General features: G+C 45.6%; 55 protein-coding genes, 1 pseudogene and 3 riboswitches (2 of these 59 cut by a window edge). Of the genes and pseudogenes, 45 read left to right on the top strand and 11 right to left on the bottom strand.

All coding sequences use genetic code 11. The annotated features are described in order from the left end of the window. Nucleotides 1-416: the 5' portion of an energy-coupled thiamine transporter ThiT gene (locus ACTNEN_RS07705; RefSeq protein WP_441205599.1), read on the bottom strand. 121 nt of this gene lie to the left of the window's left edge; only the first 416 of its 537 coding nucleotides appear in the window; the start codon lies at nucleotides 414-416; its stop codon lies off the left edge, out of view. Between the two features lie 34 nt (nucleotides 417-450). Continuing rightward, nucleotides 451-552, bottom strand: a riboswitch (TPP riboswitch). Nucleotides 553-650: 98 nt separating this feature from the next. Here ACTNEN_RS07705 and ACTNEN_RS07700 point away from each other — a divergent pair. From ACTNEN_RS07700 to ACTNEN_RS07635, 14 genes are all read left to right on the top strand, one after another. Then, entirely contained in the window at nucleotides 651-1,217 is a 567-nt protein-coding gene (locus ACTNEN_RS07700) for a helix-hairpin-helix domain-containing protein (protein WP_441205597.1), read from the top strand. A gap of 139 nt (nucleotides 1,218-1,356) precedes the next feature. Beyond that, the gene (locus tag ACTNEN_RS07695; RefSeq protein WP_441205595.1) at nucleotides 1,357-1,743 is read left to right on the top strand and encodes an Asp23/Gls24 family envelope stress response protein; all 387 of its coding nucleotides are present in this window, start codon (nucleotides 1,357-1,359) and stop codon (nucleotides 1,741-1,743) included. After that, entirely contained in the window at nucleotides 1,736-2,284 is a 549-nt protein-coding gene (gene nusB, locus ACTNEN_RS07690; RefSeq protein ID WP_441205594.1) for a transcription antitermination factor NusB, read from the top strand. The genes ACTNEN_RS07695 and nusB overlap by 8 nt, the downstream gene beginning before the upstream one ends. Further along, nucleotides 2,281-3,555, top strand: coding sequence for an exodeoxyribonuclease VII large subunit (xseA, locus tag ACTNEN_RS07685; protein ID WP_441205592.1), 1,275 nt, complete (start codon nucleotides 2,281-2,283; stop codon nucleotides 3,553-3,555). The genes nusB and xseA overlap by 4 nt, the downstream gene beginning before the upstream one ends. Then, nucleotides 3,555-3,809, top strand: coding sequence for an exodeoxyribonuclease VII small subunit (locus ACTNEN_RS07680; RefSeq protein ID WP_441205590.1), 255 nt, complete (start codon nucleotides 3,555-3,557; stop codon nucleotides 3,807-3,809). The genes xseA and ACTNEN_RS07680 overlap by 1 nt, the downstream gene beginning before the upstream one ends. Further along, a complete protein-coding gene (locus tag ACTNEN_RS07675; protein WP_441205588.1) occupies nucleotides 3,790-4,794 on the top strand; it encodes a polyprenyl synthetase family protein in 1,005 nt (334 codons plus the stop codon). Before ACTNEN_RS07680 ends, ACTNEN_RS07675 begins: the two co-directional genes overlap by 20 nt. A 7-nt stretch (nucleotides 4,795-4,801) precedes the next feature. Then, nucleotides 4,802-6,685, top strand: a complete 1,884-nt coding sequence (gene dxs, locus ACTNEN_RS07670) for a 1-deoxy-D-xylulose-5-phosphate synthase (RefSeq protein ID WP_441205586.1) — start codon at nucleotides 4,802-4,804, stop codon at nucleotides 6,683-6,685. Then, the gene (locus tag ACTNEN_RS07665; RefSeq protein WP_441205584.1) at nucleotides 6,666-7,487 is read left to right on the top strand and encodes a TlyA family RNA methyltransferase; all 822 of its coding nucleotides are present in this window, start codon (nucleotides 6,666-6,668) and stop codon (nucleotides 7,485-7,487) included. Before dxs ends, ACTNEN_RS07665 begins: the two co-directional genes overlap by 20 nt. Then, nucleotides 7,488-8,303 carry an NAD(+)/NADH kinase gene (locus ACTNEN_RS07660; protein WP_441205582.1) on the top strand — a complete coding sequence of 272 codons (816 nt, stop codon included), beginning with the start codon at nucleotides 7,488-7,490 and terminating at the stop codon, nucleotides 8,301-8,303. A gap of 22 nt (nucleotides 8,304-8,325) precedes the next feature. Beyond that, nucleotides 8,326-8,778, top strand: a complete 453-nt coding sequence (argR, locus tag ACTNEN_RS07655; protein ID WP_441205580.1) for an arginine repressor — start codon at nucleotides 8,326-8,328, stop codon at nucleotides 8,776-8,778. Nucleotides 8,779-8,808: 30 nt separating this feature from the next. Continuing rightward, nucleotides 8,809-10,461: a DNA repair protein RecN gene (gene recN / locus ACTNEN_RS07650; RefSeq protein ID WP_441205578.1), complete on the top strand. Its 1,653-nt coding sequence runs from the start codon at nucleotides 8,809-8,811 to the stop codon at nucleotides 10,459-10,461. A gap of 60 nt (nucleotides 10,462-10,521) precedes the next feature. Continuing rightward, nucleotides 10,522-11,967, top strand: coding sequence for a glycogen synthase GlgA (gene glgA / locus ACTNEN_RS07645; RefSeq protein WP_441205576.1), 1,446 nt, complete (start codon nucleotides 10,522-10,524; stop codon nucleotides 11,965-11,967). Between the two features lies 1 nt (nucleotide 11,968). After that, a complete protein-coding gene (locus ACTNEN_RS07640; RefSeq protein WP_441205574.1) occupies nucleotides 11,969-12,427 on the top strand; it encodes a divergent PAP2 family protein in 459 nt (152 codons plus the stop codon). A 21-nt stretch (nucleotides 12,428-12,448) separates the two neighbouring features. Continuing rightward, entirely contained in the window at nucleotides 12,449-13,429 is a 981-nt protein-coding gene (locus ACTNEN_RS07635; RefSeq protein WP_441205572.1) for a peptidylprolyl isomerase, read from the top strand. 150 nt (nucleotides 13,430-13,579) lie between these two features. On the opposite strand, the gene ACTNEN_RS07630 is transcribed toward ACTNEN_RS07635, so the two are convergent. Beyond that, nucleotides 13,580-14,437: a DegV family protein gene (locus tag ACTNEN_RS07630; RefSeq protein ID WP_441205571.1), complete on the bottom strand. Its 858-nt coding sequence runs from the start codon at nucleotides 14,435-14,437 to the stop codon at nucleotides 13,580-13,582. A gap of 356 nt (nucleotides 14,438-14,793) precedes the next feature. On the opposite strand from ACTNEN_RS07630, the gene ACTNEN_RS07625 reads away from it, so the two are divergent. Together ACTNEN_RS07625 and ACTNEN_RS07620 are read left to right on the top strand one after the other, a co-directional pair. Then, nucleotides 14,794-16,458 (top strand): polysaccharide deacetylase family protein, encoded by a 1,665-nt coding sequence (locus ACTNEN_RS07625; RefSeq protein WP_441205570.1) that lies wholly within the window; start codon nucleotides 14,794-14,796, stop codon nucleotides 16,456-16,458. Between the two features lie 233 nt (nucleotides 16,459-16,691). Continuing rightward, nucleotides 16,692-16,991, top strand: a complete 300-nt coding sequence (locus ACTNEN_RS07620; protein WP_441205568.1) for a YerC/YecD family TrpR-related protein — start codon at nucleotides 16,692-16,694, stop codon at nucleotides 16,989-16,991. A gap of 10 nt (nucleotides 16,992-17,001) precedes the next feature. On the opposite strand, the gene ACTNEN_RS07615 is transcribed toward ACTNEN_RS07620, so the two are convergent. Next, complete coding sequence (locus tag ACTNEN_RS07615; protein ID WP_441205566.1) at nucleotides 17,002-17,658, bottom strand: DUF1836 domain-containing protein; 657 nt, start codon at nucleotides 17,656-17,658, stop codon at nucleotides 17,002-17,004. Between the two features lie 227 nt (nucleotides 17,659-17,885). Here ACTNEN_RS07615 and ACTNEN_RS07610 point away from each other — a divergent pair, with 227 nt between their 5' ends. The 3 genes from ACTNEN_RS07610 to ACTNEN_RS07600 all read left to right on the top strand — a co-directional run bounded on the left by ACTNEN_RS07610 (nucleotide 17,886) and on the right by ACTNEN_RS07600 (nucleotide 22,285). After that, nucleotides 17,886-20,366, top strand: a complete 2,481-nt coding sequence (locus tag ACTNEN_RS07610) for an ATP-dependent helicase (RefSeq protein ID WP_441205565.1) — start codon at nucleotides 17,886-17,888, stop codon at nucleotides 20,364-20,366. 124 nt (nucleotides 20,367-20,490) lie between these two features. Further along, entirely contained in the window at nucleotides 20,491-20,781 is a 291-nt protein-coding gene (locus tag ACTNEN_RS07605) for a DUF4366 domain-containing protein (RefSeq protein WP_441205564.1), read from the top strand. A 175-nt stretch (nucleotides 20,782-20,956) separates the two neighbouring features. Continuing rightward, nucleotides 20,957-22,285 carry a class I SAM-dependent RNA methyltransferase gene (locus tag ACTNEN_RS07600; protein ID WP_441205562.1) on the top strand — a complete coding sequence of 443 codons (1,329 nt, stop codon included), beginning with the start codon at nucleotides 20,957-20,959 and terminating at the stop codon, nucleotides 22,283-22,285. 70 nt (nucleotides 22,286-22,355) lie between these two features. Here ACTNEN_RS07600 and ACTNEN_RS07595 read toward each other — a convergent pair whose 3' ends face one another. After that, entirely contained in the window at nucleotides 22,356-22,760 is a 405-nt protein-coding gene (locus ACTNEN_RS07595; RefSeq protein ID WP_441205560.1) for a hypothetical protein, read from the bottom strand. Between the two features lie 236 nt (nucleotides 22,761-22,996). Between ACTNEN_RS07595 and ACTNEN_RS07590 the strand changes: the two genes are divergently transcribed. Next, complete coding sequence (locus tag ACTNEN_RS07590; RefSeq protein WP_441205559.1) at nucleotides 22,997-23,434, top strand: hypothetical protein; 438 nt, start codon at nucleotides 22,997-22,999, stop codon at nucleotides 23,432-23,434. 265 nt (nucleotides 23,435-23,699) lie between these two features. Here ACTNEN_RS07590 and ACTNEN_RS07585 read toward each other — a convergent pair whose 3' ends face one another. Further along, a complete protein-coding gene (locus ACTNEN_RS07585; RefSeq protein WP_441205558.1) occupies nucleotides 23,700-24,950 on the bottom strand; it encodes a sigma-70 family RNA polymerase sigma factor in 1,251 nt (416 codons plus the stop codon). A 177-nt stretch (nucleotides 24,951-25,127) separates the two neighbouring features. After that, nucleotides 25,128-25,298, bottom strand: coding sequence for a DUF362 domain-containing protein (locus tag ACTNEN_RS07580; protein ID WP_441205556.1), 171 nt, complete (start codon nucleotides 25,296-25,298; stop codon nucleotides 25,128-25,130). A gap of 384 nt (nucleotides 25,299-25,682) precedes the next feature. On the opposite strand from ACTNEN_RS07580, the gene ACTNEN_RS07575 reads away from it, so the two are divergent. The 9 genes from ACTNEN_RS07575 (at nucleotide 25,683) to ACTNEN_RS07535 (ending at nucleotide 36,096) form a co-directional block, all read left to right on the top strand. Next, nucleotides 25,683-26,537, top strand: a complete 855-nt coding sequence (locus tag ACTNEN_RS07575; protein WP_441205554.1) for a class B sortase — start codon at nucleotides 25,683-25,685, stop codon at nucleotides 26,535-26,537. 158 nt (nucleotides 26,538-26,695) lie between these two features. Then, nucleotides 26,696-27,913 (top strand): PLP-dependent aminotransferase family protein, encoded by a 1,218-nt coding sequence (locus ACTNEN_RS07570; protein WP_441205552.1) that lies wholly within the window; start codon nucleotides 26,696-26,698, stop codon nucleotides 27,911-27,913. Between the two features lie 370 nt (nucleotides 27,914-28,283). Beyond that, a riboswitch (cyclic di-GMP riboswitch) is annotated at nucleotides 28,284-28,357 on the top strand. 172 nt (nucleotides 28,358-28,529) lie between these two features. Beyond that, nucleotides 28,530-28,604, top strand: a riboswitch (cyclic di-GMP riboswitch). An 86-nt stretch (nucleotides 28,605-28,690) separates the two neighbouring features. After that, nucleotides 28,691-29,131, top strand: a complete 441-nt coding sequence (locus ACTNEN_RS07565) for a CAP domain-containing protein (RefSeq protein ID WP_441205551.1) — start codon at nucleotides 28,691-28,693, stop codon at nucleotides 29,129-29,131. A gap of 240 nt (nucleotides 29,132-29,371) precedes the next feature. Further along, nucleotides 29,372-30,640, top strand: coding sequence for an AfsR/SARP family transcriptional regulator (locus ACTNEN_RS07560; RefSeq protein WP_441205550.1), 1,269 nt, complete (start codon nucleotides 29,372-29,374; stop codon nucleotides 30,638-30,640). 11 nt (nucleotides 30,641-30,651) lie between these two features. Beyond that, nucleotides 30,652-31,143, top strand: coding sequence for a hypothetical protein (locus ACTNEN_RS07555; protein WP_441205549.1), 492 nt, complete (start codon nucleotides 30,652-30,654; stop codon nucleotides 31,141-31,143). Between the two features lie 239 nt (nucleotides 31,144-31,382). Beyond that, nucleotides 31,383-32,384: a transporter substrate-binding domain-containing protein gene (locus ACTNEN_RS07550; RefSeq protein ID WP_441205548.1), complete on the top strand. Its 1,002-nt coding sequence runs from the start codon at nucleotides 31,383-31,385 to the stop codon at nucleotides 32,382-32,384. Nucleotides 32,385-32,467: 83 nt separating this feature from the next. Beyond that, nucleotides 32,468-33,649 (top strand): M20 metallopeptidase family protein, encoded by a 1,182-nt coding sequence (locus ACTNEN_RS07545; protein WP_441205546.1) that lies wholly within the window; start codon nucleotides 32,468-32,470, stop codon nucleotides 33,647-33,649. A gap of 14 nt (nucleotides 33,650-33,663) precedes the next feature. After that, on the top strand, nucleotides 33,664-35,343 hold the full coding sequence (locus ACTNEN_RS07540; protein ID WP_441205544.1) for a GspE/PulE family protein: 1,680 nt from the start codon (nucleotides 33,664-33,666) through the stop codon (nucleotides 35,341-35,343). Between the two features lie 21 nt (nucleotides 35,344-35,364). Further along, entirely contained in the window at nucleotides 35,365-36,096 is a 732-nt protein-coding gene (locus ACTNEN_RS07535; RefSeq protein ID WP_441205542.1) for a DUF554 domain-containing protein, read from the top strand. 236 nt (nucleotides 36,097-36,332) lie between these two features. On the opposite strand, the gene ACTNEN_RS07530 is transcribed toward ACTNEN_RS07535, so the two are convergent. Continuing rightward, on the bottom strand, nucleotides 36,333-36,707 hold the full coding sequence (locus ACTNEN_RS07530; protein ID WP_441205540.1) for a desulfoferrodoxin family protein: 375 nt from the start codon (nucleotides 36,705-36,707) through the stop codon (nucleotides 36,333-36,335). A gap of 259 nt (nucleotides 36,708-36,966) precedes the next feature. Between ACTNEN_RS07530 and ACTNEN_RS07525 the strand changes: the two genes are divergently transcribed. The 6 genes from ACTNEN_RS07525 (at nucleotide 36,967) to ACTNEN_RS07500 (ending at nucleotide 41,729) form a co-directional block, all read left to right on the top strand. After that, nucleotides 36,967-38,046 (top strand): type IV pilus twitching motility protein PilT, encoded by a 1,080-nt coding sequence (locus ACTNEN_RS07525; protein WP_441205539.1) that lies wholly within the window; start codon nucleotides 36,967-36,969, stop codon nucleotides 38,044-38,046. 148 nt (nucleotides 38,047-38,194) lie between these two features. After that, nucleotides 38,195-39,406 carry a type II secretion system F family protein gene (locus ACTNEN_RS07520; RefSeq protein ID WP_441205720.1) on the top strand — a complete coding sequence of 404 codons (1,212 nt, stop codon included), beginning with the start codon at nucleotides 38,195-38,197 and terminating at the stop codon, nucleotides 39,404-39,406. Nucleotides 39,407-39,481: 75 nt separating this feature from the next. Continuing rightward, entirely contained in the window at nucleotides 39,482-39,916 is a 435-nt protein-coding gene (locus tag ACTNEN_RS07515; RefSeq protein ID WP_441205537.1) for a type IV pilin protein, read from the top strand. A 326-nt stretch (nucleotides 39,917-40,242) separates the two neighbouring features. After that, on the top strand, nucleotides 40,243-40,761 hold the full coding sequence (locus ACTNEN_RS07510; RefSeq protein ID WP_441205535.1) for a pilin: 519 nt from the start codon (nucleotides 40,243-40,245) through the stop codon (nucleotides 40,759-40,761). Between the two features lie 20 nt (nucleotides 40,762-40,781). Continuing rightward, a complete protein-coding gene (locus ACTNEN_RS07505; protein WP_441205533.1) occupies nucleotides 40,782-41,327 on the top strand; it encodes a type II secretion system protein in 546 nt (181 codons plus the stop codon). 90 nt (nucleotides 41,328-41,417) lie between these two features. Then, entirely contained in the window at nucleotides 41,418-41,729 is a 312-nt protein-coding gene (locus ACTNEN_RS07500) for a hypothetical protein (protein WP_441205532.1), read from the top strand. Here ACTNEN_RS07500 and ACTNEN_RS07495 read toward each other — a convergent pair. Continuing rightward, complete coding sequence (locus ACTNEN_RS07495) at nucleotides 41,722-41,850, bottom strand: hypothetical protein (RefSeq protein ID WP_441205530.1); 129 nt, start codon at nucleotides 41,848-41,850, stop codon at nucleotides 41,722-41,724. The two genes, ACTNEN_RS07500 and ACTNEN_RS07495, sit on opposite strands and share 8 nt — an antisense overlap. Before the next feature lie 15 nt (nucleotides 41,851-41,865). Here ACTNEN_RS07495 and ACTNEN_RS07490 point away from each other — a divergent pair, with 15 nt between their 5' ends. The 5 genes from ACTNEN_RS07490 to ACTNEN_RS07470 all read left to right on the top strand — a co-directional run bounded on the left by ACTNEN_RS07490 (nucleotide 41,866) and on the right by ACTNEN_RS07470 (nucleotide 47,538). Then, entirely contained in the window at nucleotides 41,866-42,708 is an 843-nt protein-coding gene (locus ACTNEN_RS07490; protein WP_441205528.1) for a type IV pilin protein, read from the top strand. A gap of 18 nt (nucleotides 42,709-42,726) precedes the next feature. Then, nucleotides 42,727-43,710, top strand: coding sequence for a type II secretion system protein (locus ACTNEN_RS07485; protein ID WP_441205526.1), 984 nt, complete (start codon nucleotides 42,727-42,729; stop codon nucleotides 43,708-43,710). Between the two features lie 443 nt (nucleotides 43,711-44,153). Then, nucleotides 44,154-44,426: an AbrB/MazE/SpoVT family DNA-binding domain-containing protein gene (locus ACTNEN_RS07480; RefSeq protein WP_441205524.1), complete on the top strand. Its 273-nt coding sequence runs from the start codon at nucleotides 44,154-44,156 to the stop codon at nucleotides 44,424-44,426. 408 nt (nucleotides 44,427-44,834) lie between these two features. Then, on the top strand, nucleotides 44,835-45,524 hold the full coding sequence (locus ACTNEN_RS07475; protein ID WP_441205522.1) for a type I restriction-modification system subunit M N-terminal domain-containing protein: 690 nt from the start codon (nucleotides 44,835-44,837) through the stop codon (nucleotides 45,522-45,524). A 139-nt stretch (nucleotides 45,525-45,663) separates the two neighbouring features. Beyond that, a complete protein-coding gene (locus ACTNEN_RS07470; RefSeq protein ID WP_441205520.1) occupies nucleotides 45,664-47,538 on the top strand; it encodes an exonuclease domain-containing protein in 1,875 nt (624 codons plus the stop codon). 412 nt (nucleotides 47,539-47,950) lie between these two features. Here ACTNEN_RS07470 and ACTNEN_RS07465 read toward each other — a convergent pair. Beyond that, nucleotides 47,951-48,541, bottom strand: a pseudogene (locus tag ACTNEN_RS07465) (IS256 family transposase); the annotation flags it as partial. A gap of 392 nt (nucleotides 48,542-48,933) precedes the next feature. On the opposite strand from ACTNEN_RS07465, the gene ACTNEN_RS07460 reads away from it, so the two are divergent. From ACTNEN_RS07460 to ACTNEN_RS07440, 5 genes are all read left to right on the top strand, one after another. Then, a complete protein-coding gene (locus ACTNEN_RS07460) occupies nucleotides 48,934-49,260 on the top strand; it encodes a type II toxin-antitoxin system RelB/DinJ family antitoxin (protein WP_441205519.1) in 327 nt (108 codons plus the stop codon). Continuing rightward, the gene (locus ACTNEN_RS07455; RefSeq protein WP_441205518.1) at nucleotides 49,253-49,585 is read left to right on the top strand and encodes a type II toxin-antitoxin system RelE/ParE family toxin; all 333 of its coding nucleotides are present in this window, start codon (nucleotides 49,253-49,255) and stop codon (nucleotides 49,583-49,585) included. Before ACTNEN_RS07460 ends, ACTNEN_RS07455 begins: the two co-directional genes overlap by 8 nt. A gap of 80 nt (nucleotides 49,586-49,665) precedes the next feature. After that, a complete protein-coding gene (locus ACTNEN_RS07450; RefSeq protein WP_441205517.1) occupies nucleotides 49,666-49,923 on the top strand; it encodes a PH domain-containing protein in 258 nt (85 codons plus the stop codon). Nucleotides 49,924-50,209: 286 nt separating this feature from the next. Beyond that, nucleotides 50,210-51,577, top strand: coding sequence for a diguanylate cyclase domain-containing protein (locus ACTNEN_RS07445; protein ID WP_441205516.1), 1,368 nt, complete (start codon nucleotides 50,210-50,212; stop codon nucleotides 51,575-51,577). Continuing rightward, nucleotides 51,564-54,986 (top strand): EAL domain-containing protein, encoded by a 3,423-nt coding sequence (locus tag ACTNEN_RS07440; protein WP_441205515.1) that lies wholly within the window; start codon nucleotides 51,564-51,566, stop codon nucleotides 54,984-54,986. Before ACTNEN_RS07445 ends, ACTNEN_RS07440 begins: the two co-directional genes overlap by 14 nt. A gap of 52 nt (nucleotides 54,987-55,038) precedes the next feature. Here ACTNEN_RS07440 and ACTNEN_RS07435 read toward each other — a convergent pair whose 3' ends face one another. Together ACTNEN_RS07435 and ACTNEN_RS07430 are read right to left on the bottom strand one after the other, a co-directional pair. Further along, complete coding sequence (locus tag ACTNEN_RS07435) at nucleotides 55,039-56,361, bottom strand: ABC transporter substrate-binding protein (RefSeq protein ID WP_441205513.1); 1,323 nt, start codon at nucleotides 56,359-56,361, stop codon at nucleotides 55,039-55,041. Next, a protein-coding gene (locus ACTNEN_RS07430) for a diguanylate cyclase domain-containing protein (protein WP_441205511.1) crosses the window boundary here: on the bottom strand, nucleotides 56,358-57,671 show its 3' portion. It continues 162 nt past the right edge of the window; only the last 1,314 of its 1,476 coding nucleotides appear in the window; the start codon falls outside the window, past its right edge; its stop codon occupies nucleotides 56,358-56,360. Before ACTNEN_RS07430 ends, ACTNEN_RS07435 begins: the two co-directional genes overlap by 4 nt.

Here is a 57,671-nt window from a genome sequence, read left to right as displayed (position 1 = left end):
AGCGGAGATGCCCATCCTGCTTCCTGAGCATAGGAGCTGAAAAATACGACTCCGGAAAGCACTGCAAATACCCAGCGACCAAAACAGGAAACAAGATAACCGATGTACAGACCGTTTTTCATGTGGCAGAAAAAGCCAGAGAGTCCCAAAGCGCCAAATGCGAGACCGTAATCAACGACTACCTGCAGGGGGTGTACAATGTATGGTCCGAGGATAAACTGCAGGATGCCATATGCGATACCGGAAATGATGCCAATAGAAGGACCGAAAAAGTATCCTGGCAGGGTAGCAAAAAGCATGGAGCACAGGGTAATGGAGCCGCCCATTGGGGCTTCAAACAGCTTGATCATGGATGCAACGCTTGCAAGAGCGATGCATGCGGCACAGTAGACAAGAATCTTGACATTTTTACTCATAAAAAAACCTCCTTATTACACAGGAGGCACGCAGAAATACTGATATACGACTTCCCTACGCAGGTATTAACCTGATCAGGTAAAAGGGTTGATTAAACATCATCTCAGCACATAAGCGGCGCCCCTAGCGTTACGTTTAATTATAGCTTTTAAGCGGATTTAGTCAAGATTCGGATTTTAAGGCAAAGATAGAGTATCGAAGGGAAGCAGGATCAGAACAGGGGGGATAGCAGTTTGACTAAAAAAGAGATCTATCGATGGAAGCAGAAGCTTGGCAAAGTGAGAGAAACGGTGATGCTTCTGCTTATGCTGATCGCGGGAGGAGCTTATGCCTTGTCCGGCTATGGAGAGACAACAGGAGAGCTTACATTGATCCGGGAATCAGAGACGGATTTCCATGCAGAGGAAAATGAAACTTTAGAAGCTTCAGAACATAGGATTCATGAAACCACTGCTGTTTTAGAACAAGAGCAGCGGGAGGCACCTGAAGCTTCAGAGCAAGAACTACAGGAACAATCAGCAACTTCAGAACAAGAGCCACAGGAAGCACATGCAGGCTCCGGAGAGGACACTGTCACAGCGGATACTATTATGAATCAAGAAAAAAATGATAAAATAAATCTTAATACAGCGACACTTGAGGAGCTGGATTCGCTCCCGGGGATCGGTCCTGCCACAGCCCAAAAGATCATTGAGTACCGGGAAACCTGGGGAGGCTTTGCAGTACCGGAGGAAATCCGGAATGTAAAACGTATCGGAGAGAAAACCTACGAGAAGCTTAAAGATAAGATTACGGTCTGATTTATTGATCAACAGCTCCGGTCTTAAGTCCCTGGATGTTCTCTCTAAAATATTTTCTTTTTATGCATAATTGTGGTATTATGTTCGCATAAGTATGGAAATCGTTCTTAAAAACACAAAACCAGATGGAGGTTCATACATGGAGCAAAACGAAGAGAGATCAACACACGTTGTTTATGAAAAGGACGGCAACGGTCAGGTCATCATTGCAGACGAAGTAGTTGCAATCATCAGTGGCATTGCTGCGACTGAAGTGGAGGGTGTTGACTCCATGGATGGAGGATGGTCCGGAGCAATTATCGCCAGAATGGGCATCCGCGATTTATCCAGAGGGGTTAAGATTGCCATTGAGGATGGAAATGTGACAGTGGATCTTACACTGAATGTTAAATATGGCTACTCTATCCCGGAGGTATCCAAAGAAGTACAGAACAAGGTGAGCCAGGCGATCGAGAGTATGACCGGACTTCATGTACAGGATGTTAATATTAAAATTGCCGGAGTTGTAACAAACGAAAATGAATAAGAGAGAAGAAAGAGATCACAAGTTAAAGATGCTTTTCAGCACGCAGTTTTATCCGGAGGATGAGATCCAGGATCAGCTTGCGAATTATTTTGAGTCACCTGACTATGAGGACGGCGATGGTGTAGTCCATCTGGAAAACCTGTCTCCTGCGGATGAATGGAAGATCAAGGATGAGGTTGCCAAAATTGTTGCCAAAATCCCGGAGCTGGATGCAAAAATTGATGCCGCGGCTTCCGGCTGGACGACCAAACGTATGACGAGGACAGATGCAAGCGTACTGCGGCTTGCACTTTATGAGATCTTGTATGATGATGAGGTTCCGGAGAAGGTAGCCATCAACGAGGCGGTCGAGCTTGCCAAAAAATATGGAGGACCGGAATCCGGATCCTTTGTCAACGGTGTGCTGGCAAGACTTGTGGACAGCTCTAAGGCAGCCGCTGAGACTTCGATAAAGAAAAATACCAGACCTAAGGGCGAGCTTATGGAGAAATCGCAGGATGGTAAAAACATGCATATTCTCGTCAATAAAAAACACGAATGAATAAAAATGCATACACGGTAACCCAGGTAAATCAATATATTGCGCATATGTTTCAGGAGGATTTTGTCCTTAACGGGATTACCGTAAGCGGTGAAATTTCCAATCTGAAATATCATACCTCAGGTCATATTTATTTTACTTTAAAAGATGCAGCTTCGCAGATTTCCGGAATTATGTTTGCCGGGGACCGGGCGGGGCTGAAATTTAAATTAGAGAATGGCATGAAGGTCCTGGTTACCGGAACGATCGGGGTTTATCAGCGAGGCGGCAGCTATCAGATTTACGCACGCGGGATTACATCCGATGGCATCGGGGATCTGTATATCCGATTTGAACAGCTGAAGCAGGAGTTGTCGGAGATGGGGATGTTTGACCCGATGTATAAAAAGCCGATTCCGAAATATGCGCAGAAAATCGGTATTGTTACGGCTAAAACCGGTGCTGCTATACGGGATATTGTACAGATTGCGCGGCGGAGAAATCCCTATGTGGAGCTGGTGTTGTATCCGGCTCTTGTGCAGGGCGACGGAGCGGCGCAGTCTATTGTCGCCGGCATTAAAACACTTGACAAAATGAACCTCGATGTCATTATTGTCGGACGCGGCGGAGGCTCGATTGAGGACCTGTGGGCTTTTAATGAGGAACCGGTTGCTAAGGCTGTTTTTGATGCGGATACTCCGATTATTTCTGCTGTAGGGCATGAAATTGATACCACCATTACGGACTACACGGCAGATCTGAGGGCACCTACGCCATCCGCTGCGGCAGAGCTTGCGGTATTTGATTATCAGCAGTTCATGGAATCCCTTGCCGGATATAAGGAGGCATTTTCCAACGAAATACAGGACAAGCTGCATACAGCACGACAGCGGGTCTCGGATTACCGCCTTAAAACAGGTAAATACAATCCGAGGACAGTGTTGCTTGCGGATCGCCAACGAACAATTGAGCTTGAGGGGAGTCTTAAAAACTATATGGAGCAGAAGGTTCGGGAGGCGAGAAATACGCTGGAGCAATACAAGGCGCTGCGTGTACGGCTGGATCAGATACGACAGGATAGGAGACATCGCCTGGAAATTCTTACGGCTAAAATGGAGCTGATGTCTCCTTTAAAAAAGCTCTCCGGCGGATATGGCTATATCCGGGATTCGGAGGGAAGACGGGTGGATTCTATACAAAAGGTGCAGAACGGCGATCAGCTGATTACAACCTTACTTGACGGAGAGATCATCAGTATTGTGGATCATACGGTGAAAAGAGAGGAGCCTTGATGGCTATAGAGGAAGCAGAATCATCAAAATCTGTGCGTAAACGTAAAAAGGCGGATACCGGCAGTAAGAAATCACTTACCGAGATTTTTAATGCTTTGGAGACGCTGCTGGCAGATATGGAAAAAGAGGACAGTCTGGAAAAATCCTTTGATATGTATAAGCAGGGGATTTCGTTGATCAAGGAAGCAAATGACAGCATTGACCGGATCGAAAAACAGGTAAAGGTGTTAGACGATGAAGGAATTCTCTCTTAATCTTAAGGATAAAACAGAAATTTGTGAGCAGATTATACGGAAATATCTTCCGGATACAGAAGGCGAGCAGAAAACGGTGCTTGAAGCTATGCATTATTCCGTGGAAGCGGGAGGCAAGCGCCTGCGTCCGCTGCTTATGATGGAGTTTTACGAGCTTTTCCCCAAGGATGCAGCATGGGATCATTTTATGCGTCCGGTACTGGAGGCATTTATGACCGGCATGGAAATGATTCACACCTTTTCCCTGTGTCATGATGACCTGCCCTGTATGGATGGAGATAAATACCGGAGAGGAAGGGAATCCACATGGTTTCACTATGGAGAGGACATGGGGACACTGACAGGGGATGCCTTGTCTCTGTATGCTTTTGAGATTACTTCAGATGCATTTCAGCAGGCAGTACAGAGAATGAATCGGGAAGCAGGCATTGAGACGGGAAATCATACGCCCAAGATTGCCTATGCTGGAGCCACGCAGTACGCTGCAGCTTTTACGGAGGCGCTTCGTCTCCTTGCCGGTAAATCCGGTATTTATGGTATGCTTGGCGGTCAGGTTGTAGATGTGGAAATGACCGGCAAAGAACTTACGGAGGAGCAGCTCATGTTTATATACCGGCTTAAGACGGCTGCGCTTCTGGAGGGCTCCATGATGATCGGTGCCTGTCTGGCGGGACAGGGACCGGAAGTGCTTTCCATGATCAGCAGCATCGGAGAGCAGGTCGGCATCGCATTTCAGATTCAGGACGATATCCTTGATGAAACCTCCACGACAGAAATTCTTGGAAAACCTATTCATTCAGACGAGGAGAATCATAAGACAACGTATGTGAGCATCCATGGGCTTGATGCATCCCGCGCAGAAGTAAAAAGACTGTCCCGGAATGCAGAGGAAAAACTCAAGACCCTGACACAGTATCATACTGACAGAGAGACAATGGAGTTTCTCGGGGAGCTTACAGATTGGTTGATTAACAGAGAGAAATAAAACAGGTATGCTGCTTGACAATATTCATGGTCCGGAGGATCTGAAAGGGCTCTCAGATAATGAGCTGCGAGAGCTCGCAGGAGAAATCCGGAACTTTATAATTCAAAAAACCTCTGAGCTTGGAGGACACCTGGCAAGCAATCTTGGAGTAGTTGAGCTCACGATCGGTCTCTTTCTTGCATTGGATCTGCCCAAGGATAAGATTGTGTGGGATGTCGGTCATCAGGCTTATACTCATAAGATCCTTTCCGGAAGAAAGGATAATTTCGATGGACTCCGTCAGTATGGCGGCATGAGCGGTTTCCCTAAAAGAAACGAGAGTCCGTATGACTGCTTTGGTACAGGTCACAGCTCGACTTCTATTTCAGCGGGACTGGGGATTGCGCAGGCAAGAGACGTGCTGCACGAGAACTATACTGTGGTATCAGTGATCGGAGATGGCGCCTTAACCGGCGGTATGGCGTATGAAGGCCTTAATAATGCTGCACGCATGAAAAAAAACTTTATCATTGTGCTTAATGATAATAATATGTCCATTTCCAGAAATGTGGGGGGAATGTCCCGCTATCTCAATGGAATCCGGTCGGACAGAGGCTATAATCAGCTCAAAAGCAATGTTGGTGGGTTTTTATTATCTATTCCGGGCGTTGGGAAACCGATTGTGGATAAGATCCAGAAAACCAAAAATTCCATTAAGCAGCTGATTATTCCAGGTATGCTTTTTGAGGATATGGGCATTACGTATCTTGGACCGATCGACGGACATAATATCCGGGCGGTGCAGAAGGCCATCGAGGATGCCAAAAAGCTGGATCATACCGTGCTTGTGCATGTCATTACAAAAAAAGGCAAGGGCTATGCTCCGGCAGAGAAATTTCCATGGAAATATCATGGGGTATCTCCATTTGATATCAGGACCGGACAGACAAAGCATCCCAAGACGTCACCTACCTATACCGATATTTTTTCCGGGAAAATGCTGGAGCTTGGAGCAAAGGACCCGAAGCTCGTTGCGCTTACAGCTGCAATGGCAGACGGAACAGGACTCTGGGAGTTTGCAAAGAAATATCCGGAGCGATTTTTTGATGTAGGTATAGCAGAGGCGCATGCTGTTACATCCGCAGCCGGTATGGCGAGCGCGGGACTGCACCCGGTCTTTGCTGTCTACTCCAGCTTCCTGCAGAGAGGATTTGATCAGCTTGTACATGATGTGTGTCTGCAGAAGCTGCATGTTGTATTTGCCATTGACCGTGCAGGTCTTGTCGGATCGGATGGGGAAACGCATCAGGGGATTTTTGATTACTCGTATCTAACCTGTATTCCTAATATGACGGTGATGGCGCCTAAAAATGCTCATGAGCTGGAGGATATGCTGGAATTTGCGTTGCAGTATACCTTACCGATCAGCCTGCGTTACCCAAGAGGCACCGCGTATCAGGAGCTTTCGGAATTCCGGGAGCCGATCAGGCTTGGCAGGGCAGAGATGCTGTATGAGGGGAGCGATGTGGCTTTTATTGCTGCAGGCTCCATGGTATCAACGGCAGATCACATTCGCAAAAAATGTATGTCAAAGGGATACGATTTTACGCTGGTAAATGCCCGATTTATCAAACCGATTGATACGGAAATTCTGGACAGGCTGTCAGAGCATCACCGGGTCATTGTTACGCTGGAGGAGAACGTGCTGCAGGGCGGCTATGGCATACAGGTAACAGAATATATTCACCAGTATCATCCGGAGGTTAAGGTTATCAATATCGCGCTCCCTGATATGTACGTGGAGCATGGCGATGTTACTAAGCTCAGAGAGGGACTTGGGATCGATTCAGATTCCATCATCCGTAAACTACAGGCAGAAGGAGTAATATCCTGTGAAAAAGGAACGACTTGATGTGCTTCTCGTAACGAGAGGGCTGCAGGAATCACGAGAAAAGGCAAAGCGGACCATCATGGCAGGAATTGTCTATGTCAATGGACAAAAAGAGGACAAGGCAGGAGCCGTGTTTCCTGAGGACTGCGAGATTGAGATCCGTGGAAGCGTGTTGAAATATGTTTCCAGGGGCGGACTTAAGCTGGAAAAGGCAATCAATGCATTTGGCGTGGATCCGTCCGGTAAGGTCTGCATTGATATTGGCGCTTCTACCGGAGGCTTTACCGACTGCATGCTGCAAAATGGAGCCATCAAGGTCTTTGCTATTGATGTAGGACATGGACAGCTGGACTGGAAGCTTAGAAACGATGCGCGTGTGGTTTGCATGGAAAAAACCAACATTCGCTATGTTAAGCCGGAGGATCTCGGGGTTTCCGCCGGACTTGTTTCCATAGATGTTTCGTTTATCAGTCTGCAGCTGGTTCTTCCGGTAGTTAAGACACTGCTGGCTCCGGACGGACAGGTGGTATGCCTGATCAAGCCGCAGTTTGAGGCGGGTCGGGAGCAGGTTGGCAAAAAGGGCGTTGTGAGGGATAAGAGCGTTCATAAGGAAGTGATTGAACGCACCATCCGTTTTGCATATGAAACAGGCTTTTTGCTTCAGGGACTCACGTACTCTCCGATCAAGGGACCGGAGGGAAATATCGAGTATCTTGCACTTCTTACATTAAACCCTGGAGGAGAGGCTGCGCCAGCTCCGGACTGGCTTCCGGAAAAGGCAGAGGAAATCGTCAGACTATCACACGAGCAGCTGGATAAGTAAATGAAAATTACACTAATTGTAAATAAGAGAAAAAAGGATGCAGAGAGCTATGCACAAAGCATCGTGGAATATCTTGAGGAGCGGAATATACTTTACAGTGTGTTCCGTGAGGAAAGATATTCCAAGGCAGAGCTTGCGGAGTCGGATGCGATTGTTACGCTTGGCGGAGATGGAACGATTCTGAGGGCGGCGGATACGCTGCAGGGCAGAGAAATTCCGATCCTGGGCATCAATGTAGGTCATCTCGGATACCTTACGGAGATCAACCGGAAGGAGGATATCAGGGCTGCACTGGACGCGCTTCTGAGCGGTAATTACATTCCGGATACGAGAAAAATGATCCGGGGCAGGGTTTACCGGCAGGGACAGATGATTGCAGAGGGTCTTGCGTTAAACGAGATTCTGCTCTCTCGTAAAAACGGGATCAGTATCGTGCGGTACAATATTTTTTATAATGGCAAGGAGCTTGGCGATTATTCCGCAGATGGTATCATTGTGTCAACGCCGACCGGATCTACCGCGTATAATCTTTCTGCCGGCGGACCGATTGTATCGCCGACAGCACCGGTGCATATCCTGACACCGATCTGCGCACACTCTTTAAATGGAAGAGCCATTGTACTCAATAATACCCGTATGATTGAGGTGTATGCCAAGTCGGAAAATTCTGTGCTTGCCTTTGATGGTGAAAATATTGTTGATCTTGAGGTGGGCGATGTGATCCGCATCTATAAGGCGGAGGAGCAGACCACACTGGTTAAGCTGCATAAAGAGAGCTTTTTGGAAATACTGAGAGAAAAGATGAAGGAAGCCTGAGGCTTGCTGATGAGGAATAGTAATGAAAAAATCAAGACATCAGAAAATCATAGAGCTGGTCAGCCACAAAAAAATTGAAACGCAGGAGGAGCTTGCAGATCTCCTGAACCAGGAAGGCTTCCGGGTGACACAGGCAACCGTTTCCCGAGATATCAAGGAGCTGAAGCTGTCCAAGGTGACAGATGGTGAGGGAAGGCAGTATTATCAGGTCATGACCCGTAACGAGAGTACGCACACGGATAAATATATCCGGGTACTGCGGGAGGGACTGCTTTCCATGGATACTGCCGGAAATCTCCTGGTTATTAAGACCATGTCCGGTATGGCAAATGCAGTGGCAGCAGCACTGGACCAGATGAGCTTTGAGCCGATCGTAGGCACTCTTGCAGGAGATGACACCATTATGTGTGCTATAAAAAATCCTGAGGATGCAGAGGAGGTTCTTGCCAGATTAAGAGAGATTATCAATCACTGACTGTTTACATTAAGGAGGAAATCGGGGGAAATGCTGTACCATCTTCATGTCAAGGATCTCGCTCTGATCGCATCGGCGGATGTGGAATTTGGCGCCGGACTTAATATACTGACCGGTGAGACCGGTGCCGGTAAGTCCATCATCATTGGCTCTATTAACCTTGCGCTCGGGCAGAAATCCAGTAAGGATATGATCCGTACAGGGAAAGAATCCGGCTTTGTGGAACTTGTTTTTGGCGATTTCACAGATAAGCAGATGGAGCGGATGCGGGAGATGGATATAGAGCCGGAGGAGGGACAGGTTATCATCCGGCGAAGGATTTCCAGGACAAGATCGGAGATCAAGATTAATGACCAGACAGCTACACTTTCTAAATTACGCCAGCTTACGGAAATGCTGATTGATATCCATGGGCAGCATGAGCATCAGTCCCTGCTTAAGGATGGCGCGCATCTCAGAATCCTGGATCAGTTCCAGGAAGCCGAGACCGGTAAGCTCCGTCAACAGGTGGCTATGGCATATCGTGCCTGGAGCGATGAAAAGAAAAGACTGGAGAGCTTTTCCCTTGATGAAGGACAGAGACAGCGGGAGCTGGACTTCCTGAAATTTGAAATTGATGAGATCCAGAAAGCAGAACTTAAGGAAGGCGAAGAGGAGGAGCTTGCAGATAAGTACCGCAAATATCAAAATGCCCAGACAATCTATGCTTCGATGGCAAGTGCCCGTGAAATCCTGAGGGAAGTGGATCTCTCAAGAGCGATCTCGGACATTCAGGACGCGATGCAGTATGATAAGGAGCTCAAGCAGATCTCAGATAGTCTTTATGATCTTGAGTCCATAGCAGAGGATACGCTCCGGGATGTGGATCAGTACCTTGAGGATAATGAGTACGACGAGGAGGATTTCCACGCGACTGAAGAGCGGCTGGATTTCATACGCAGCATCCTTGTGAAATACGGTGGCACGGTTCAAAAGGTGGAGACGACGTTGGAAGAGAAAGAGAGGCGTCTCGCAGAGCTTGAGGATTATGATGCCGCGAGGGAAAGCTGTCGGAAACAGGTACAGCAAAAATTTCAGGTGCTTGAGGAGCTCTCCCGCCAGCTTACAGAAAAAAGAAAGCAGGGCGCGGCAGTGCTGGCAGAGCGCATTCGCAATGAAATGACAGAGATGGGATTTCTGGATGTGAAATTTGACCTGCCGGTCAGCAAGCTTAAGGAACCGACGTCCAACGGACAGGATGAAGCTCACTTTGTGGTAAGCCTTAATCCGGGAGAACCGGTGCGTCCATTGACAGAGGTGGCATCCGGAGGTGAGCTTAGCCGGATTATGCTGTCGATTAAGACCGTACTTGCGGATACGGATGAAATCCCGACGCTGATTTTTGATGAAATCGATACAGGAATTTCCGGCAGGACAGCAGAGAAGGTTTCAGATAAGCTGAAGCGTATTTCCCATATGCATCAGGTAATTCTGATTACGCATTTGCCGCAAATCGCTGCCAAAGCCGACATTCATTTCATGATTGAAAAGAAGGTGGCAGACGGGCACACCCATACCGACATTACAAGACTGGATGAGAATGCATCGATCCTGGAGCTTGCGCGGCTCCTTGCCGGTGGCAAAGTGACGGAGGCGGTTCTCGCCAATGCCAGAGAACTCAAACTTCTTGCTAGGGAATCGTGAAAAGAGTATACTTAAATTATCAAAATTTCGGTTGTCGGGATAATTGGAGGATGAACTTTTATGAAGAACATACTATTTCTGGCATCAGAGGCAGTTCCCTTTATTAAAACGGGAGGTCTTGCAGATGTTGTAGGATCGCTGCCCAAAACCATCGACAAAGAGTATTATGATTGTCGGGTTATGATCCCCAAATATATGTGCATTCCATGGGAGTGGCGTGAAAAAATGGAGTATGTCACACATTTTTACATGGATTACCTTGGACAGAGCCGTTATGTGGGTGTGCTTAAGTATGTTTATAATGGCGTGACATATTATTTTATTGATAATGAGTCCTACTTCAGTGGCGACAAACCTTATGGTGACTGGTACTGGGATCTTGAGAAATTCTGCTTCTTCTGCTATGCGTCGCTGTCAGCGCTGCCGCTTCTGGATTTCCATCCGGATCTGATCCACTGCCATGACTGGCAGACCGGACTTGTACCGGTGCTTTTACATGATCGCTTTGCCGGCGGTGAGTTCTATCGCTCTATCAAATCTGTCATTACGATCCATAACCTGAAATTCCAGGGTGTATGGGATGTTAAGACGATTCAGAGATTTACACAGCTCTCGGATTACTATTTCACACCGGATAAGCTGGAGTGTAAGAAGGATGGAAATCTGTTAAAGGGTGGAATTGTATATGCGGATGCCATCACTACCGTTTCTGAAACCTATGCAGAGGAAATCAAAATGCCGTTTTACGGAGAGGGACTGGATGGACTGCTCCGCGCCAGAGAACATGACCTCCGTGGCATAGTCAACGGCATCGACTATGATCAATGGAATCCGGAAACAGATTCATATATTGTAAAACAATATAATCAGAAAAATTTCCGGAAGGAAAAATATAAAAACAAAAAGGCTTTACAGGAAGACTGGGGCATGGCAGCCGATCCCGGCAAGTTTATGATCGGTATTGTCTCCCGATTGACAGATCAGAAGGGGCTCGATCTGATCCAGTGTGTAATGGATGAGCTTTGCCAGGACAATATCCAGTTTGTTGTGCTTGGAACAGGTGATGAAAAGTATGAAAACATGTTCCGCCATTACGACTGGAAGTATCATGACAAGGTTTCTGCGCAGATCTATTATTCTAATGAAATCAGCCATAAGATCTACGCAGCCTGCGATGCATATCTGATGCCGTCCCTGTTTGAGCCGTGCGGTCTCTCACAGCTGATTGCGCTGCGTTATGGTACCATTCCGATCGTACGGGAAACTGGAGGACTCAAGGATACCGTTGAGCCGTTTAATGAATATGAGGATACCGGAACCGGCTTCTCCTTTGCTAATTACAATGCACATGAGATGCTTGGCACAATCCGCTATGCGGAACAGATTTACTATGACCGGAAACGGGACTGGAACAAGATTGTAGACCGCGCTATGCTTAAGGACTACTCCTGGAGAACGAGCGCTCTCAAGTATCAGGAGCTGTATGACTGGCTGATCGGATATTAAAATGAATTTTTTGGATGCTTTACTTGATAATTATATGCTGATTTCAGCTGTTGTTGGCTGGACCATCGCGCAGGTGCTGAAAACCGCGATTGATGCTTATTTTAATAAAGGCATCAACTGGGAGCGACTGACCGGCTCCGGCGGGATGCCATCCAGCCACTCGTCTACGGTCTGCGCGCTGACTACGGCCGCTGCCTTGCAGTACGGACTGGAGAGCCCGTATTTTGCAATATGCTTTGTTCTTGCCTCTGTTGTGATGTATGATGCCACAGGTGTCCGGAGAGAAACGGGCAAACAGGCGGTTATACTTAACAAGATCCTCCTGGATAATCCCTTTAACTGGAAGGGGGAGGAATTTGAAAAGAAATTAAAGGAGTATGTCGGACATACGCCGCTGCAGGTGCTGGCGGGGGCAATCCTTGGCATCCTTGTTGCCTTTGTCGTTAAAACGCAGTATTGATTTACATAAGAGACATTGCCGATGAATTTGATCAGATTTTTAAAAAAGACAATACTATTGCTGAGCTGCATGCTTCTGGCATGCAGCTTAGTTTCTTGTAAGGGAATCGAAATTACGGGGAAAACAGAGGATGTTGCAGGCTACACGGAAGCAGAGAGCATGATTGTTGTCGGCTCGGAACGGAACCGATACCGGCAGATTTTTGGAGATACGATATGGGATCTGCCACTGGAGGGACAACAGGAGGATACCTATGGTGCATATTTTATTTCAAAATCCAGGGAGTTTCTCCAAAATGTAAAAACACTCAATATGCTTGCAGAGGAAAAAGGCATTATTGCAACCTCCACGGAGATGGAAAGCATCCGGAATATTTCCCATACGTTTTTTCAGAGTCTCTCGGCTGAGGACATTGCGATGATGGGGAATTGTACGGAAGCCGATGTGGTTTCCATGTATACAGAGTATTTTGTGGCATGTAAAACGGCAGAATATCTGCTCAGCAATGTAAACTCGGAGATTTCCGATGCAGATGCTAAAATCATCGAGGTGCAGCAGATTGTGACATCCGACGCAGAGCTTGCCGAGAAGCTGCTTCAGGATGTGAATGTCTCCGGCGCCAACTTTGCGTATTATGCAGGACAATATTCCGAGGATCCGGAAATCAATGTGACACTTGCAAAATCGGAACAGGACAACGCATATTATGATGCGGCATTTCAACTGGAGCAGAACGAGATCAGTGATATCATTGAAATGGATGGAAAATACTATATTCTGAAGTGTGTCAATGCATATGACGAGGAGGCAACCCTTGCCAGGAAACAGCGGCTGGAAGCCTCTATCCGTACAACCGCATTTGATAAAAGTTTTGGCGACTATAGCGGACAGCATATTATCCGTTTCCGGGAACCTTTTTGGAAAACCATAGATTTAAAAGCCCATCCGGACAGTACAGCATCCAACTTTTTTTCATTGTTTGATGAAAATATAAAACTTTAATCTGCTCTTTAGTTTATGCCTATTAAAATATTTTGAAAATATTTTAATAGGCTTTGTTATAGCCTGCAATTATAATAGCTTGCTTTTGGAGTACAGTGAGATATCAGCGAAATTTAAAACTCCCCCTCTCTGATTAGGGAGGGTGGAGTATCAAAGCGCGATTACAATGCCGCCGTCGCAAGCGTACACTGTAGCGACACCCATGGCATCTGTAATGACAATATCCCGGAAAGGTGCAGTACGCATCAGCTCTTCTTTGACAAACTCTGCCCGCTCGGGACAGTTGACATGCGTGATTACCACACGAAGATCACGGGTCTTTTCCGGTCCGCCGGCTTCAGCTACAGCAATTTCCACCATCTTTTTTAAGGCACGGTTCATCCCACGCTGCCGGTCCTTCTGAATGATTACGCCGTGTATTGCGCCCATAACAGGCTTTATATTAAGGGCGGAGACCAGCAGGGACTTTACTGCAGAGAGACGCCCGTTTTTACGCAGCGTATCCAGATTTTCCAGTACAAAATAGGTCTGCATGCGGTAGATCATGTCATCGATTTCTTTTACCACATGTTCAAAATCCAGCCCCTGCTCCTTTAATTCCTTTATGCGGAGACAGATATTGCACTGTCCTGCCGATGCGCTGTCCGAGCCGAATACATGAACCTTTTTCTTTGTTTCATCCGGACAATCCTCCTCGTACATCTGCAGTCCGACGCAGGCAGACTGATAGCTCCCCGACAGATGCTCCGAGAGGGTCACAATATATACCTCAGAAGCATCAGATGCTTCTATCGCATCTTTATACGCCTCCGGAGAAGGACAGGCTGTTTTGGGACCGACAGGAGATGCCGCTACCCGTTTCAGAAAATCTATTTGGTCAAAGTGATCATCATCAATCACCGTATAATCCCCGATTTCCAGAGTCAATGGTATGATGCAGTACGCCGGGTCCTGTTTCATTTCTTTTGTATAATCGCAGCAGCTGTCACCAATAATTTTATATTCCATCGTTTTCTTCTTTCGTAATGTAGTTTTCAATACTACATATTATAGCAGAGCAGGATAAGTTGTCAAACAGAATACGGATCTAAGGTGCCTCTGCATGAGATCTTTTGGCTGAGACATCCTGTGAAATATCCTGACTAAATTGTAAACGTAAATTTCGTAGTGAAATATCATGTACACGTCGACGCTTGCAGCCGATCGTGTAACTTGCTACACTATTACAGACAGATGAAAAATCTGCAACGGGATGTTTATATTACTGAAACATTTACACGTGGAAGGAACATATAGAAATGCTGATATACCCGTATGATGTATTACTGTGATATATGTAAGGGCAGAGCTTCGGGAGCTATAAAATGGATAAGGACATTTATAAAGGTATAGATAAAAATAAAGATAAAGATAAAGACGAGGGTAAAGACGGGATCAAAAATATGGTTCATGAAATTCATAACGATTCTGTTGAGGAAAGCCCGGATGCAGATGCCGCATGGGCAGAGGAACGGCGAAGACGGATCAGAGAGCGTCAGAAGCGTAGAAACCATCAGGTTTTTATATATCGTTTGATACTTTTGGTATGTGTGATAGCAGCAGTGATCCTGGCATCTATGGGCATAACCAGGATTCTGAAACATAATGGTTTTGGCAAGACAGGATCAGATAAGCATACGTCAATTGCCACTGCGGCTGATCTTACAGCTTCAGAGACGACGGAAGCACCGAATCCGAAAACGGCTTTACTGATATCCGCAGAGCGTCTTGCCGCCATGTATGACTATGACGGCGCAATTTCGCTATTACAAGGCTCGGAGTACGGTAAGGACAGCGATGTCGGGGCAGCCATTTCCGACTACGAAGCCCGTAAGGGTACGCTGCAGCCTGCGGATAATTCTAAAATCCCGCATGTTTTTTTTCATACCCTGATTGTTGACACCACCCGCGCTCTGACCAATGACCGACTGGGGCAGAGCTTTAACTCCGTCATGACAACGATCCCGGAGTTTGAAGCAATCCTTCAGCAGCTCTATGAGCGTGGCTATGTTCTGGTCGGCATGCATGACATTGCCGAAATACAAACACAGTCCGATGGTACGGAAAAAATGGTGCAGAAGCAGATTATGCTGCCGGAGGGCAAAAAGCCGATTGTCATATCCGAGGATGATGTCAACTACTATGAATATATGCAGGGACATGGTTTTGCCGACAAGATGGTTCTGGATGCAGACGGCAAGCTGAAGCTCCAGTATACAGATGCAGATGGGAATGTTTCCGTAGGAGATTATGACATTGTGCCGATACTGGACCAGTTTATTGAGGAGCATCCGGACTTCAGTTACCATGGACACAAGGCGATTATTGCATTCACAGGCTACAACGGAGTTCTCGGCTACCGCACGGATGAAACCTACGACGCAGCTTCAGAAGCCTATGATCCTAAAAACACCGCAAATCCCAACATCGAGGCAGATCGTGAAACCGTAAAAACCTTGACCAAGGCACTGGTGGAGGATGGATATGAGCTTGCATCGCACAGCTGGGGACATATCAATTTTACGGACCGTTCGCTGGAGGACTTGACCCGTGATACGGACCGCTGGCAGAGAAATGTCGCATCACTCCTTCCGGGACCGGTCGACATCATGCTTTACCCATATGGCGCGGATATTCAGGACTGGCACCCCTATGATGCCGCTGGCAATCAGAAATTTGTGATGCTTGAGAACGCAGGCTTCCGCTATTTCTGCAATGTGGATTCCAATCCTTACTGGGTCCAGTTTGGAGAAAATTTCGTCCGGCAGGGACGAAGAAACCTGGATGGCTACCGGCTGTATGAGGCGTATTCCGGCGGGACAGATCATGTTTCGGACTTGATGGATATTAAGCAGGTATTTGATACCCGACGCCCGACGCCAATCGGATGGAACTACGGCAGCAGCGAGGCAGCAAGTACAACATCAGAAACTACAGAAGCGCAAAGTACAGCTTCTGAAACAACCCCATCGCAAAATACAGCATCATAAATCATGCCATAAGATATCCCAGCACTTTCTACCCGATCGATAAGCTCTCCCGGAAAGTGCTTCCAGAAAGTATATCTTACATCTTGCATTCTTTTATACGGAGTGTTAAAATTGCTTTCAAGTTGTAAAGTGAAAAAGCGCTTATGATAAAGCGTAAAACTGTGAAGTCTATCGGTGGAGGCTGTGATCCGCTATTTAAGCTGTGGAGAGCTGGAGGTACGGGAGATTATAGTATGAATGACAAGTTAAAAACCAAAGAAGTAGAGCATCTGTTTGATGCGATCCTGACATTAAAATCCAAGGATGATTGTTATAAATTTTTTGAGGATGTGTGTACAATCAATGAGCTGATCTCCATGGCGCAGCGGTATGAGGTTGCCAAGATGCTGAGAGAGCAGCACACCTATCTGGACATTGCCAAAAGCACCGGTGCATCGACTGCAACAATTTCAAGAGTCAATCGTTCTTTAAATTATGGCGCGGATGGATATGATATGGTATTTCGCAGATTAGGTATGGAAGAAAAAAAGTGAGGCTAAAGCCTCACTTTTTTTTAACGGCACGCTTCTGCGTGCTTTCCTTCATTTCCTTGTCTTTTTGTGATGCACGGATCTGATCAATGATCCGCTCCATCATCTGTCGTTTAAGATACACATCAAATCCAAGCTCTCCAAGGAACGCAAACATCCTTAGCTCATCCCGATCCTCCGGGGATAGAGATTCTGATGTATCGTTGTCCTCCGGAAACATCAGAGAAGCTGTTTCAAACTTGTCTGTCACATCATCAATGAGATGTGACATCCGTTTATCCTCCAGCGAAAATACCGTTTCATAGATATCCTCCAGACTCAGATCTTTATCATTGCTGAAGTATTTCTGATTGATTGGTTCCAGGATAGTCTGGATATCTGTCAGGTTAAGAACTCCTTTATAATAGTAAATAAACAGCAGGATCAGAATATGCTCACGGGAGTAGCGTTTTTTTACCGGTGCAGGCAGCAGACGATTTTTGGCATAGTTGTTAATCATCGTCTTTGTCAGAGCCTTATCCTCCGGATGCCGCTTGACCTTGGCAAGATGGTCGTCCATAAAGCCTGTGACCTGATCCATATACAGATCCAGATCCGGGATGTCGTCCGCCTTTATGTGGTGTAAGCTTTCCAGATATGTAATTAAATCATTTAAAATATCTTTATTCATGCTAAAAAGTATAGCATAGTTTTAAATCTGCCACAAGATGTGGTTTTTTAAACTACATGTCAAAATGCATGAGCTCAAAATACATGCGCGCGAAATTCATGCGGATTTGTGCGAAGCGAGTCTCGTGAATATGACTTCCGTAAGGCAGAAATCTATGGTAGAATAAAGCCCGTATACAAAAAATAATAAACATTTGTTCGCGATATATAAGTATAGGGGAGCATGAAATGGAAAATCTCGACAGCATATTAAATAAAGAGCAGGCGGAGGCGGTGAGATGCACGGAGGGACCGGTACTGGTTCTCGCAGGTGCCGGCTCCGGCAAGACCAGAGTGCTGACGCATAGAGCCGCCTATCTCATAGAAAACTGCGGGGTGGATCCATGGAATATCCTGGCAATTACATTTACCAACAAGGCCGCAGGGGAGATGAGAGAGCGTATCGACCGGCTCGTGGGAGTGCGCGCCCGGGAAATCTGGGTCAGCACCTTCCACTCGATGTGTGTACGGATCCTGCGGCGCCATATCGATCTGATCGGCTATACCTCGGATTTTTCCATTTATGATACAGATGATCAGCTTACGCTCATGAAGCAGGTTTTTAAAAGTCTCAATATTGATCCCAAGCTGATCCGGGAGAGAGCCGCCCTGGGAGCGATTTCCAGTGCTAAAAACGAAGGTATGGATGCGGAGGATTTCCGTAAAGCAGCCGGATCGGATTTAAGACAGCGTCGTATTGCAGACTGCTTCACAGAGTATCAGAAGCGGCTTCATCAGAACAATGCGCTTGATTTTGATGACCTCCTCATCAAGACGGTAGAGCTTTTTAAAACAGATGACCGCGTGCTGGGATACTACCAGAATCGCTTCCGCTATATCATGGTGGATGAATACCAGGACACCAATGACATCCAGTTTGAGCTAGTGCATCTCCTTGCGGGGCAGTATCACAACATTTGCGTAGTCGGCGATGATGACCAGAGTATCTATAAGTTCCGGGGCGCAAATCTCAACAATATCCTTAACTTTGAGAAGTTCTTTCCGGGGGCCCATGTAATAAAGCTTGAGCAGAACTATCGCTCTACATCCAGGATCCTTGACATTGCCAATGCGGTTATCAGTCATAATACCGGCAGAAAGCCTAAAAAGCTTTGGACGGAAAAAAAGGGTGGAGCCGAGGTGGTCTTTCATGAGTTTGAGAATGCAAATGACGAGGCAAATGCCGTGATTTCCGATGTATGGAAGGAGGTACAGAACAATGGGCGCGCATACCATGATATGGCAGTGCTTTACAGAACCAATGCGCAGTCCCGTCTCCTTGAGGAGCAGTGCATCCACCGTAATGTTCCGTATCAGATCATCGGCGGTGTGAACTTTTATCAGCGTAAGGAAATCAAGGATGTTCTTGCGTATATGAAGGTCATTGCCAACGGCTCGGATACGATTGCACTGGAACGGATCATTAATGTGCCAAAGCGGGGCATTGGCGCTTCCACCATTCAAAAGCTCCATATGTTTGCGGAGGCGAACTCGGATGCAGCACATCAGATGACATTGTATGAAGCTGCATGCCGTGCGGATACAATCGGTATTGGCGGCAAAGCTGGACGTGAGCTTAAGAAATTTACAGAAATGATAGAGGGATATCGGGATAAGCTCAGGAGGTCCGGATACCTGGATCAGGAGGCGGATCCTAAGTTTAAGGAAAGCTTTACAATTCAGGATCTGATCAAATCGATCCGGGACGATACCGGTTATGGCGAGGAGCTCAGAGCCGAAGGAGAGATTGAAGCAGAAACCCGCTTTGAAAATATCGATGAAATTGTTTCCAAGGCGGCATCCTATCAGGCAGAGGCAGAGAAGCCGAAGCTTTCCGAATTCCTGGAGGAGGTATCTCTGGTGGCGGATATCGACCGCGCGGATGAAAGCAAGGATACCCTGACCCTTATGACACTGCATGGAGCCAAGGGACTTGAGTTTCCTAAGGTATATCTTGTTGGTATGAGTGATGGATTGTTCCCGGGATATATGTCCATGAATGACCCGGAGGATCTGGAGGAGGAGCGGCGGCTTTGCTATGTCGGCATTACGAGAGCCGAGCAGGAGCTGGTTATGACCTCCGCCCGGAGCCGTATGGTTAACGGAGAATATCAGAGGATGAAACCAAGTCGTTTCATTGATGAAATTCCGGATCAGCTTATCACCAAAGAGCTGCTGTATCCATCCAGAGTAGATATCGATGGATTTTCAGACTTCTCCGGTACACCATTTGATGATGGCATGGATATGGGGATGCGCAGGAATGCCGGAAACCGGGAGGATGACCGCTTTGGCAGAGTCATCGGCGGACATACAGGCACAGTCTCCGGAAGCTACGGAGTCAATTCTTATGGGCTACGCGGCATGGGCAGTACCGGATATCTGGAGAGCAAAAAACCATCCGGACTGCGCGGCAGATCAGGAGCAGGTGCTACCGGCAGAAAACGAAGCGGCAGCGGAATCCCGGGCTATATGCAGAAAACCTCGGAGCAGAGGCTCAGTTCTCTTGACTATGGAGCAGGAGATCGTGTACGACACGTGAAATTTGGAGAAGGCACGGTGGTTTCTGTTGTCGATGGCAAAAAAGATTTTGAGGTTGTAGTGGATTTTGACAAGGCAGGGCGTAAAAAAATGTTTGCAAGCTTTGCAAAGCTTCGTAAGCTGTTATAAATCCGCAATGGGGCTTTCCACTTCCCCAATTACTGCAATGGGGTTTCACAAATTGCTGTGGTATTTGCAGGACCCTGATGCTATAATAATAAAAACAGGTAAAGCTTCCCGGGAGGTTAATAAAATGGACAGATTTAATGTAGATACATTCAGGACCAATGCTAAGGAGTTTACAGAAAAAGCGCAGGATCTGATCGACAGAGCCAGAATTTCAGAGTTCCTGGAAGAAAAAAAACAGGATGAAAAAACCAAAAAGATCGTAATGACAGTGCTTGCTGTGATTGGCTGTGTTGCAGCAGTTGCGGCAATTGCATATGCAGTGTATCGTTTTGTCGCACCGGATTATCTTGAGGATTATGATGATTACGATGATGCCTTTGATTCCGATGATGCGGATGTTGTACCGGAAAAATAAGTAGGTTCCGTGGAAACAGCAGGGTATGCCGAGTTGACATACCCTGTTTTTTAATGATCCGGCAAAGGACTGAGATATCCGCTGAAGCCTGGAGCCAGGCTATGATTGCGGAGCTGGATATGAAAGAATGAACATAAAATATAAAGCGGTATAGTTACCGTGAATGGAGAGAAGTATGGGATTATGTCAGAATGCCGGGAAGTGCGGCGGATGCTACTATCAGGGGATTCCCTATGAAGAACAGCTTAACCGAAAGGAAAGGGAGGTAAGAGAGCTATTGGATCCGGTGATCCGGGAGCCGTATGTGTTTGAACCGATCATTCCATCTCCTCTCTCCACGGGATACCGTAACAAAATGGAGTTCTCGTTTGGAGATTGTGAGAAGGATGGGCCGCTGACTCTGGGACTGCATCAGAAAAAGAGCTTTTATAATATCCTTAATACAGATGACTGCCAGCTTCCTCATCAGGATGTCGATCGGATTCTGCATGAGACGCGCATGTATTTTACAGAGCTTGGCATCCATTACTTTCATAAGCGGACTCATACAGGATATCTTCGCCACCTGCTTGTAAGGCGCGCCAGTAAAACCGGGGAGATCCTTGTAGATCTTGTAACGTCTACGGATACTGCGGAATTTGAGACAGGAGAGTTTCAGAGCCGGATGAATGAGATTGTCAGTGATGAAAATTCCGCGGAAAAAGCAGCAGATCCGGAGACTATGGTTTTAAACGGCTGGAAGGATCGTATGCTGCGGCTGGAAAGCTCGGGAGCACTGGAAGGAAAATTTGCCGGCATTCTGCATACAAGAAATGAATCTCTCTCGGATGCGGTGATTGACAACGGGACAGATGTTCTGTATGGTGAGAGCTTTTTTTATGAGGAGCTTCTGGGGCTTCGCTTCCGGATTACACCCTTCAGCTTTTTCCAGACCAATTCCCTCGGAGCGGAGAGGCTGTATACAAAGGTACGGGAATATGCAGGATATGATCTTTTGAAGCATGATCAGGAAAGCGGATCCACTGCGCACAAACCGGTGATCTATGATCTATACTCCGGAACCGGTACCATCACGCAGCTTATGAGCTCTGTTGCCAGTCAGGCGATCGGCGTTGAGATTGTAAAAGAGGCTGTCGATGCTGCAAGAGACAATGCCAGACTCAATGGAATTAGCAATTGCCATTTTATTGCAGGAGATGTTATGAAGGTGATCCAGGAGGGTGGTGAGCTTTTGCACGAGGATGGCACAAGAGAGGATGCACCGCGCCCGGATCTGATTATTCTGGACCCGCCGAGAGACGGCGTACAGCCAAAGCCTCTTAGAAAGATTATTGAGTATGGTGTCGATACTCTGATTTATGTTGCATGCAAGCCCAAAAGCCTGGCAAGAGATCTGGTTCCATTGCAGACCGCAGGATACCATGTAGAGAAGGTTTGCCCGGTAGATATGTTTCCGCAAACCAATAATATTGAGGTGGTATGCCTTATGCGCCGGCATACGTAAGTTGATCCGCCATCTTTACACATTGCAACACCCCATAGTCCTTATGTGGCTATGGGGTGTTATGCGATTCTTACTTCCTGTTGCCCATGGTGCTCCATCCGGGACCCTTAACCTTGAGAGTCTTGTCATAGTTGTTGAGCACCTCGCCGACCAGCTCCCATACAGACCGACGTTTCCCCTCATCTTCCTCGGCTGCTTCCGGGGTATATCCGAGAGAGAGCAGCATGTCACGCATACGTTCAAAATATACATGATTGGACTGGCTGTAAGCCTGAGAAACCTTGGAATTGGTATCATCGGTATTGGGCAGAAATTCCACCTCCTTGGCAAGCTCCTGCAGCTCCTTAAATTCCTTCAATGCCTCAGGATCATCTGCATAGAACCTCTCCAGCCTTGTGTAAAGCTCTTGTCTTGGATTATCCATATACTTGCAGGCTCTTAACTCAATAATTTCATTGTGTGTAAGCTTCCTCATACGTGTCCCTCCATATTCTTTGTAAGCTTTTGTAAGACCATCACGCTCGTACTGTACAACGATTTCTTAGTTCTATTATAAGCTTGATAAAATAAAATGTCACCAAAATAACGTTAAAGGAAGAAATATTTTGTACATAAGAAAAGGCTTAAAATCTGTTTTAGGGGAGTCTTTAAAGCCGGAATTAGGTTATAATAAAGGTGAAAATAGATTTTAGGATCAGATAAGGAGGTTGTATGAGTGGTTCAAAATCTGAAGCACCGAGGGCACCAAAGCTCAGCAAACGTGAACGTGAAAAAAGAGATGCACTGCTGCAGGAGGTTCTGAAGCTTAGAGATCAAGTGGATGATCTCAGAGAGCAGAAAAGTAAAGTAGAGATGAGCGTTCCGACGCTGCCGGACATTACAGGCAGACATTTCAGACATGTGAAGTATGGAGATGGTCAGGTGAAATCCTGTGACAAGGGCTATGCAGTTTTGAGCTTTGCATCGGGAGAAAAAAAGTTTAAATATCCGTATAGCTTTACTCTGGGAGTCTTCTGCCTGGATGATGAACTACTTAAAACTACCTGCCAGCAATATGAAACGATCCGGAATCAGGCAGAATCCCTCAATGTGCAGGTGGATGAAATTGAGCGTAGAATTGGAGAAATCGAAACAGCGCTTCAGGATTAAAGTGAAAATTCACACGGTAACAATAAAATTGCATACTAAAAGTAGATTCAATCAAAAATGTGCAATCAAAAACTTGCCCTGTAGATAGCTTCAGCTTCCCGTTTTATACGGTCAGGTGGAAACGTATTTTCTGCAGGACAAGTTTTTTCAGGCTTTTAATGTAGACTTCTTCTTTTTAGCTTAAGATGCTATTTTATTTCTATTTTTATTTTTACAGCCCCGAATTATGTGCCAATAAATTATTACAGATTCATCTTCCTATAAATCAATCCTCCAGAAATCCTCTCAGAGAATTGCTGTATTTAGGAAGATTCAATTTTTTAAGAGCCTTGGACTCAATCTGACGGATACGCTCTCTTGTAACACCAAAAATCTGACCGACTTCCTCCAGTGTGCGTTCCTTACCGTCCTGCAAACCATAACGCAGGATCAAAACTTCCCGTTCACGATCCTTGAGATCGTTGAGAACCTTGTCGATTTCCTCACGCATCATGGTATTGGATGCTGCCTGCTCCGGTGTACCGATTTTGTCATCGGCCACAAAATCACCGAGGCTCGTATCCTCTTCATCTCCGACCTTACTGTCAAGGGAAGCAGGATCCTTAGCGATGTCATGAATTTCCTGCAGACGGTCCACCGGGATATCCAGCGCCTGTGAGAGCTCCTCAAGACTTGGCTCATGTCCGAGCTCAAGAGACAGCTTACGGGAAGCGCGGTTTACTTTATTGATCAGTTCAACCATGTGTACAGGAACACGGATCGTACGTGCCTGGTCTGCAAGCCCTCTCGTGATAGACTGGCGAATCCACCATGTGGCATAGGTCGAGAGCTTAAATCCTTTATCCGGATCAAACTTATCAACACCCTTCATGAGACCGAGATTTCCCTCCTGGACAAGATCCAGGAAGCTCATGCCACGTCCGGTGTATCTTTTAGCAACAGATACGACCAGGCGGAGATTGGCTTCGATCAGGCGCCGTTTGGCATTCATGTCACCGTTCTTGCTTTTGGTTGCAAGATCATATTCCTGCTCAGGCGTAAGGAGCGGTATGGTGCCGATTTCCTTAAGATAAATACGGACCGGATCATCAGTGCTGATTTCTGATAAGGATGCGATAGAGTCTAGGTTAAGATTCCGGACTTCGCGATCTTCGTCAGAAAGATTATCGTCATAGTTATCCTCGTCCTCCTCCTCTTCCATAAGATCTTCATCCATAGGCATGTCATCCTCCTGATTTTGCAAAGCAGAAGAGGCTTGAGGCGCGGAGGTTTTGGTAGCAGCGGCAGGCTTTGCAAGCGGACGGCTTTTGAGTGTGTCGCTGATGCTGATGCCTTTCATTTCAAGAAACGCACGAATGTTGTTAAACTGTTCATCTGTAACATCATAGTCTGCAAAAGCCTGCTGAAACTCATCCAGGGAAACAACATTATGAGAGTTGTTGGCAAGCTTTGTGAGACCTGCAAGAATGCCGTTAAATGAAGTGGGATCAAGAACTTTTTTAGTGTTATTACTCATTTATTTCCATATAAAATAAAACAATACATGTCTGAAAGCTCAATTATCATAAACTGTTCTGTCAAATATATCAACTGAAAAATGTAATGAAAAAGAGCACTGCTGTATAAAAAAATTCAGAGGCAAATAAAAAGAGCCGATCTCCTGACCGAGATCGGCTCTTTGGATTTTTAAAATTTATGCAGCTGTGATAGCTCCGGTTGGGCAAGCCTCCTCACAAGCGCCGCAATCGATGCAGGTATCAGCATCTACAACGTACTTGGTCTCGCCCTCAGAAATAGCGCCAACAGGACAAGTAGAAGCGCAGGATCCACAGCTGATGCAATCATCACTAATTGTATGTGCCATATAAAGTTCCTCCTCTGAACTATACTTAAGTGTTTATGTACTCATGTACATCGTGAGCTTATTGTATCTCAAATTTACGCATTAAACAATAGCAATAATTTTCGAAAATTGTATTTTTTCTGAAAATTAATTCCTTGCTGGAAACTAGGAATTGGTTAGGCATATATAACGCAAAACATGTTTTTTACATTGCAAAAAACAGAGCCCCTTTGGACCAATCACTTATACTACCGCAGCGGAAAAAAATAATATCAACAGAGGCTTGAAATTTTATGTCAGGAGAGCAAATGGATTCGGCTTTCGTTTTGTAAAAATGAATAGAATCGTATATACTTAATTTAAAATACATTGGACATGAAATAGTGTCTGTCAGGAAGTAACAATATGGAAAAAGATAAAAATAAACGGAAAGGGTCTTTCCTCTTTTATATGATCCCGGTTGTATTGATTGTGGCGATCGGTGTTTTTGGCTTTTTATTTCTCCGTGATTTTATGGCATACCGTGAAGCGGATTCCGAGTATGCCGTATTGCAGGAGTACATGACGGAAGCCCAGGATCAAGCTTCCGCACAGGAAAGCTCTATGTCAGATGAGACAGAGGAAACTTCTGTACTGGAGAGCACGGAATATGTTAAACCACCGTATCAGTATCTCAGCATAGATTACGATAAGCTGAAATCTATCAACGACGATTTTGTTGGCGTCATAGACATTCCCGCTTTAAGCATTAAATATCCGGTTGTATACAGCGTGGATAATGCCAACTATCTACACCGCACCTTTGAGAATAGAAACAACTTTGCAGGTTCCATTTTTTTGGACGCCAATGCGGTGAGAGATTTTAACGATGCCAATACCTTTATCTTTGGGCATAATATGAAAAACGGTTCTATGTTTGGGAAATTAAAGCATTTTGCGACTAAGTCCGGACTTGTGGATTCCGATCCCTATATCTATATTTATTTAAAGGATGAAGTCCGGAAATACAGGATATTTTCTTTTTATCAGACGGTGGATGGGAGTGAGGTCTATAATGATTTTGACGGAGACCAGGGATATGAGCAGTATGTCAAGATGATTCTCCGGAACTCATCCTATAAAACCTTTGATCAAAGCGCAGTGGACTTTACACAGCATCCTAAGCTGATTACGCTGTCCACCTGTACCGGGCGGACGGATGGCAATCAGAGATTTGTAGTGCACGCGGCACTGGTAGAGAGCATTGCGTATACTTCGTGAACTATGCATTCACAGAGGATGCATGCGCTGCAATTCTTAAGGACATAGCTCATATTCCATAATTTGATATACCGCCCTGTAAGTATCCAGCGGTATAATAAGGATATACTCAAAATGATCATCTCAATAGCTGATGGTATGGAAAGGAACAGATAAATATGGCACCAGAAATTTCAAACAAGATGGCTTCTCTGCATGGTTCGATGATTCGTGAACTGTTTAAGCTCGGTGCGGATCCCAATATGATATCCTTTGGTGGCGGCAATCCCTCCGCTGAAACATTTCCGGTAAAGGAAATAGAGGAGATTGCGGCGGAGGTTTTGACCAATGACCCGATCTCTGTGCTGCAGTATGGTCTGACGGAAGGCTATACACCGCTCCGGGATACGCTGAAGCGTTATCTTGCCGAGAAGGAAGGCTTTGATTTTGGAAAAAACGAGCTGTTTATTGTTTCCGGAGGTCAGCAGGGCGCAGACCTTACGACAAAGGTGCTTGTGAATGAAGGCGACGTGGTGCTCACGGAGGAGCCTGCATTTGTTGGCTGTCTTAATACCTTCCGTTCTTATGGCGCCAAGCTTGTCGGTATCCCGATGCAGATGGATGGTATGGATACGGAAGCATTGGAGAGTACTCTTGCGCGTCTCGCGGCATCGGGAGAGAAAGTTCGTTTCCTCTACACCATTCCATCCTTCCAAAATCCGACAGATATCACAACGGTACTTGCCAAGCGGAAGGAAGTATACCGGATCTGTCAGAAATATGACATTATGATCCTGGAGGATAACCCCTACGGCGAGTTGAGATTTGCCGGGAGCAATGTTCCGACCATCAAGTCCATGGATACGGATGGTCGGGTTCTGTACTGCGGAAGCTTCTCCAAAACCATGGCACCTGCCTTCCGGATTGGTTTCCTGGTTTTTGACAAGTCACTGATAAACCCGATTACAGTTGCCAAGCAGTGCACAGATGTTCACTCCAACGTGCTGTTTCAGTACATCTGCAATGAATATATGACAAAGTATGACTGGAATGCGCACCTTGAGACTTCACGAAACGTCTATCGCCACAAGGCTTCCCTTATGCTCGAGCAGATGAAGATTAAATTTCATCCGGATGTGAAATTCAGCACGCCGGAGGGTGGTCTGTTTGTCATGGCGTTTCTACCGGAGGGCATGGATGCATATCCGTTTGTAAGAGAAGCCATTAACAAGGGCGTGCTTCTGGTGCCGGGATCTGCATTCCTGGCAGATCCTGCAGGGATCTCCAATGGATTCCGTCTGAACTACTCCTCTCCATCGGATGAAAAAATTGTGAAGGGTATTGATATCCTCGGTAAACTGACGTATGACTGGATCCAGAATCATAGCGTCCAGTAAGTATGCAAATGTAGCTTCCAATGCAAAGCGGATACGCCGGACGGAACAAATGGAAGCCATCGTTTTACGTAAGTAAGGCTGTTACTAACGTACAGTTATGCATTATCCAATTCATGGGACTCATACTTCTGAATCCCATGAATTGGAAGCATATCAGTCGTCGGCAGCAGCCTCTTTTTTGACCACATTTTTAAAAAAGTTTTGGAGATGGGGACATATCTCGGCACGATCGACACAATTTTTTATGAAATGCTATATGACTATTGAAATTTAAAATATTAATGATATAATAAAAATCGTAAAGAGTAGAAGAGAAGTAAAGAAGGGAATTCATTCCGATGCTATTCTTTACCATCAGACTTGAAACCTGGAGTTTGATGGGCAAAACCGGAGAAATTCGGCGACGCAAAGCTATAGGGCCTTAAATGGCAGCCAGTTGCAATCTTCAAAAGTAAAAGCGAGTTTCACATTTCAGAGAGTAGTGAAATGTTCCGAAAGCTTCGGAAAGAAGGCGCTTTTATCCGGAGATTAATTCTCTATCCGTTTAGAAAATTAATTCAGCGAAGATTCAGGTTGACTGGCACTGTGCTTCCACAGTGTCAAATTTTTTTATCAAATTCATATTTAGCAAAACCGGAGAAATCCGGTGACGCAAAGCTATAGGGACTGAAAATGTCAGCCAGTTGCACTCATGGATCAGAAAAGGATTCTATCCCTTCTGAGATATGTTTCTTGGATCACATCTCCTCTTCCCTATGGCACAGGAGGAGAGAAGAAATGAGAAACTTAATCAGAAGATTCGTTGTATTAACATTAGTTCTTGCATCACTTTTCAGCATGACAGCCTTTGCCTCTACCAATGCACAGACCGAAGCAGCAGTTTCCAAGATCAATCAGATCCGTATCGCAGCAGGTCTTAATCCTCTTAGCACCGGTGATGCAGCTCTGCAGAGCGCGGCAGATGAGAGAGCTGAGGAGATCACGCGGAAATTCTCACATACAAGACCAGATGGTAGTGCATGGTACACAGTGAATCCGGATGTGGTGTATGGCGAGAATCTTGCAGAGAATTATGCCACAGCAGATGCCGTTGTAAATGCATGGATGGCATCTCCTGCGCACAAGGCTAACATCCTTAAGGCAGATTTCACTAAGGTGGCAATTTCATCCTATGAAATGAATGGCGTTACCTATTGGGCAGAGGAGTTCTGTTATTAAGCATCCGGATCATGGGCTTGTAGCAAAGACATAAAAACCATAACATAATAAACAAAAATAACTAAAAATAAGGCAGTTTGCAAGGGAAGGCTATGCAGACTGCCTTTTAATATTGAGAAATTTGGTAAAAATCTCTAAAAACCTTTGCAATATTATACAACATGCATTAATATGGTATAAAGAATGACGCAGTGCATGCAAAAAGGGGATTGCAATTGCGCTTTTAAGGGGAGAGATATTATGGGGGAAAAGCCGGACCATGTAGAGATACACATGCTTGGAGGATTTTCAGTCAAGGTCAATGGGCGGACCATTGGTTTCGGTCATGCTGCCAGCGCCAACTATATCCGCCTTTTGCAGTTTGTGTGGCTGAATCAGAAACGAGGCGTTTCCAAGACAGAAATTCTTGGCAATATTCTGGGCTATCGTGACTTGTCAGATGAGGGAAACAGCTTCTATAATCTTTTGTATCAGGCGAGAAAGAAGCTTGCTGCAGTGGGATTTCCCGGAGAGAAGTATCTTGTCTCGGAAAACAGCATTATCCTGCCGGAGCCCGGTCCGGAGCTTACTGTGGATGCGGTACAGTTTCAAGAGCTTTGTCAGCAGGCGGAGCTATTACAGCCGGAAAGCGCGGAGGCAGCAGATGTTGTAGACCATAAGCGGGCACTGTATGAGGAGGCATTTGCACTTTATGCAGGAGAGCTGCTGCCAAGGAACTCTACGGAAATGTGGGTTATTACCGAGAGCCTTACATTAAAGGAGCTATATAACCGCTGCATCGTATGGCTTGCCGAGGATTATAAAAAGCATAAAAGATACGACGATATGTACCGGATCTATCAGTCTGCGAGCAATATTTACCCTGATGAGGACTGGCAGGCAGGGATGATTGAAGCACTTGTATGGAAAAAGGACCTGCAGGCCGCCTACCGCCTGTATGATCAGACGGTAGCATATTACAGGGAGAAGCTGGGTATTTCCGTAAGTGAACGGCTGCGCGAGGCACATCATAGTATTGAGAGCGCTCTGAGAGATAACACAGACAATATATCCGACATTCAGAGCCTGATTTTCCAGCAGGATCAGGATGCCGTAGAGGCAGAAAAACTCGATAAGCTTCCGGGGGCATATTTCTGCTCTTATCATATTTTCACTGCCATTTATAATATCTTAAGAAGAAATATGGAACGGCGAGGCGTAAGCATTTATATGATGCTTTGCACGATCGTAGATTATAAGGGCGAGGCGATCCAGAACAAAGAGAAGCTGAAACATCGTTTTCCAGGACTGAAACGGGCAATGTATCGCTCGCTCAGGCAGGGAGATGTATTTACAAAATACTCGGACGCACAGATCCTTGCATTACTAATCGGTGTAAAAGAGGAAAATTTTGATTCCATTGCCCGCAGGATCAACCGGAATTTCAAGCTCGAGGCAGGAGATAGTGCGGAGATGGAGTACCGCATCGTTTCTGTAGCGGAGATACCGGGTATCATCAAGGCGGATTAAGGAAGGTATATATGACAAAAGCAGCCAACAGACTGTACGGAATCAATGTGATGAGTGCGGCTGTGGACCATTGTGAGGGGAGAGATTTCAGCGGTCGTCTTTATACGCTCTATGATCGTGAGCCGCGGCAGTTTCATTCCGTCATGGATTTGATCCAGCAGATGGACAGCCAGTTTGATCTTTGGGATTATCCGCAGTCTGCCAGTATCGACAGGAGCTTTAGGGGAAATCGCAATCAAACAGATGCTTCCACTATGCCTCCGGAGCGTGAATTGGAGCATGAATTCAGGAGACAGCGGCTTCCGGACTATGCTTCCGGACTTAAGCAATATGATCTCCTGGAGCATCCGGGCAGGATAGGAACCTATATCATAAAGGTTAAGTTCCGTCAACATGCCACCTGGCAGGGACAGGTTCACTTAGTGGAAAGAGACAGGATTGAAGCTTTTAACAGTGTACTGGAGCTGGTTAAGATTCTGGATGCCGATCTGCATGAAGCTTAATAGAAGCTGTACCTTAATAAGATGCATGAGGACGTGCATACTAAATACTAAAACACGATATATTAGAGACAGGTGCAGAGCCTGTCTTTTTTTGAGTGCGTTTTATGGCAAGTAGAAGTATAATGTCAAAATAATCCTTTAAGAGAAATGGAAATGGCTTAAAAGATATGAGACAAAAATTTATATACAAGTGCGGTAGGCAGCCTCTTTTTACAAGGCGCCTTACACGCAAATGCATCTTGCCTATACTGCTCATGATGGCGCTGACCTCCTGCCAGAGTCCGAAGTATCACCCGGCGGAAACAGAAGCCGCGGCGACAGTAAGTACCGCGGAAAATACACAGGGACATACACCGGATCATATCCAGGAGAGTACAAATGCGGGCTTTCCAGGAAGTGCACAAGACCTCATACCGGAAAACGCATACCAGCACCTGCCTGCAGACACAGGAGATCAAACCAGAGAAGCATCTGAGGATATCCAGTACCGCTTTGCTGCTGACAAGGCTTTTGCACCGTTTTCCGAGGAAAATGAGAAGAGCAGTGAAGAGAATTGTCGGTTCCGGGGGATGTCTGTCGAGATCCTGCAAACGATTGCGGCAGAGCAGAACATAAGCTATGAAATCGTTCCGATGGATTTTTCCGCAATTCTGCCGTCTGTCATTTCCGGTGGCTCGGATGCGGCACTTGCTGTGGCATTTACACCGGAGCGGGCCGAGAAGCTTAATTTTTCGGACTCTTATGCAGAGGGCAGCCTGTGCCTTGTGATTGGAGACCGGGGCTGGAAACCTGAAACAGACAGTAACGGCATACTGCCGGAAGAGTCGATACCGGACGTCTATTCAGATGGTACGGCGGAAGAAATTACAGGAGTGCAAAGTCTGCTGAATAAAACCGTTGCCGTCCGGGAAGGAACGGTCGCTGCCGAGTGGGCGGAAAAAAACCGTGAAAGATATGGATTTACGATCAATACTCTGCAGGAACTCCCTTCGATGGCGGAAGCAATCCGGGACGGGGAAGCGGACGCCTTTATAGAAGAAAAAACAGCAGTTTCCTATCAGATGAGACAAGGGGAGCTTATGGGGCTTAAAATCTGCGAGGACCTTGAAACATCCGTGGAGCTTGCATTCGCAGTAGATAAAGGGCAGAATGCAGGCTTGCTTGAGAAATTGAACCGGGGACTCAAGAAACTAAAAGACAGCGGGGAGTACAGCGAAATCCTTAAGCGCTATCAAGATTGACAGGGATCTAAAGTGGGTGATATGATAAAAGACCTAGTAGATTAATAGGAATTATAACTTCTGCTTATATCTGAGGTGGTTCTATGGATATAAAAAAAGTAACAGAGGATCTGGAAGCAGAGCTTGTTTCGATGCGCCGGTATTTCCATGAGCATCCGGAACGCTCCTGGGAGGAACACAATACACAGAAAAAAATCGAGGCGTGGCTTGACGAGCTTGGGATTCCGTATGTGGAGGCGGTCCGCACTGGGGTCATTGCCACGATCAAGGGCAAAAATTCCGGGAACCGCGTCATAGGGATCCGCGCGGATATTGATGCGTTACCGATTGAGGAGCAGGGTACATGCGTCTACAAATCCCAGAATCTGGGTACGATGCATGCCTGCGGACATGATGCGCATATTACGATCCTTATGGGTACAGCCAAGGTGCTCGCGAAGCATAGGGACGAGCTTAAGGATACAGTGCGGCTTATTTTTCAGCCGGCGGAAGAGAGCATCGAGGACAGCGGCGCGTATTATATGAAGGATGAGCCGTTGGTAAAGGAGTGTGAGACCTTGATCGGTCTCCATATCTGGGCGGAGATAGAGGCCGGCTATGCATCGCTTCGCTTTGGTCCGGTCATGGCTTCCGCGGATACCTTTGACATTTATATCGAGGGCAAGGGAGGACACGGCGCACATCCGGACGGAAGCATTGATCCGATTGCTGCAGGGATCGAGGTTGTAGAAAATCTGAACCGGATCGTAGCGAGGGAGATTGATCCGCTGAAGCCGGCAGTGATAAGTGTGACTTCCTTCCATGCCGGAACTACATCCAATGTAATCCCCGGTACGGCACATCTCAGCGGCACTACGCGCGCCTTTGATAATACGTTAAGAAACAGCTATCCGGACATCATGAAGCGTGTGCTGGATGGCGTGGCAGAAGCAACGAGGACAAAAATCCGGCTGGACTATCATTGGGGTCCGCCGGTGACAGTCAATGATGAAGCTCCGACAAAGCTGGCAGAGAGTGCGGCGGCAAAGATATTTGGTAAGGAGCATGTAATCCAGTATCCACTGCAGATGGCTGGAGAGGATTTTGCTAAATATACAAATCCGAAGTGTTTTCTGCTTCTGGGAGGTGGTGTCCATGATCCTGCCGGGAGATATCCGCAGCATAGTCCGTACTTTGACATTGACGAGTCCGTTCTGAAGCTGGGCGTAGAGTACTTTGTGCAATATGTTATGGATTACGGCAAGGAGCCAAAGGGAAGGTCTTAACAGGAAGTAATATCATGAAAACGAAACGACTGGGTGATATGCTGGTGGAGATGGGACTGATCTCCGAGGAACAGCTTACAGAGGCACTGAAGCTGCAAAAACAGGATGGAGATCGTCTCGGCTCGATCCTTGTGAAATACAAGTTCATTACCGAGGCGCAGCTCATCGATGCGCTGCGCATGCAGCTTGGCATAGATTATATAGATTTAACCAAGATCGATATCGATCCGGAAATGGCAAAATATATCCCCAAAAATCTTGCCAAAAGCGAGCTGATTGTACCTGTCAGAGTTTCGAGAGACTCGCTCTTTCTTGCAATGGCAGATCCCATGAACTTTGTCGCGCAGGAGCAGGCAGGCAGGCTCTCCCGGAAACGGATTGTACCGATGATTGCGTCGCAGAGTGCGGTGGAGCATGCCATCAATACGCTGTATGGCAATGAAGGTGCTGCGGAGGCGATGGCACAGATGCGGACGGAAGCCGGAATCACCGATGATGAGGTGCAGAGCAGCGCAGCAGAGGACATCGGGGAGGAAAGCGCACCAACGATCCGGCTTGTGAACTCCATCATAGAGCGGGCATTTACGGAGAATGCTTCGGATATCCACTGGGAACCGACAGAGGGAGATATGAATATCCGGATGAGAATTGACGGCCGTCTCCAGAAAATTCTGACAATACCGAGAAATCTGCAGGATGCAGTGCTCAGCCGCTTAAAAATCATGTCAAAACTCGATATCGTAGAGAAACGAGTGCCGCAGGACGGACGTGCAAGGCTTCGCATCAAGGGGCAGGATATTGACCTTCGTGTTTCAACGCTTCCGACGATTTATGGTGAAAAAATTGTAATCCGTCTCCTAAAAAGAGATGGGGACAAGCTGAACCGCCGGGGCATCGGGCTACCGGAGTCCGAGGATCCCAAGATCGACAAGCTGATGAAGCTTACATCGGGCGTAATCATGATCGTAGGACCTACCGGCTCCGGTAAATCCTCTACGATGTATACCTTGATCCAAGAGCTGCTCTCGGAGCATACCAATCTGATCACGTTGGAGGATCCGGTGGAGTATAACATCCAGGGAGCAACCCAGGTGCAGATCAATGAAAAGGTCGGGCTCACCTTTGCTTCCGGTCTCCGGGCAATCCTCCGTCAGGATCCAGATATCATCGCTGTGGGAGAAATCCGTGATGGGGAAACGGCGGAGATTGCCATGCGTGCCGCCCTGACCGGACATCTCGTGATCACCACCATTCACACGGAGGACGCAGTTTCGGCGATAGACCGTCTTAAGGACATGGGGGTACCGCCGTATCTGATCTCGGCAGGTCTTAGGGGAATCATTTCCCAGCGGCTCCTCCGCAGAATCTGCGTGAACTGCAAGGAACCATATCAGCCGGATACGGAAACGATCCGTGCGGCGGGACTCACAGATCGCCCGGGCAGGATCTATTACCATGGCAGAGGCTGTGATCATTGCTTCCATACCGGATACCGTGGCAGAATCGGTAATTTTGAGGTACTTTTGATGAATGACGCACTCCGAAGCTGCATCACAAATGGCGCGGATAAGCAGGAGTTCCGGAAGCTTGCGAGAGAAACCGGATACGTCACGATGCTGCAAAACGCAGAGCGGCTGGTGGAGGAAGGCATCACCACGGTGGAAGAGGTCGCAAGGACCCTGACGGAAATCTGAGAGCGGAGTGGACAGGATAAAATGGTAGGAACAGGCACAATCCTAAATGTACTGGGGATTACAGCAGGAGGTCTGCTGGGACTTGGAACCGGCAGGTTTCTCACTTCCCGGTTCCAGGAAACGGTCTTAAAGGCAAATGCTGCAGCCGTCGTCTTTATCGGTATCAGCGGGGCGGTCTCCAAGATGCTGACCGTAAGCGATTCCGATCCGGCAAAATTTGGCACGAAGGGCACCATGATGATGATTCTCTCGCTGGTACTGGGAGCTGTACTTGGGGAAATCATTGATCTTGACTCCAAGTTTGAGGCATTTGGTGCCTGGCTTAAGGTGCGGACCGGCAACAGTAACGATAAGCAGTTTATCAACGGCTTTGTCAGTGCGTCCCTTACGGTCTGTATCGGTGCGATGGCGATTGTAGGTTCAATTCAGGACGGAATTTACGGCGATTACTCTACTCTTGCAGCAAAAGCCGTACTGGACTTTATTATTGTGATGGTGATGGCGTCCTCTATGGGGAAAGGCTGTGTGTTCTCGGCTATCCCGGTCGGGATCCTGCAGGGCAGTATGACATTTCTTGCCAGACTGCTTCAGCCGGTTATGACCACACAGGCTCTCAACAATATCTCCCTGGTCGGCTCGATCCTGATTTTTCTCGTGGGCGTGAATCTCTTTAAGCCCAGGACCGTCCGGGTCGCAAATTTACTTCCGGCACTGATATTTGCAGTAATCTTTGCATTTGTACCGGGATTTTGACACTCCAAATTCTAAAGAAGTGGGCTTTGCCGAGAGAAATGCTCTAAGAGCTTATTCTGTAAGAGCGTGATATGTGAAGAAAATGAATCATGCATAAAAGAGCCTCCGGAGCAGGAGTTAAAAAATTTCCATCCTGTCCGGAGACTCTTTGTGTGAAGTATTAAAGCTATGAGTTTAATTTTTAACTTGATTTGGATTTTCTTCTATCAGATTTCCTTCTATCAGATGTCCTTTTATCAGATTTCCTTTTTCCAGAGGCCATGGAGGTTGCAGTACTCATACGCTGCAAGAGCAGTCTCGCTATCCGTAAGAGCAAAGGTCGCTGTCGGCTTCTGACCAGGCTTCAGATCCTTTTTCTGGATGCCCTCGGAGGTCTCCAGGATAATCCACTGGATAAAATGCTCCTCCAGCATCGGATGCTCTATGGAACCAACCGTAACGGTAACCTGATTGCCTGAAACCGTAACAACAGGTACATGCTTCTCCTGGGCAGCATCTGTAGTATTGGGTACAAGCTCTACCATTGGTTCGCCGCAGCACTTGGTCGGGCAGGCACTGTCCTTAACCATCATCACGATCTTACCACAGCTCTCACATCTTAAAATTTTCATGTAATGTCCCTCCTGAAATAAAACAAAACGAAGCTACTCATATTTTAACATTTCCATTGGTATCTTGCGAATGTTTTCTGCAAAAAGATTGACATTTTTAGCTGGAAATTTCAGAATGTAGCTAAAATTATGAAATTGTGTCATTCAGAAATTATGTAATTTTGTAATTACGAAACGCAGGCCTCGCCAGGTGAGAAAGCATACCGGTGGGATGATGCTGAGAGGAATGAACTGGAGAGGTATGATACAGGGAGGTATTATGCAGGGGAATATTATACAGGAGGATATTGTGATAGAGGAACTGATACAAAAGGCGATTGACATGGGAGCTTCCGACATTCACATCATTGCAGGCATCTGCCCGAAATGCAGAGTGAACGGCAAAATCCGGGACCTGGATATTGGGGCGCTTACTCCGCAGGACTGCCTGCAAGTCGCAGAGAAGCTTGCAGGATCACGCTTTGATGAAATCAGGAAAACCGGGGAGCTTGACCTTGGACTTACAGCATGCGGCAGGCGTATCCGTGTCAACCTTTTCCATCAGATGGGGACGATCTCCGCTGCGATCCGTATCCTGGCAGATCATATCCCGGTACTGGAAAAGCTCGGGCTCCCGGAGGCGGTCATGCATTTCCCGGAATACCGTCAGGGACTTATCCTTGTGACGGGAGAAACCGGATCCGGTAAGTCCACGACGCTCGCTGCCATCCTGGAGAGAATCAACGAAACCAGAGCCCAGCACATCATCACGCTGGAGGACCCGATCGAGTATGTCTATCATCCCGATAAATGCATTATCAACCAGCGTCAGATCGGACAGGATACACGAAGCTACAGCGATGCTCTTCGCGCCGTGCTCCGGGAGGATCCGGATATCATCCTCATTGGAGAGATGCGTGACCTCGAGACGATCAGCAGTGCGCTCACGGCGGCCGAAACCGGGCATCTGGTATTCGCAACCCTGCATACAAACTCTGCGGCAGAGACCATAGACCGGATCATCAGCGTCTTTCCGGCGGAGCAGCAGCCGATGGTCTGCACACAGCTTAGTGCAACGCTCCAGGCGGTGATTTCCCAGCAGCTGATACCTGATGCAGCAGGTGCAGGACGAGTGCTTGCAGCAGAGGTCATGGTCCTGAATACCGCAATCCGGAACTTAATCCGCACACACAAGACCGAGCAGATCCCCTCCTTTGTTTTATCCGGATCCAAAGACGGATCCATTACGATGGACAGCGCCCTACGGGACCTTGCGCTCGCAGGAAGGATTACCCCGGATATGGCACTGTCTTACAGCCACTCACCAGAGGAACTCAGGAAGCTTTTCCGTATGATATAAACGATTAAAAAAATAAATAACGCTATTGACTATTTTTAGAGTATGACTATAATGAAGCTATCAGCAGACAGGTAATCAAATCTCTAAACCATTAACAATAATATAGTGATAGGAAGAAGTTAAGGGAAAGAGAGGTGAGTAAAGTTTGGTGACGTATTCATACAGGGCGCTGACAGCCGATGGAACCGAAACTCGTGGCATCGTACAGGCGATGGACGAATTTCAGGCGGCAGCCAGGATCAAGGAAAAATGCCCGGTGATTACAAGCATCGTACCTGTCAAGGCTGGCTCGAAACACAGACTCCTGAACATGGAAATAGGGAGCAAAAAAGTCAGGACCAAGTCTTTGGCACTGATGTGTTCGCAGTTCGCCATAACTTTGAAATCGGGTATGCCTGTCGGCAGGGCCATGGAGATGATTGCTAGACAGACCGATGATAAAAAACTCAAAAAAATTCTCATCTCCGCAGCTGAGGATGTAAACGCTGGTGTTACCGTCGCGTCAAGCTTTGAGAAGTTTAAGGACGCGTTTCCAGTCACCTTTATCGAGAGCATCCGGGCAGGAGAACAATCCGGTACACTTGATCATTCCTTCACCAAAATGGGGGAATATTACGAAAAAACCTATAAGGCAGCAGAAAAGGTCAAAAGCACTTTGACGTATCCAATCTTTGTCATTTGTATTGCGATCGTCGTATTGATCGTCGTCATGACAAAGGTCATCCCGGCACTGGCAGAAACCTTTGCCTCCCTCGGAGGACAGCTACCACTGGCAACCAGGGCGCTGATTTCATTCTCCGACTTTTTTGCAAGATGGTGGATCGTCATGGTTATCCTGATCCTCGCGGCAGTTCTCGCCTGGAAAGCCTTTGTCCGGACAGAATCCGGCAGAAAGCTGAGAGCCAGACTGCAGTTGTCCCTTCCCGTTATCGGTAAGATCAATACGCTCAATGGCGCGGCGCAGTTTGCCAACACCATGGCGATGATGATCTCCGCAGGACTTACACTTGACAATGCCGTGGAAATCACAGCCAAGGTCATGGACAATTATCTACTGCATAAGGACGTGGAGAGCATGATCGGCAGGATCATTGAGGGTAGACCTCTCGGCGAATGCATCCGGAAATCGGAGCATTTCCCTGATACCTTAAAGGAAATGTGTGCTGTCGGTGAAGAGAGTGGTGAGCTGGATGCAACCCTTACCACTATCGGAGATTACTTCACAAATGAAGTAGACAATGCCATAAAAACCGCTATCGCAAGACTGGAACCAACGATTCTGGTTTTCCTGGCAATCTTTGCAGGCTTCATCGTATTTTCCATCTATCTTCCGATGTTTACGATGTATGACCTGATGTAACGTAACAGATCTCTACCCGCAAGGGTTTAGATACATTAATTTATTAATAAGGCGATAGTTTTAGGAGGAACAATTATGTTTAAGAAGTTAAATAAAAAAGGCTTCACCTTAGCAGAGTTACTTATTGTTGTTGCAATTATCGGTGTTCTGGTGGCGATCTCGATTCCGATCTTTACATCGCAGCTGGAGAAGGCGAGAGATGCGGTAACTCTTAGTAATGTCAGAGCTGCATATGCGGAAGCTCAGTCTGCATATCTGACAGGATCTGGAGATGGTTCTAATGTTACAATTAGCGATGATGGCAAGACAGTAACTGTAGCGAATGTAGAGGCAAAGGGTAAAGCAGACGGTCTTGATGGTGTAGAGAATCTTCCAATTCCGAAAGCCGGCCAGCAAGATATCAAGTCTAAGATGGGAAACATTGGTACTGGCACAGGAAAGTTTGATATTGCGTTTGGCTATAATGATAATGGCTTGAATTCCGTCACAGCAACTGCGGTCACAAAGTAAAGTCGAATTTTAATAAGCTGTTTGAAATGCCCTCCGGAGCAATCTGGAGGGTTTCTTCATATCATCATGAGCTATTACGCGCGCCTGTCCATCGCTTGTAATGACCCTAGACTATTGCGCAGAATGAGGCCATTTTCCGCAGATTTCGGAACCTGCGGGCGTAATGTAAGTTTACCTGCGATGATGATCCATCAGCACATAGGGAGACGACCAGGATGGACCACCTGACCTGCAATTTTCAACGTGCACATTTGCGCATAATGAGGTCGTTTTCCGCAATTTTAAGAACCTGTGGGCGTTATTATGAGAGGGGGGAGTGATGCTCTATGAAAAAGAATAAGAAAGGCTTCACACTGGCAGAGCTCCTCATCGTGGTCGCTATAATCGGAGTGCTCGTTGCAATATCCATTCCGATCTTTACCGCCCAGCTCAAGAAAGCTCGTTTTGCTGTGAACCAATCAAATGCACGCTCTGCAATGTCAGCAGCGATCACCTGTTTTCTGGAAACGCCGGATGAGGTCAAGGAAACGACAACGACGAATCGTGATCAGCATATGTATTTCAGGTATGATACAAAAACGGGACAGTGCACATATGAGGACTGGGGCATAAGAAGTCCACAAGATAAGAACGGATTCCATTATGAGGATTTTGCCAATATTGGTTACTCACAAAGCGGAGGAAAAGGAGAAACTGATATATCTAAGTGGAAGATGAACATGGGCGGTAAGCTATTTAGTACTGAGACAATGTCTTGTACCGTTCTTACCGACTGCATTTACCGCTATTGGGATGTTGCCATGCAGGGAGATGGAACTTTCCTAGCAATTGTGTGCTTGTGGTAATGAAAGGCAGGTGATTACAGATGAAGGAAAAACAGAGCAAGATAGTGATCGGAGGTGAACACAACATGAGGAGAGAAGCCAACAAAGGATTCACTCTTGCGGAACTTTTAATCGTGGTAGCCATAATTGGAGTGCTCGTTGCAATATCCATCCCGATCTTCAGTAAGCAGCTGGAGAAGGCAAGGGATGCTGTTTCTATTTCTAATATTAGAGCAGCGTATGCTCAGGCGATGACAGATGCGCTGACCTATAATGGCTCCCCAACTACAGGACAGAAACCATATCAAGAAGGAAATGATAAAATTTATGTAGACGCAAATGGATACGTATCTGCGGTTGTGGTTGAAGTAAAAATAGAAAGCCATTCGGCCAATGCTTGGAGTGGACTTGCAAAAGATTTACCATTTGTGTTAACGGGCAAAAATAAGAATTTAAATGACAATACATATGGTGATGTCGGAAAATATACTACTTCTTATCGACATGCATATGTGAATTTCACTTTTGACCAAGTACACACAAGCGAATATAAGCTCAAATACGCTTATTTTTATTTTACATCATAACATTCATAATCCTATGGTTGCACAGAGAAATAAAACTAGTATCATTCGTCGTAAGTGATTAATGAATATTGATCAAAGGCGTACAAAACCATGAACATAGAAGATTTCACAGATAAAGAGCAGAAACAAATCAACGCCGGCCTATCAACCGCCAATATTACCGACAAGGAGGCCGCTGACAAGATCCTTGCTCTCGTCCCGCAGGAGTGGATCAAGAAGATTCCCTTCTTCGTGAGAAAGCATGCAACGACAAAAACCATCGAGCGGATCGCCAATCAGTATCCTGAGCTGTATGCAGTCGCAAAGAACCCGGGAGAACTGCCGGAAAAAGAGCGTGAAGAGCTTCGAACGATCATCACGGATATCTTCAAAGAGAAGATGAACAAGCACAATATCAAATAACGGATGCCGTATCACAATACTGAATGAGCGGTGCAGAGACTCTACCTGTACCCATGACATCGATGAGACCCGGGATAAACGGACAATCCAGCCCGCTTGTTTCGGGTTTTTCAGTAATCATAGGAGGTGTGATCTCATGAGCAAAAAGGACAAGAAAGGCTTCACACTAGCAGAACTTTTGATCGTTGTTGCCATCATTGCTGTGCTCGTTGCGATATCCATCCCGATCTTTAGCAGCCAGCTGGAGAAGAGTAGAGTTGCCACGGATCAGGCGAATGTCAGAAGCGCCAAAGCTGCCGCAGCGGCGGAGTATATGAGCAATGGCGAGAGCGGAGCAGTATCTTATGTATATAACGACGGCTCTGTTACAAAGATAGATTTGACAAATTCGATGGAGCTGGATAAAAAGGTATCAGAGTCCGGATATGGAAAATCTACAAAAGAAGATACGGAGGGTTCCATCACCGGAGCGATTGGGATGCCGAAGGATTCCGTGGTTGAGGTGACTATTAACGGATCAGATATTACTGCCCGGTGGATCCAGGGGTTATTGTCTTATGACGCAAATACCAAAACGCTTACATTCTCGGAAAAGAATCTCAACAACCAATTGATCAAGGACGAGCTTGCAAGAATTGGAGTCTCTGCAGATGAAATAGAACAGATTGTTGCTCCGGATGGGTCTAAAATCGAAGACAACACGACAAGCTTGTTCAGCGGTTTTACCAACTTGAAAAAAGTAGATCTATCTCGAGCGGTACTGGAGCATTCGAGCTTTGAGATGTATGCCAATATGCCTGACTCGGTAAATGAAATTGTTCTGCCAAAGCTATCGTCCGGTGGCTATGATATTAAGGGCAAATGGTACACGGCAGATGGAAAGTGGAATCCTTCTAAGTATTACGATAAGGGAAAAGGAACCAGAATTTCTGCTGATCAAAGCGGACAAACGATTTATCGGAACAATCCGAAAGAGTAATATGATAGAAGTAATGTTATGAAGATGAAATCACAGTTGAAGAAAAACAGAAATAAAGGCTTCACACTTGGGGAACTCCTCATTGTGGTCGCCATCATCGGAGTATTGGTTGCAATATCCATCCCGATCTTTACCTCACAGCTTGAAAAAGCCAGAGAAGCTACGGATGCGGCGAACATTCGATCACAGTATGCAGAGGTGATGGCGGAGGCGATAACCGATGGCGGCGATGTAAACGGCTATGCTATGTTCGGTGCCGTGGAGCTCAAGCAGAAGAAGAATGAATGGCAGAGCACAGGGCTAAAGGAAAATCTGCAAGGCGTATATCAGAGCATAGAAGGAGACCATCCGAAAGCTGGCGGCACCGCATGGGTTGAGTATAGGGATGATCAGGTGATCCTTCACTACGAAGGTGGAAGCGGAAGCTCAGGTAGCGGAAATGCTGGTGGTGGAAGTACCGGTGGTGGAAGTGATAGTGGAGGAAGCACTGGAAGTGGAAGTACTGGAAGTGAAAGTACCGGAGGTGGAAATACTGGAAGCGGCTCTGGTGGAAACACTGGTGGAAGTTTAGGTGGTGGATCGGGCGCAAATTCTGATCCCCAGGGTAGCGGAGTGTTAAGTACAATTACGAGTAAAGCTACTGAGCTTCAGGGAAAACCTCAGGAAACCGATAATACAGATTACAACATTAAGATATCCAAGGGAAACATATATACATATAAAGGTGAAACGTATATTGCAAAGACGGATACGACATTAGTGAATAAGTATAACTGGCCCACTCCAGATACAAGCCAGGGTCAAAGTTATTATGTAAAAGTCGGGAATAATAAAGTCTTAACAAGTGCAGATTCAAGCAATGGCCGCGATTTGCCTGATACTGAATATGGTGATATTTATAAGACTGATGACGGAGAGCTATATTTGTTTGTCGCACAAGGCAATTATATAATTCCGTCGGATGGCGATGATAAATGGGTAAAAATAAACTTAAATTCATGAGTTATGGAGGCAGATGACAAAAGCATCTTCACACCCCGTGTCCTAGTCATCCTTTTGACTCTGAAATCCAGAACTACTACCTCGGGTTTTCAAGCAATAGTCATCGACTCCATGTGTTCTAAGGAAGTGTCTTCAGTAGAACGGCTTTACCATCACGCCAGTGTTGCCGACAAAGCTTAAGCGCGAGAATACAGTCAAGTTACCGGGGTGATTGTGAACGGGATAAACGGCGGTGCGGGATGAATACCTGCATCGCTTTATTGTTGTGTGTAGAACAGCGGTTCAGTTCTCTAAGCGGTGTAGGTCAACTTCCGATCGATACTGCGATACCACAACTCAGAACGCACAACTCAGAATGGTTAAGGAAAACTTGCGATATCTGGCGCTTCCATGTATAATAGAAGTAGGAAAATCCTACTTTCCTACTTTTGGAGGTGATATTAATGAAAACCGAATTCGTTAATGATGCAAAGGTAATGGCCAAGGGGCAGGTGACGATTCCCAAAAATGTGCGTGAAGCCTTAGGTATTGATGTCGGCGACAGAGTGACTTTTATCGTGGATGGATCAGATATAAAAATTATGAATTCTGCCATATATGCTTTGAAGCGTCTGCAAAAGCAAATGGCTGGAGAGGCAGATAAGGCAGGCATCACATCTGAAAATGACATAGCTGAGTGGATTACAAAATCCAGAAGAGAGGAAAATGCTCAGTGAAAGTAATGATTGACACGAACATACTCATTTCTGCGGCATTAGATGCAGGTGCTGATCTGTTCTTAACCGGTGATAAAGACTTTTTAGAGTCTTCTGTTACGGACCCAAGAATTATCAGCGTAAGTGACTTTTTGAATATACAATGAAGAAAATCTATTGCATGAGAAAGCTATAAGGCGGTGCGGGATGAATACCTGCATCGCTTTTTCGGTGCTGATTCTTTAGATTACAAGTCTATCGGTCAACTTTTCATGGCAGGACTGTAGACGATATGGTATTATAGAAATATCAGAAAACTGGTTAATAGCATACTAAGGGCGGGTAATAGTTTAGGCATGGAGCAAAGTAGAATCGCTCTATGCCTCATTTTTTAGTGATGTAAACCACACAAGGAGGAGACGGTACGGCATGGACAATAAGAGCATCAAAAAGCTTGAATCAGACTTGTGGGAATCAGCAGACTTGCTTCGTGCAGGTTCAAAACTCACCTCGAATCAGTACTGTATGCCTGTGCTTGACCTGATCTTTCTCAGATATGCGTATTCGCGCTTCAAAAGGGTTGAAGCAGAGATCCTGAAAGATCGTCCGATGCGGAATGGGAGAGTAATACCTGTAGAGGCGATTGATTTTGCAGAGAAGTCTGCGCTCTTTCTTCCTCGTGAAGCACAGTATGATTATCTCGTCAACCTTCCAGAAGACATCTCTGCCGCAAACTTGACCGATAGAAATGGTGATCAGATTGCGTCCCTTGGTGCAGCCGTAAACAACGCAATGTCAATGGTAGAAGATCAGAGCGAACAGTTAAAGGGCGTACTTCCAAAAGAATATACCATCTTTTCAGATGAGCTTCTCTCGGAGCTTCTCCGGATCTTCAATAACAATGCGCTGGATGATGTTGGCGGAGATGTTATTGGACGTATCTACGAGTACTTTCTGAATAAGTTTGCAAAGAACGTTGCTCAGGACGACGGCGTTTTCTTTACGCCTAAATCACTTGTGGAAATGATCGTCAACATACTGGAACCGACGTCTGGGATCCTGCTGGAAATCATCCGACCGAAAATGATACAATTTAACGCTTCCAAAATGTGCGCGTGAAAAAGGGTGCAAGGTCGAAAATAAGGGTGCAGGGCTGTGATTAAGTGTACAACGTAAAGTATGATTTGTATTATTGCGGTTAAGAGTTACATCAAAGATTGATGACAATACTGAAATATTAAAATTGGAAGGAAAATACATGTATAGGATAGCATTAATACCAGGAATAATAATTACTGTATTAGGGGTACTTGCACTCTTAGGTGGTGCCGGAGGTGCGAGCCTGGTTTTCATTATTCCCGGCGTGCTTCTTATCATTATTGGAGAAAAGAAGAAAAAGAAAACCAGAACAATTGCTTCACAGAATCATGCGAAAACACTATCTGAGCAGAAACCTATCAATAGCTATAATATAGCGAATCAGGTTTTTCGAGCTGCTATGTCGGAGTCGAGAACTCAAATTGAGGATAAACCATTAATACAGGCATCAAATAAACCAGCACCGCTGAATAATGATGAAACATCGTCTGAGCCGCAATACAATGATGACCACAGTGTCGCAATTCAAGTGCCTGAGCCCGCTATGACGCAAGAAGATAATTCAGCAGAAGGTGAATCTTCTACGTCAGAATCTGAAAATGATCTTGATGAATATATAAAGGAGTTAAGAGAATCCACTCGAAAAAAATTGATTCAATATGTTCCTGCAGGAAATACTTACATCGATTCATTACATGATGCGTTTTTTGCTGTGGATGTTGAGACTACAGGGTTAAGTCCCGAAAGAAACAGAATTATTGAAATCGCCGCTGTAAAATTTGAGAACGGAGTTCCTGTTGACTCATATTCTACATTGGTAGCTTCTGTCAAACACATTCCAGAATCTGCTTCAAGGGTAAACGGTATTACTGACGAAGATTTGGAAATCTATGGTGAAGACGAAATTTCTGCATATGATCAATTCACAGATTTTTTAGGCCAGGATACTCTTGCGGGGAATATCTGTATGGTAGCTCACAATGCCTCATTTGATATGGCATTTATCATTAATTCGTTAAAACGGCTCAAATATAATGAGGATGTAACTTTAAGGTATTTTGACACCCTGGCTCTTTCCAGAAAGTACCTTACCCTTCCGAACTATAAACAGCCGACAGTTGCCGAATATTATGGAATAGTAAATGATGATGAACATCGTGCTGAAGGGGATGCAATAACTTGCGGAAAGATTCTGGTACAATTATTGGAAAACATGAAAGATGAAGCTGAGCTCGCTCGTATTGCACGAGAGAAATCCCTTCCCACAGACGAAGAACGTGAAATTTGTGCATATATTAAAAAAGTTCTTATGGATGCGGGAAAAGAAACCGCGAGACTTCGTTTTGAAAAGAAAAGCGGAGGAAACATTAAGGCAAAATATCCATATGGTTTTACAAGCTTTAAAATACTAAAGAGTAAGCCTATGTATTTTACGTTTGACAAATCAGACTATGTTCATTGTGAGTTAGAGGCAAAGGATACAGATTATCGTAACGGGGAAGCTTATTCAGTTCGCGTAGATCTGGAACGGCCACAACAAATTGAGCTCCTTAAATCCTCTATTGTTAAGGGATATAAACGTGATGGGAAAAATATCACAGATTTCTATCGCCATAATAGATGGGTTCAGCAAGACGCAGAATATACCTTTCAAATCGATGATGATGAAGTGGATTCTTTAATTGCTTCTGGTATCGACAGGGCAGACAAAAAAGAAGAGCAAAAAGCTGCGCGTGAAGCAGAAAAAGCTGCTATTGAAAAAGAGAAGGAAGAGCGTCGCCTTGCAAGAAAGCTTCAGACAGAAAAAACGATAAAGCCTTCCGAACATAAGATTAAAAATACGGGCCATAAAATAGGAAGATATGATGATGACATGACTTTACTTGAAGAATATGAAAGTGTATCATCGGCATCAACAGCTGTAGGCGTTAATTCTAAAAGTATACGTGATGCGGCTTCCGGACGGCAGAAGCATGCGGCTGGATATGTTTGGCGTTATCTGGATTCTAATCATAACGAAGGAGATAGCATTTGAGAAGATGCTACAGTCTATGAAAATATGCATAAGATTACAAACAAGCAATATGAAGAATATCAGAAGTTGCTGGATGACACGAGGCATGGTCGTATGTTGACGCCAGATGGGCTGCGGCTCCTTTGTTCCGCGTGCAATTATGATCCGACCGAGATCGGAAAGATAATGCTGGAGAATCTAGCCAATTTACAGGCCAAGGGTGCTGTCAGTATGCATCCCAGACAAGATGTAGATCCAGAAGCAGACAATAGTGAAGTCTGACGAAAAGAAGAAGTGAATTGCTTCATAACGAATAAAAAACGTCGATAGTGTCAAGATTTTTTCGCAAATTCAATTTCAACCATCGGATTCTTGGTAGTTAGCCGGCAGACGCCTCGAGGGACTACGCTGAAGACATTCCGATAAAAATGTACTGTGCAGCGCCGATGATCTCGCGGTTGCCGTCTGTAGATACGCCGATAGCAACAAGGACGGACACGTTCTGCACTTCGCCGCCCCAGCTGCGTTTCAGATAAATACCGTCAACATAAACGTATGCGTATTCACCGGTCAATTTTCGGCTGCGCCAGGTTTCGATATGTTCGTAAGCCTTCTGATTGAGATTACTGATCGTTCCTGGAGATACCTTAGTTCCCCAAAGAGCTTCTGTGATATCCTCTACGCGGCGGACGGATACCCCGGCCAGATACATTTCGATCAGAGCTTCTTCGACGGAGCATTCCCTGCGTTTATAGCGTTCGATGATGGCTGTCTCAAACTGGATACCTTTCAATTTAGGGACCTTTAATTTCGCGTCTCCTGCAGTTGTGGTGAAGTTTCTCTCATAATGACCTGAGCGGTAGCCATTACGATTCTCTGTACGTTCATACTTTGAAGCGTTGACAAGTTCATCCGCTTCATGATCGAGCAGGGCATTCAGCGTTTCTTCAACACTACTGCGGACAAGATCTTTAAGATCATGCTTTATTAGGTCTTCATTTAACTGTATAATGTTATCGGACATAGTCATTGCCTCCTTGGTGGATTTTGTGTGGTAACTTAATTTTACTGATGGCAATAGACTATGTCTATTTTTATTCAATTGAATTTGCGAAACTTATTATACGTTATCCTGAAAAGGTTGTATGAATATGAAAGACGGCTGAAAGACCGGAAGAAGGCAGAGTATTATGAACTGAAAGCAAAACTGGAACAGATGAAAACGGAATATGGCTTTGAGGATTAACGTGACTTGGGTTCCGGTCCTTTTTACTGACCCGCACACCCTGCAAGAGGTGCCACGACAGGAAGACGAGAAAGTATGATTCACAGCTAAAATATAAGTATTAAGCAACACATTAGCTTGCTATAAGCATCACAAAGTGCTATATTTGTAGTAGAAAGGTGGTGGCACTTATGGCGAATAAAACAGCAAACGTTAATGCACGTGTTGAAGAAAATGTGAAGACAAAAGCAGAAGACATTCTTTCGGCTATGGGAATTCCTGCATCTGTTGGAATAAATATGTTCTATAGGCAGATTATATATTGCCATGGACTTCCGTTCAGACCGTATGTCCCTGAGAATGGCCCTCGGGCATTAAGCAAGATGACCAAAGAAGAATTTGATTCTCAAATGGCGGCGGGACTTGCGGATGCAAAGGCTGGAAGAGGAGTCCCTGTGGACGAAGCATTTGATCAGTTGCTCGAAGGGCATAAAGAGAAAGAGGCCGTTAATGAATGAATACAAAGTCATCATTACATATCATGCTTTGCATTCAATGACGGAAATCAGGGATTACATAGCGCTAGAGCTCTCGAACCCATCAGCGGCGGCTGGACACCTGGAACTTTTCAAAAGCGAAATAAAAAAGCTTTCAAATATGCCAGACAGACATAAACTGATTGATGAGCAACCATGGCATGATGAAGGGGTTCGAAAGGTGAAGGTAAAAAACTATTATATCTACTACTGGATTTTAGAAGAAGCGCATGTCGTTTATGTAACTGATGTAATTTATACTGGCAGCGACCAGCCTAAATGGCTTGAACAAATGCCAATGCAATAACAGCAAACCAAAAAGCATTTGCCGAACAACGGCAAGTGCTTATTTTTTGCCCAACCAGGGGGAGATCATAATCCTGAAAGGTGTTTCTACAGGAGACCGGCGCTCCCTTCCGTGCGTGCGTCCGCGAAATTGATTCCCCGGGGTCGGAGGTCTTTGTTTCCAATTTTTCCTACCCGTATTCGAAAGTTCAGTATTTCGGCGTGGAAACAGCCGGAGTTTTGGATATCGACAGCGAACTTATTCTTGCATTCAGCAATGGAGCAAAACTTCAATTTGACTTTAAGTCTCAAGTAAACATCAAAGAAATATGTGTAACGATCTCTCAGTTCGTATTATAAGAGGTTGTGCAACCAAATAGTTATCATTAAACAAGCATCTGTTGTTAATGATATGTACCCAGAATCCTGGACACATATCATTGCGGCAGTTGCTCTTTTTATTTTAATAAATAGACTGATGGATAAATAGACGGAACATTTTTTAAGTGATATTATAATATCAAGAGATGGCTGCGCTGGAAGAGTTAAAGACAGAGTAAGTGACAGCCTAAGAGAAAGAAAGGTGGATAAAAGGATACTTTGCATCCGATTAAATATGACTTCAGATAAAATTCAGGATTATGATATGCGGCTCAGACTACTAGATGCTATACCAACGCCTTATGCAGTGTTTCGGGTTTTGTTTGATTCCACGCGCAAGCGGGTGGTGAATACGCGGTATGTATATGTCAGTGATGCATATTGTGAGATGGCAGAGCATCAGAGAGAAGAACTGATTGGTCATGATTTTCTAGAGCTGTATCCTTCTGGTCATGTATGGTTTCCTTACTGTCAACAGGCATTAGCAGAGAGAAAGACAGTGCACGCATGTTTCTATTCGGAGGAAGCAAAGCATTGGCTGGATTTTAAGGTGAGTCCTGCTTCCGAACCGGACACCGTTGTATTTCTTTTTACCAATATCGATGAGTTCATTTTAAAAAGCCAGCGTGAAAGAAATACCGACAATATCATTCTCCTTATTTCAAAGCTCCTGAATAATGGAGAGGATTTTGAGACATGCATGAATCATGCGCTGGAACAGCTCAGTGCTTTTATCCATCCGGACCGTTTGTATGTTTTGGAAACTGATGGAATAACGGCAAGCAATACCTTTGAGTGGTGTGCGGATGGTGTGAAACCGGAGATTGAGACCTTGCAGAATTTGAGCTATGATGAGTACCTCGGAGGATGGGAAAAGTATCTGAAAAAGAGCTCGAGTGTTGTTATTGCGGATATCGAGGAGCTTAAGGCAGATGATCCGGTGGATTATGAAAACCTGAAACGGCAGGGCATCCATCGGCTGGCAGCTGCACCATTTTATGATGGCGGAAAACTTATAGGATATCTGGGCGCAGATAACTATGAGCAGAATGACCTCGTAAATACGCAGGCAGTCTTAAATTCGATCTCGTACTTTATCGGTGCCAAGATCGTCAACCACCGGCTGATGGAAGGACTCAATCGGCTGAGCAGAAGGGATACTTTGACCGGAGTGTTCAATCGCAATGCAATGATTGAGCGCATCAATCAGCTCGCAAAGCAGCATGTTACCATCGGTCTTGTATATGCTGATGTTAATAATCTGAAGTTTATCAATGATTCCGGAGGACACGAAGCAGGCGATCAGGTACTACGGGATTCTGCGGAGATACTTGTAGTTCAGTTCGGAAGGGAAAGGGTATATCGGGCTGGCGGAGATGAGTTTGTGGTTATTGTCCCGGACATAACGCAAAAAGAATTTCATGCAGCGTACGAAGTTCTTGCGATGAAAATGAGAGAGCAGAAGATCAATCAGTTTTCTTCTGGTGCATATTGGTATTCTGACAGCAGCGGAGTAGAAGAGGCGCTGCGGATCGCAGACCGGCAGATGTACGAGCAGAAGCGGCTTTTTTATGAGAGAAAAGGATTTGACCGAAGAAGAAACAGGAAGGTTACAGAGTATGAAACCCTATGAATTTTCAGCTGACACTCGAGCTTTTATAGAAAATATACCTATACCTATCGCTGTATACCAGTATGTCGAGGAGCAGATTAAGCCGCTCCTGGTTTCCAAGGCTTACTTGGAACTTTTTGGCTACAGCAGCAGTGAGGAAGCGGTTTACGGTCTTGGCAGAGATCTGTATCGAAATGTGCATCCCGATGACATTGCCAGGATGGAGCAGTATTCCTACAGCTTTGCCACGCAAAAGAGCGACTATGATATTGTTTTCCGAAATAAAAGAGAGGATCAGGCGGAATATCATCTGATTCACGGAACAGGTAAGCATATCACGGTAGATGGCGTAAGCATGGCATTTATCACATATGCAGATGAAACTGCGGAGGCAGGCAATGATCAGGTGGTTAAGGCAGTCCTGACCACGTTGTCAGGTAAGTATGATGCGTCGGACAGTTCAGAATTTACCAAGCATTATGATGCTCTTACGGGACTGCAGAATATGACGCATTTCCTAGATTACTCTATGACAGGCATCGAGAAGATCTGGCAGCAGGACCAGATGCCTGTGATTTTATATTTTGATCTGTGCGGACTTAAGGAATATAACAGCAGGTACGGACTCCGGGTTGGAGACCAACAGATCTTGGCTCTTGCAGAGTTGATTGGAACATATTTTGGCAGGGATAGAGCCTCTCGTTTTGAGAGCGATCATTTTGTCGTATATGCGGAAAATGATCAGATTGAAACCAAGCTGAATGCGCTCTTTTTTAAGATGCAAAATCTGGACGGTGGAAACAATCTGGCGGTAAAAACAGGAATTTATAAATATGAAAACAATGGCACCAGACTGACCGATGCCTGTGACAATGCGAGACTTGCATGTGAATCTATCTCGCAGACGACGGTGTCAGCATTTGCCTGGTTTAACAGCACCATCCAGAAAAACATGTCTCTTAAATCCCATATCTTGAGAAATTTTGAAAAGGCCTTGGAAAATGGATGGATACACGTTTATTACCAGCCTATAATCCGCACAATGACAAAAACGGTGTGCAACGGTGAGGCATTGGCGAGGTGGATGGATCCGGAATATGGTGCGATTTCTCCGGGAAGGTTCATCCCCATACTGGAGGAAAGCGGTCAGATATATAAACTGGATCTGTACGTGTTTGAGCAGGTTTGCAAAAATTATGCAGAGATAAAGCAAAACGGGGGCAGCCCGATCCCGGTATCTGTGAACCTGTCAAGGAAGGATTTTTTTCATGATGATCTCCCGGATACAATAGACCGGATATCACAGAAGTATGGCGTGCCGAGAGAATTCACCAATCTGGAGATTACGGAGAGCTTTTTTGTTAAAAATACAGATAAGGTGAATGCGTTCATCAGCCGGTTTCATCAGATGGGCTATAAGGTATGGATGGATGATTTTGGATCGGGATACTCGTCTCTGGGTGTTTTAAAAAGGTATTCCTTTGATGAGCTGAAGCTTGATATGTCTTTTCTCCAGGACTTTGATGAAAAGGCAAAACAGATCATTATATCAATCGTGCGGATGGCGAAAAAGCTGAACATTTCCACGCTGGCGGAAGGTGTGGAAACAGAAGAACAGTTTTCGTTTTTACGGGAAATCGGATGTGAAAAGATACAAGGGTATTATTTTGCACACCCCATGCCATTGAAAGAGATGATCTCATATTTGAAACAAAGGGGATTAGAGCTGGAAAAGGCGATGTGGCGATCCTATCTTACGAAGCTGAGCCGCATTGATTATCTCACAGATAAACCGCTCTGCGTTGTGGAGGATGACGGCGTAAGCTTAAAGATCCTCTTTGTCAATGAGGCTTACCGGGAGATTCTGGCCAGAGATAATGTGCGGGATCTCAAGGACTGGGAAAATAAACTCAATACACCTGGAGATCCGATCCATATTTTCCATAGACAGTATGCAGATCAGCAGCTTCGGAAGCAGAAAGGTCCACAGACGACAGCATATCCTTCCGGAGATCACTATATGCAGCTTACGGGATCAGTGGAAGCTATACAGGATAATCATTATATTTATACGGTTCATATTCAGTATGTGAAAGTAAATGTTCAGAATTTCCAGCAGGTGACGCTAACAGCGATGAGTGATCTCTATTATATGTGCAATGACATCGCAATCTTTGACCTGGAAAATGACACGCTGGAGGGGATAAAGACTTCGCTTACAGATCAGCCGATGGCAGTGGGGAAAAAGCAAAAGGATATTTTCAGGATAGTTGAAGCCTGGACCGAAAAGTACTGCTACTTGCCGGATCGGGAGCGTTTCCTGGAATTTATTGATACTGCTACCATGAAGTCCCGTCTTGAGCAGAATCCGAACCATGTTCTCACGGGGATTTTCCGGAGCATGACGGCTTCAGGGGAGTACCGCTGGTTTCTCCATATCATTATCCCTATGCAGAGATCGGATTTCAACAGAGCTCTGCACATCACGATAAGAACCGAGCTCGACGAATCAAAAATCGACAGGATTGTGTCCTCACTGAGCGATGTCAGATACATACAGGAAAAAGAGACATTTACAGGAGATATCCTCTGGAAAAATCTGTCTTTAAATGCAAACCGCATGTATTTCTGGAAGGATTCCAACAGAAGGTTTGTTGGGGCAAGTGAGAGCTTCCTGCAATATTTTGGTATTCATACAGAAAAGGAGATTATTGGAAAAACGGATGAAGATATCGGATGGCATATTGATCCGGAACCTTTTAAAAAGGATGAGGAAGAGGTACTAAGCTTCGGAAAGAAAATTTATATGCAGAGAGGGTGTTGTATCATAAATGGCTCAAACCGGGAAATTGTCGCAAGTAAGATCCCGGTTTATCGTGATGGCAGAATCATAGGTATTCTGGGAGCTGTGGTTGATGCAGAGGAAGCACAGCACTTTTTTATCGAGGACAAAAAGCGATCATCTATGGATCTGATTACCGGTCTGTCCAATACGCGCGGTATTTCAGACAGTATCTATGACTATCTTGTTGAGTACTGGCGCACAGGTAGAAGCTTTGCGATGATTGAAGTATATGTTCCTCAGTATCAGGAGATTGTAAAGCTCTATGGAGACAGCTCAGGAGACGCTCTGCTTAGTGAAATCGGTCAAATCCTGAAAAATTGCTGTGCTATGAACTGTGTCATCGGCAGAACTCAGGCAAGCTATTTTTATCTTTTAATGAAGTTTAACGATAAGGAGGAAGTGAGAAATGCTGCTGGAAAAATCCGGGCGGCGATAGAAGCTGTAAGGAGAGTAGGTCAGTGGCGCGGAAACTGCTGCCCTGTGATCAGAGCATACTACACAGATACGTTCAGCAGAGACCAAAACTCATATACACATGGTTTGGTTGGGGTCATCCTTAATAGCAAGGATAGTGAAGAATTTTGACGTTTTCTCTTAGTTTAATACATACCATGCGCTGTGGCGGTAGTCCTCAGCTTCAGTTGTTGAGGACTACCACCCATTTATCGGCAAGCTCCGCAGCACAGGTATCCAAATCCGCAACGCTGTAAGCGTATTTATCAGCATAATCACGGAAAGCAGTGATGACATCTGTATTTTCAATGGATGGAACCATGGGATCAAAGCGATCCAGGCTGCTGAATACATAATTTCCGGCTTCCGCATCATAGACATTCAGAGTACCGCTGTTTTGGAGGATCTTACGGGCTTGTGTGTTGACAGGGATTCCTTTTTCCGTGCCCTGGAGGAGAACCATGTCGCTGTCGTTGACCAGAAAGTTTAAAAGGCTTGCGGCTTCTTTCGGATGACTGCTTCTGCTGCTGATTGCATACATTGTGGCGGGTTTTACATACCACCCGTAAAGTGCGTCGTGGTCATTAGTACGAGGAGGGTTAGCAAGAACCGGTGATGCGCCGCGACTGGTAAGCATTGTACAGTAATTATCGGCATCACTTGCCCAGATACCGACACCGGCGCAGGTCCCGTTACCGAAATCCATATCAGCACTCTTGCCGTTTACGCAGATCACCTGTCCGTCAAAGAGCTGTTTGTAAAATTCCAGCAGTTGCCTTGCAGCGCTAATTCCCCCAATGTACTTTCCATCATTATCAAAAATCGTCTGCCCTGTGATCTGTTCATAGTGGGCAATTACAGAGAGAAAAAGGTGCTTGTCACTCAGATGCAGAGGATAACGACCATCCTTGTGCATGACAGATGCTGCTGCAAAAAGATCATCCCATGTTTCAGGAACATTTAAACCGTATTGATCCAGTAAAGCCTGATTGTAGTAAAACACTACGGCGTTATATGCAATCGGGATGGCATTCAGCACGCCATTGGAAGTGCCATAACGCAGATCTATCTTACTGTAGGAACTCAGATCGGTGATATCTGAGAGCTTATTGAGATCATAATATCCGGAACCATCAGCAGAATACTGGCGAATCCAGTTAAAATTGATCTGCATGACATCAGGCTCCTTGCCGGAGAGCATATACACACGGTTACGTCTTTCATAACCGTTCCAGACACTGTAGGAACAGTCAACCTCGATATTTGGATGCTTGTTCTCAAATATGTCAATGCCATTGAGGGTATAGAGATGCCTGTCGTCATTACCCCACCAGCTGAAGGAAATAACGGTATTTTTCTTAGTGTCCGTAATGACATCGCGGTTTTCTGGCTTGTAGACAAGAAAATAATAGTTGAATCCAAAAAAGATCAGGAGCATAAAGATACCGATGGTAAACCGGATGACATTGCTTTTTCTCCTTGTGTTTTTTTCTCGTAACTTTATCATGGATTTTCACTTCCCTTGTCATCAAAATGATCCTGGCTTTTTCCGTTTCTCTTTCCCAGGTAGAGGAGAGTATCGGCTCTATTGAAAACATCAGTAAAATTCAGGTCGCTTTTATGTACGATTGCTGTGCCACTGCAAAAAGAGAGACTGTCAACGGAGTAATCTTTTGCAAGGCTTTTGTCGAAGCTATTCCGTAATGCGGCGATGTATTTTTTAAGCTCGGTGATGGCGCGCGTCTCATCTAAGATATCTATGCAGCCGAAAACACCAAATTCATCACCGCCGAGTCTGCCTAAGATAAATTCCGAGCCAAAGGTGTCAGATAGGAGCTTTGAGAAACGGCGCAGAACTTCGTCTCCTTCCAGATGACCGTGTTGATCGTTGATTGACTTAAAATGATCCATATCAAAAATGGAGAAGCTCATTGTTTTGCCCGCAGGTTTTTCTTTTATAAAAGCATCCGCTATAAGGTGAAATTCTTCGCGATTATAGAGACCGGTCATGCGGTCGTGTTGAGCCTCGTCCTCCAGTGAATCGACATAATGATTGGCGGTTACATTCATCCGTTTTGTCACCACTACGCCGAAAATGAGGATGACAGCCACGAAAGCTAGTATGACAATTATGGTGACTTCCATGAAGCGGGTGTTGTCCTGAATAATCAGGCTTGCCGGTACTGTGCAGACCACACGCCAGCCATTACTGCATTCATCGCTGGTGATCAGTAGAGTATTGGTCATTACACTGCCGTTTCTAAGGTTGTTAAGAAGTGAAATTGTAGATTCCGGCAGATTTGAACCGATTTTTTCATCTTTGTTGGAATAGAGGATACGATTATCGTTGTTTACCAGAGAAACCTCCATACCATCGAGCTGTTCAGGAATCTGAAATACCCCCTTTAGTTCGCGGGAGTAAAAAGAAATCAGTATGATGGCATAGCTGTTGTATCGCTCAAAGTAGTAAATGTGCGCGGTATCTCCGTTCAATCCAAAAACCCAGGCATCGCTGTTATTTCCCTCATCTAAAATCTCACTGAATGCCTTATACATACCGCCGTTTACGTACGTGCTCTTTGTCGCCTTGGAGAGCGAGCCGATCACCTGGTCATTACTGTAAATAACGGCAAAATCAGCATAATTGTCCAGCAGACTCAGATCGGTAATATTGTTATTGATCTGGTTGGCTATCTGAAGCTTTGTATAGTCATCAACGCTGTCATCCGATGGATCATAGGTATAGCTGGTACTGTCGGAAAAGAGCAGTGCAGAAGCTTTTTCAACCTTGCTAAGATAAGAGTCAATGTTCAGTTC

This window comes from Oribacterium sp. HCP28S3_H8 (genome assembly GCF_052064775.1).
Lineage (GTDB): Bacteria > Bacillota > Clostridia > Lachnospirales > Lachnospiraceae > Oribacterium.
Note: the sequence above shows the minus strand (reverse complement) of the source record. Positions and strands in the feature narration are given on the sequence as shown.

What these genes read in the sequence shown, in the direction of transcription:
- ACTNEN_RS07695 (WP_441205595.1), top strand. Translation starts at nt 1,357, where the DNA reads ATGGAGCAAAACGAAGAGAGATCAACACACGTTGTTTATGAAAAGGAC.
- nusB (WP_441205594.1), top strand. Translation starts at nt 1,736, where the DNA reads ATGAATAAGAGAGAAGAAAGAGATCACAAGTTAAAGATGCTTTTCAGC.
- xseA (WP_441205592.1), top strand. Translation starts at nt 2,281, where the DNA reads ATGAATAAAAATGCATACACGGTAACCCAGGTAAATCAATATATTGCG.
- ACTNEN_RS07680 (WP_441205590.1), top strand. Translation starts at nt 3,555, where the DNA reads ATGGCTATAGAGGAAGCAGAATCATCAAAATCTGTGCGTAAACGTAAA.
- ACTNEN_RS07675 (WP_441205588.1), top strand. Translation starts at nt 3,790, where the DNA reads ATGAAGGAATTCTCTCTTAATCTTAAGGATAAAACAGAAATTTGTGAG.
- dxs (WP_441205586.1), top strand. Translation starts at nt 4,802, where the DNA reads ATGCTGCTTGACAATATTCATGGTCCGGAGGATCTGAAAGGGCTCTCA.
- ACTNEN_RS07660 (WP_441205582.1), top strand. Translation starts at nt 7,488, where the DNA reads ATGAAAATTACACTAATTGTAAATAAGAGAAAAAAGGATGCAGAGAGC.
- argR (WP_441205580.1), top strand. Translation starts at nt 8,326, where the DNA reads ATGAAAAAATCAAGACATCAGAAAATCATAGAGCTGGTCAGCCACAAA.
- recN (WP_441205578.1), top strand. Translation starts at nt 8,809, where the DNA reads ATGCTGTACCATCTTCATGTCAAGGATCTCGCTCTGATCGCATCGGCG.
- glgA (WP_441205576.1), top strand. Translation starts at nt 10,522, where the DNA reads ATGAAGAACATACTATTTCTGGCATCAGAGGCAGTTCCCTTTATTAAA.
- ACTNEN_RS07640 (WP_441205574.1), top strand. Translation starts at nt 11,969, where the DNA reads ATGAATTTTTTGGATGCTTTACTTGATAATTATATGCTGATTTCAGCT.
- ACTNEN_RS07635 (WP_441205572.1), top strand. Translation starts at nt 12,449, where the DNA reads ATGAATTTGATCAGATTTTTAAAAAAGACAATACTATTGCTGAGCTGC.
- ACTNEN_RS07630 (WP_441205571.1), bottom strand. Translation starts at nt 14,437, where the DNA reads ATGGAATATAAAATTATTGGTGACAGCTGCTGCGATTATACAAAAGAA.
- ACTNEN_RS07625 (WP_441205570.1), top strand. Translation starts at nt 14,794, where the DNA reads ATGGATAAGGACATTTATAAAGGTATAGATAAAAATAAAGATAAAGAT.
- ACTNEN_RS07620 (WP_441205568.1), top strand. Translation starts at nt 16,692, where the DNA reads ATGAATGACAAGTTAAAAACCAAAGAAGTAGAGCATCTGTTTGATGCG.
- ACTNEN_RS07615 (WP_441205566.1), bottom strand. Translation starts at nt 17,658, where the DNA reads ATGAATAAAGATATTTTAAATGATTTAATTACATATCTGGAAAGCTTA.
- ACTNEN_RS07610 (WP_441205565.1), top strand. Translation starts at nt 17,886, where the DNA reads ATGGAAAATCTCGACAGCATATTAAATAAAGAGCAGGCGGAGGCGGTG.
- ACTNEN_RS07605 (WP_441205564.1), top strand. Translation starts at nt 20,491, where the DNA reads ATGGACAGATTTAATGTAGATACATTCAGGACCAATGCTAAGGAGTTT.
- ACTNEN_RS07600 (WP_441205562.1), top strand. Translation starts at nt 20,957, where the DNA reads ATGGGATTATGTCAGAATGCCGGGAAGTGCGGCGGATGCTACTATCAG.
- ACTNEN_RS07595 (WP_441205560.1), bottom strand. Translation starts at nt 22,760, where the DNA reads ATGAGGAAGCTTACACACAATGAAATTATTGAGTTAAGAGCCTGCAAG.
- ACTNEN_RS07590 (WP_441205559.1), top strand. Translation starts at nt 22,997, where the DNA reads ATGAGTGGTTCAAAATCTGAAGCACCGAGGGCACCAAAGCTCAGCAAA.
- ACTNEN_RS07585 (WP_441205558.1), bottom strand. Translation starts at nt 24,950, where the DNA reads ATGAGTAATAACACTAAAAAAGTTCTTGATCCCACTTCATTTAACGGC.
- ACTNEN_RS07580 (WP_441205556.1), bottom strand. Translation starts at nt 25,298, where the DNA reads ATGGCACATACAATTAGTGATGATTGCATCAGCTGTGGATCCTGCGCT.
- ACTNEN_RS07575 (WP_441205554.1), top strand. Translation starts at nt 25,683, where the DNA reads ATGGAAAAAGATAAAAATAAACGGAAAGGGTCTTTCCTCTTTTATATG.
- ACTNEN_RS07570 (WP_441205552.1), top strand. Translation starts at nt 26,696, where the DNA reads ATGGCACCAGAAATTTCAAACAAGATGGCTTCTCTGCATGGTTCGATG.
- ACTNEN_RS07565 (WP_441205551.1), top strand. Translation starts at nt 28,691, where the DNA reads ATGAGAAACTTAATCAGAAGATTCGTTGTATTAACATTAGTTCTTGCA.
- ACTNEN_RS07560 (WP_441205550.1), top strand. Translation starts at nt 29,372, where the DNA reads ATGGGGGAAAAGCCGGACCATGTAGAGATACACATGCTTGGAGGATTT.
- ACTNEN_RS07555 (WP_441205549.1), top strand. Translation starts at nt 30,652, where the DNA reads ATGACAAAAGCAGCCAACAGACTGTACGGAATCAATGTGATGAGTGCG.
- ACTNEN_RS07545 (WP_441205546.1), top strand. Translation starts at nt 32,468, where the DNA reads ATGGATATAAAAAAAGTAACAGAGGATCTGGAAGCAGAGCTTGTTTCG.
- ACTNEN_RS07540 (WP_441205544.1), top strand. Translation starts at nt 33,664, where the DNA reads ATGAAAACGAAACGACTGGGTGATATGCTGGTGGAGATGGGACTGATC.
- ACTNEN_RS07535 (WP_441205542.1), top strand. Translation starts at nt 35,365, where the DNA reads ATGGTAGGAACAGGCACAATCCTAAATGTACTGGGGATTACAGCAGGA.
- ACTNEN_RS07530 (WP_441205540.1), bottom strand. Translation starts at nt 36,707, where the DNA reads ATGAAAATTTTAAGATGTGAGAGCTGTGGTAAGATCGTGATGATGGTT.
- ACTNEN_RS07525 (WP_441205539.1), top strand. Translation starts at nt 36,967, where the DNA reads ATGCAGGGGAATATTATACAGGAGGATATTGTGATAGAGGAACTGATA.
- ACTNEN_RS07515 (WP_441205537.1), top strand. Translation starts at nt 39,482, where the DNA reads ATGTTTAAGAAGTTAAATAAAAAAGGCTTCACCTTAGCAGAGTTACTT.
- ACTNEN_RS07510 (WP_441205535.1), top strand. Translation starts at nt 40,243, where the DNA reads ATGAAAAAGAATAAGAAAGGCTTCACACTGGCAGAGCTCCTCATCGTG.
- ACTNEN_RS07505 (WP_441205533.1), top strand. Translation starts at nt 40,782, where the DNA reads ATGAAGGAAAAACAGAGCAAGATAGTGATCGGAGGTGAACACAACATG.
- ACTNEN_RS07500 (WP_441205532.1), top strand. Translation starts at nt 41,418, where the DNA reads ATGAACATAGAAGATTTCACAGATAAAGAGCAGAAACAAATCAACGCC.
- ACTNEN_RS07495 (WP_441205530.1), bottom strand. Translation starts at nt 41,850, where the DNA reads ATGATTACTGAAAAACCCGAAACAAGCGGGCTGGATTGTCCGTTTATC.
- ACTNEN_RS07490 (WP_441205528.1), top strand. Translation starts at nt 41,866, where the DNA reads ATGAGCAAAAAGGACAAGAAAGGCTTCACACTAGCAGAACTTTTGATC.
- ACTNEN_RS07485 (WP_441205526.1), top strand. Translation starts at nt 42,727, where the DNA reads ATGAAGATGAAATCACAGTTGAAGAAAAACAGAAATAAAGGCTTCACA.
- ACTNEN_RS07480 (WP_441205524.1), top strand. Translation starts at nt 44,154, where the DNA reads ATGAAAACCGAATTCGTTAATGATGCAAAGGTAATGGCCAAGGGGCAG.
- ACTNEN_RS07475 (WP_441205522.1), top strand. Translation starts at nt 44,835, where the DNA reads ATGGACAATAAGAGCATCAAAAAGCTTGAATCAGACTTGTGGGAATCA.
- ACTNEN_RS07470 (WP_441205520.1), top strand. Translation starts at nt 45,664, where the DNA reads ATGTATAGGATAGCATTAATACCAGGAATAATAATTACTGTATTAGGG.
- ACTNEN_RS07460 (WP_441205519.1), top strand. Translation starts at nt 48,934, where the DNA reads ATGGCGAATAAAACAGCAAACGTTAATGCACGTGTTGAAGAAAATGTG.
- ACTNEN_RS07455 (WP_441205518.1), top strand. Translation starts at nt 49,253, where the DNA reads ATGAATGAATACAAAGTCATCATTACATATCATGCTTTGCATTCAATG.
- ACTNEN_RS07445 (WP_441205516.1), top strand. Translation starts at nt 50,210, where the DNA reads ATGCGGCTCAGACTACTAGATGCTATACCAACGCCTTATGCAGTGTTT.
- ACTNEN_RS07440 (WP_441205515.1), top strand. Translation starts at nt 51,564, where the DNA reads ATGAAACCCTATGAATTTTCAGCTGACACTCGAGCTTTTATAGAAAAT.
- ACTNEN_RS07435 (WP_441205513.1), bottom strand. Translation starts at nt 56,361, where the DNA reads ATGATAAAGTTACGAGAAAAAAACACAAGGAGAAAAAGCAATGTCATC.